General features: G+C 70.2%; 44 protein-coding genes and 1 pseudogene (1 of these 45 cut by a window edge). 13 read left to right on the plus strand and 32 right to left on the minus strand.

Translation table 11 applies throughout. The features are described from left to right. Positions 1-802, plus strand: the 3' portion of a protein-coding gene (locus PKO50_RS24430; RefSeq protein WP_109936379.1) for a type 1 glutamine amidotransferase. 8 nt of this gene lie to the left of the window's left edge; the window shows 802 of its 810 coding nt (coding positions 9-810); its start codon lies beyond the left edge, outside the window; its stop codon occupies positions 800-802. Between the two features lie 382 nt (positions 803-1,184). Here the strand turns inward: PKO50_RS24430 and PKO50_RS24435 are convergent, their stop codons facing one another. Next, positions 1,185-1,586 (minus strand): hypothetical protein, encoded by a 402-nt coding sequence (locus tag PKO50_RS24435; protein WP_089394202.1) that lies wholly within the window; start codon positions 1,584-1,586, stop codon positions 1,185-1,187. 60 nt (positions 1,587-1,646) lie between these two features. Then, a complete protein-coding gene (locus PKO50_RS24440) occupies positions 1,647-2,567 on the minus strand; it encodes a DMT family transporter (RefSeq protein WP_275627474.1) in 921 nt (306 codons plus the stop codon). A 133-nt stretch (positions 2,568-2,700) separates the two neighbouring features. Between PKO50_RS24440 and PKO50_RS24445 the strand changes: the two are divergent. The 3 genes and pseudogenes from PKO50_RS24445 to PKO50_RS24455 all read left to right on the plus strand — a co-directional run bounded on the left by PKO50_RS24445 (position 2,701) and on the right by PKO50_RS24455 (position 5,147). Continuing rightward, positions 2,701-3,137, plus strand: a pseudogene (locus PKO50_RS24445) (Lrp/AsnC family transcriptional regulator). 136 nt (positions 3,138-3,273) lie between these two features. Beyond that, positions 3,274-4,314 (plus strand): aldo/keto reductase, encoded by a 1,041-nt coding sequence (locus tag PKO50_RS24450; protein ID WP_109936381.1) that lies wholly within the window; start codon positions 3,274-3,276, stop codon positions 4,312-4,314. Between the two features lie 158 nt (positions 4,315-4,472). After that, positions 4,473-5,147, plus strand: a complete 675-nt coding sequence (locus PKO50_RS24455; RefSeq protein ID WP_109936382.1) for a polysaccharide lyase family 7 protein — start codon at positions 4,473-4,475, stop codon at positions 5,145-5,147. Between the two features lie 123 nt (positions 5,148-5,270). Here PKO50_RS24455 and PKO50_RS24460 read toward each other — a convergent pair whose 3' ends face one another. Beyond that, positions 5,271-5,687, minus strand: coding sequence for an MAPEG family protein (locus tag PKO50_RS24460; RefSeq protein ID WP_109936383.1), 417 nt, complete (start codon positions 5,685-5,687; stop codon positions 5,271-5,273). 64 nt (positions 5,688-5,751) lie between these two features. Continuing rightward, on the minus strand, positions 5,752-6,846 hold the full coding sequence (locus PKO50_RS24465; RefSeq protein ID WP_109937322.1) for a DUF1615 domain-containing protein: 1,095 nt from the start codon (positions 6,844-6,846) through the stop codon (positions 5,752-5,754). Positions 6,847-7,017: 171 nt separating this feature from the next. Here PKO50_RS24465 and PKO50_RS24470 point away from each other — a divergent pair, with 171 nt between their 5' ends. After that, the gene (locus tag PKO50_RS24470; RefSeq protein ID WP_109936384.1) at positions 7,018-8,424 is read left to right on the plus strand and encodes a DUF2252 domain-containing protein; all 1,407 of its coding nucleotides are present in this window, start codon (positions 7,018-7,020) and stop codon (positions 8,422-8,424) included. 175 nt (positions 8,425-8,599) lie between these two features. On the opposite strand, the gene pcaC is transcribed toward PKO50_RS24470, so the two are convergent. The 6 genes from pcaC to PKO50_RS24500 all read right to left on the minus strand — a co-directional run bounded on the left by pcaC (position 8,600) and on the right by PKO50_RS24500 (position 13,745). Beyond that, positions 8,600-9,001 (minus strand): 4-carboxymuconolactone decarboxylase, encoded by a 402-nt coding sequence (pcaC, locus tag PKO50_RS24475; RefSeq protein WP_275627475.1) that lies wholly within the window; start codon positions 8,999-9,001, stop codon positions 8,600-8,602. Positions 9,002-9,030: 29 nt separating this feature from the next. Continuing rightward, entirely contained in the window at positions 9,031-10,380 is a 1,350-nt protein-coding gene (locus PKO50_RS24480; protein WP_109936385.1) for a 3-carboxy-cis,cis-muconate cycloisomerase, read from the minus strand. Between the two features lie 109 nt (positions 10,381-10,489). Next, positions 10,490-11,095: a protocatechuate 3,4-dioxygenase subunit alpha gene (gene pcaG, locus PKO50_RS24485; protein ID WP_009618058.1), complete on the minus strand. Its 606-nt coding sequence runs from the start codon at positions 11,093-11,095 to the stop codon at positions 10,490-10,492. Between the two features lie 11 nt (positions 11,096-11,106). Beyond that, on the minus strand, positions 11,107-11,826 hold the full coding sequence (gene pcaH / locus PKO50_RS24490; protein WP_058072712.1) for a protocatechuate 3,4-dioxygenase subunit beta: 720 nt from the start codon (positions 11,824-11,826) through the stop codon (positions 11,107-11,109). Between the two features lie 120 nt (positions 11,827-11,946). Further along, on the minus strand, positions 11,947-12,876 hold the full coding sequence (gene pcaQ / locus PKO50_RS24495; RefSeq protein WP_275627476.1) for a pca operon transcription factor PcaQ: 930 nt from the start codon (positions 12,874-12,876) through the stop codon (positions 11,947-11,949). Continuing rightward, complete coding sequence (locus tag PKO50_RS24500; protein WP_089394211.1) at positions 12,873-13,745, minus strand: helix-turn-helix domain-containing protein; 873 nt, start codon at positions 13,743-13,745, stop codon at positions 12,873-12,875. The genes pcaQ and PKO50_RS24500 overlap by 4 nt, the downstream gene beginning before the upstream one ends. A gap of 160 nt (positions 13,746-13,905) precedes the next feature. Between PKO50_RS24500 and pobA the strand changes: the two genes are divergently transcribed. From pobA to hppD, 3 genes are all read left to right on the plus strand, one after another. Continuing rightward, on the plus strand, positions 13,906-15,090 hold the full coding sequence (gene pobA / locus PKO50_RS24505; protein ID WP_275627477.1) for a 4-hydroxybenzoate 3-monooxygenase: 1,185 nt from the start codon (positions 13,906-13,908) through the stop codon (positions 15,088-15,090). Positions 15,091-15,219: 129 nt separating this feature from the next. After that, the gene (gene maiA, locus PKO50_RS24510) at positions 15,220-15,849 is read left to right on the plus strand and encodes a maleylacetoacetate isomerase (protein ID WP_275627478.1); all 630 of its coding nucleotides are present in this window, start codon (positions 15,220-15,222) and stop codon (positions 15,847-15,849) included. 167 nt (positions 15,850-16,016) lie between these two features. Continuing rightward, on the plus strand, positions 16,017-17,093 hold the full coding sequence (gene hppD, locus PKO50_RS24515; protein WP_109936388.1) for a 4-hydroxyphenylpyruvate dioxygenase: 1,077 nt from the start codon (positions 16,017-16,019) through the stop codon (positions 17,091-17,093). 871 nt (positions 17,094-17,964) lie between these two features. Here hppD and PKO50_RS24520 read toward each other — a convergent pair. After that, complete coding sequence (locus PKO50_RS24520; RefSeq protein ID WP_089394215.1) at positions 17,965-18,753, minus strand: IclR family transcriptional regulator; 789 nt, start codon at positions 18,751-18,753, stop codon at positions 17,965-17,967. 101 nt (positions 18,754-18,854) lie between these two features. On the opposite strand from PKO50_RS24520, the gene hmgA reads away from it, so the two are divergent. Together hmgA and fahA are read left to right on the plus strand one after the other, a co-directional pair. After that, complete coding sequence (gene hmgA / locus PKO50_RS24525) at positions 18,855-20,144, plus strand: homogentisate 1,2-dioxygenase (protein ID WP_109936478.1); 1,290 nt, start codon at positions 18,855-18,857, stop codon at positions 20,142-20,144. A gap of 4 nt (positions 20,145-20,148) precedes the next feature. Beyond that, positions 20,149-21,453, plus strand: coding sequence for a fumarylacetoacetase (gene fahA / locus PKO50_RS24530; protein ID WP_275627479.1), 1,305 nt, complete (start codon positions 20,149-20,151; stop codon positions 21,451-21,453). 144 nt (positions 21,454-21,597) lie between these two features. On the opposite strand, the gene copD is transcribed toward fahA, so the two are convergent. The 3 genes from copD to PKO50_RS24545 form a co-directional block, all read right to left on the minus strand. Continuing rightward, on the minus strand, positions 21,598-22,458 hold the full coding sequence (gene copD, locus PKO50_RS24535; protein ID WP_275627480.1) for a copper homeostasis membrane protein CopD: 861 nt from the start codon (positions 22,456-22,458) through the stop codon (positions 21,598-21,600). 33 nt (positions 22,459-22,491) lie between these two features. Beyond that, positions 22,492-22,857, minus strand: a complete 366-nt coding sequence (gene copC / locus PKO50_RS24540) for a copper homeostasis periplasmic binding protein CopC (RefSeq protein ID WP_109936481.1) — start codon at positions 22,855-22,857, stop codon at positions 22,492-22,494. A 225-nt stretch (positions 22,858-23,082) separates the two neighbouring features. Continuing rightward, entirely contained in the window at positions 23,083-23,946 is an 864-nt protein-coding gene (locus PKO50_RS24545) for an SDR family NAD(P)-dependent oxidoreductase (RefSeq protein ID WP_275627481.1), read from the minus strand. Between the two features lie 163 nt (positions 23,947-24,109). On the opposite strand from PKO50_RS24545, the gene PKO50_RS24550 reads away from it, so the two are divergent. After that, a complete protein-coding gene (locus PKO50_RS24550) occupies positions 24,110-24,802 on the plus strand; it encodes a Crp/Fnr family transcriptional regulator (protein WP_275627482.1) in 693 nt (230 codons plus the stop codon). 303 nt (positions 24,803-25,105) lie between these two features. Here the strand turns inward: PKO50_RS24550 and PKO50_RS24555 are convergent, their stop codons facing one another. The 16 genes from PKO50_RS24555 to PKO50_RS24630 form a co-directional block, all read right to left on the minus strand. Further along, entirely contained in the window at positions 25,106-26,359 is a 1,254-nt protein-coding gene (locus PKO50_RS24555; protein WP_275627483.1) for an RNA polymerase sigma factor, read from the minus strand. 9 nt (positions 26,360-26,368) lie between these two features. Next, positions 26,369-26,797 (minus strand): SgcJ/EcaC family oxidoreductase, encoded by a 429-nt coding sequence (locus PKO50_RS24560; protein WP_275627484.1) that lies wholly within the window; start codon positions 26,795-26,797, stop codon positions 26,369-26,371. Positions 26,798-26,812: 15 nt separating this feature from the next. Further along, positions 26,813-27,595 (minus strand): DUF899 domain-containing protein, encoded by a 783-nt coding sequence (locus PKO50_RS24565; RefSeq protein ID WP_275627485.1) that lies wholly within the window; start codon positions 27,593-27,595, stop codon positions 26,813-26,815. Between the two features lie 45 nt (positions 27,596-27,640). Next, positions 27,641-28,012 (minus strand): YciI family protein, encoded by a 372-nt coding sequence (locus PKO50_RS24570; protein WP_089394225.1) that lies wholly within the window; start codon positions 28,010-28,012, stop codon positions 27,641-27,643. Positions 28,013-28,117: 105 nt separating this feature from the next. Continuing rightward, positions 28,118-29,119 carry a fimbrial protein gene (locus tag PKO50_RS24575; protein WP_275627486.1) on the minus strand — a complete coding sequence of 334 codons (1,002 nt, stop codon included), beginning with the start codon at positions 29,117-29,119 and terminating at the stop codon, positions 28,118-28,120. A gap of 26 nt (positions 29,120-29,145) precedes the next feature. Next, complete coding sequence (locus PKO50_RS24580; RefSeq protein WP_275627487.1) at positions 29,146-31,755, minus strand: fimbria/pilus outer membrane usher protein; 2,610 nt, start codon at positions 31,753-31,755, stop codon at positions 29,146-29,148. 47 nt (positions 31,756-31,802) lie between these two features. Continuing rightward, positions 31,803-32,591: a fimbria/pilus periplasmic chaperone gene (locus PKO50_RS24585; protein ID WP_275627488.1), complete on the minus strand. Its 789-nt coding sequence runs from the start codon at positions 32,589-32,591 to the stop codon at positions 31,803-31,805. Between the two features lie 7 nt (positions 32,592-32,598). Further along, positions 32,599-33,150, minus strand: coding sequence for a fimbrial protein (locus tag PKO50_RS24590; protein ID WP_275627489.1), 552 nt, complete (start codon positions 33,148-33,150; stop codon positions 32,599-32,601). Positions 33,151-33,399: 249 nt separating this feature from the next. Further along, positions 33,400-34,050: a response regulator transcription factor gene (locus PKO50_RS24595; RefSeq protein ID WP_275627490.1), complete on the minus strand. Its 651-nt coding sequence runs from the start codon at positions 34,048-34,050 to the stop codon at positions 33,400-33,402. A gap of 64 nt (positions 34,051-34,114) precedes the next feature. Further along, on the minus strand, positions 34,115-37,333 hold the full coding sequence (locus PKO50_RS24600; RefSeq protein WP_275627491.1) for a hybrid sensor histidine kinase/response regulator: 3,219 nt from the start codon (positions 37,331-37,333) through the stop codon (positions 34,115-34,117). Positions 37,334-37,440: 107 nt separating this feature from the next. Beyond that, the gene (locus PKO50_RS24605) at positions 37,441-38,640 is read right to left on the minus strand and encodes an EAL domain-containing response regulator (protein WP_275627492.1); all 1,200 of its coding nucleotides are present in this window, start codon (positions 38,638-38,640) and stop codon (positions 37,441-37,443) included. After that, complete coding sequence (locus PKO50_RS24610; RefSeq protein WP_275627493.1) at positions 38,637-41,423, minus strand: response regulator; 2,787 nt, start codon at positions 41,421-41,423, stop codon at positions 38,637-38,639. The genes PKO50_RS24605 and PKO50_RS24610 overlap by 4 nt, the downstream gene beginning before the upstream one ends. Before the next feature lie 86 nt (positions 41,424-41,509). Then, positions 41,510-43,552 carry an exodeoxyribonuclease V subunit alpha gene (gene recD / locus PKO50_RS24615; RefSeq protein ID WP_275627494.1) on the minus strand — a complete coding sequence of 681 codons (2,043 nt, stop codon included), beginning with the start codon at positions 43,550-43,552 and terminating at the stop codon, positions 41,510-41,512. Next, positions 43,549-47,229 (minus strand): exodeoxyribonuclease V subunit beta, encoded by a 3,681-nt coding sequence (gene recB, locus PKO50_RS24620; RefSeq protein ID WP_275627495.1) that lies wholly within the window; start codon positions 47,227-47,229, stop codon positions 43,549-43,551. Before recB ends, recD begins: the two co-directional genes overlap by 4 nt. Continuing rightward, positions 47,226-50,714, minus strand: coding sequence for an exodeoxyribonuclease V subunit gamma (recC, locus tag PKO50_RS24625; RefSeq protein WP_275627496.1), 3,489 nt, complete (start codon positions 50,712-50,714; stop codon positions 47,226-47,228). The genes recB and recC overlap by 4 nt, the downstream gene beginning before the upstream one ends. A 465-nt stretch (positions 50,715-51,179) precedes the next feature. Continuing rightward, positions 51,180-52,061 carry a LysR substrate-binding domain-containing protein gene (locus PKO50_RS24630; RefSeq protein WP_109932527.1) on the minus strand — a complete coding sequence of 294 codons (882 nt, stop codon included), beginning with the start codon at positions 52,059-52,061 and terminating at the stop codon, positions 51,180-51,182. A 139-nt stretch (positions 52,062-52,200) separates the two neighbouring features. On the opposite strand from PKO50_RS24630, the gene PKO50_RS24635 reads away from it, so the two are divergent. Together PKO50_RS24635 and PKO50_RS24640 are read left to right on the plus strand one after the other, a co-directional pair. After that, positions 52,201-52,803, plus strand: a complete 603-nt coding sequence (locus tag PKO50_RS24635; protein ID WP_275627497.1) for a glutathione S-transferase family protein — start codon at positions 52,201-52,203, stop codon at positions 52,801-52,803. Between the two features lie 258 nt (positions 52,804-53,061). Beyond that, positions 53,062-54,201: an HPP family protein gene (locus PKO50_RS24640; RefSeq protein WP_275627498.1), complete on the plus strand. Its 1,140-nt coding sequence runs from the start codon at positions 53,062-53,064 to the stop codon at positions 54,199-54,201. Here PKO50_RS24640 and PKO50_RS24645 read toward each other — a convergent pair. Beyond that, entirely contained in the window at positions 54,198-55,061 is an 864-nt protein-coding gene (locus PKO50_RS24645; RefSeq protein ID WP_089390697.1) for a LysR family transcriptional regulator, read from the minus strand. The two genes, PKO50_RS24640 and PKO50_RS24645, sit on opposite strands and share 4 nt — an antisense overlap. 31 nt (positions 55,062-55,092) lie before the next feature. Then, the gene (locus tag PKO50_RS24650) at positions 55,093-56,295 is read right to left on the minus strand and encodes an MFS transporter (RefSeq protein WP_275627499.1); all 1,203 of its coding nucleotides are present in this window, start codon (positions 56,293-56,295) and stop codon (positions 55,093-55,095) included. Between the last annotated feature and the right edge of the window lie 90 nt (positions 56,296-56,385).

A 56,385-nucleotide genomic window follows, 5' to 3' on the forward strand; every position in this document is an offset into this window, starting at 1 on the left:
CAGCAACATTGGCAATAACAATCAGAAACTCCGCAAGCCCGTCGTCCTGATGTCCATGGGCGCCCAGGAACGCAAGGGCCACGACTATCAGGTGATGACCCACAAGTACATCACCCCGATCACCGATATCGCCGGTTGCGTGCCGGTCCTGGTGCCGACCTGCTGCGGCACCGACGATCTCGAGCAGTACCTCGACATGGCCGACGGCGTCTACCTCACCGGTGCCGGCAGCAACATCGACCCGGCCCTCTACGGCCAGGAAAACGAGACCCCCGGCAAGGGCCAGGACAAGCAGCGCGACCTTTTCGACCTGCCCCTGGTCAAGGCCGCCATCGCCCGTGGCCTGCCGATCTTCGGCATCTGCCGCGGCATGCAGGAAATCAACGTCGCGCTGGGCGGCGACATGTACCAGAAGGTCTACGCCGAGCCCGGCTTCAACGACCATCGGGAAAACCCCGAAGACCCGGTCGAGGTGCAGTACGCCCCGGCGCATAGCGTGCGCGTGGCGCGGAACACCTGGCTGCACAAGCTGCTGCAGGCCGATTCGATCCAGGTCAACTCGCTGCACGGCCAGGGCCTGAAGACCCTCGGCAAGGGCCTGGAGGCCATCGCCCACGCCGAGGACGGCCTGGTCGAGGCGATCCACGCACCGACCCTCTCGCCCTTCCTCTTCGCGGTGCAGTGGCACCCGGAATGGCAGGCGCTGAAGAACCCCGATTCGGTGAAGCTCTTCCAGGCCTTCGGCGACGCGTGCCGCCAGCAGGTCAAGAAGAAGCAGGCCCGCTACGGCAACGCTGCCTGAGCGGGTAGCGCCAGGCGGTGATGAAAAAGCCGCTCCTCCCTAACGGAGGAGCGGCTTTTTCGTTTGTGGGCGCTCGTGCCACTACTGGGGCTGGCGGGGCCTGCGGGTCCAATCGCGGACGGAGTCCGCTCCTACGACCGTGCCCCCTGGAACGATTCGTGCCGTAGGGCGCATAACCGTTCGCGGTTATCCGCCGCTGGCCGGAACACCGATGTCCCACGGAGGCATCCGGGCAGAATGACCGGGTGCGAGAACGGCGCCTGACTTGCAGCCGCTCAGGACAGCCCCCTCTCCCGCTTGCGGGAGAGGGTTGGGGAGAGGGCGCTCTTGAACCCACCGGGAACCACCGTTCGCGAGCAAGCTCGCTCCTACACCCCCATCATCACTGCGACGTCCCCGCCGCCGGGAATACCCGCTGGATCCGCTCGGCCAACGCCAATGCCCGCTCGCTCTTGGTGAACAGCAGCAGGTAGTCATGGTCGGACTTGGCCGCCGGGGCGATGCGGTATTCCAGCGGCCCCTGCACCACCTGCTGGCCCACCGGCACGCGGAAGGTGGCCACGCATTCGAGCACGCCGCTGTCCGGGTCCTTCTCGAGAATGGCCGCGTCGCGCAGCTCCACGTCCTTGAGCAGGTCGCCGCGGCCGGCCAGCGGGCCATCGGTGAAGACCTTCACCAACTGGTCGCGCATGTCCTTGCTGGCGCACACCTCCGCTTCCTTGCTACCGCAGGCGCCGAGCAGCACGGCGACACCGATCATTGGCAACAGCTTGTAGTTCATCATTCACCCATGGCGAGACTTGGTGCGAGTTGGAGTCGCCACCAGGGGAAAAATTCCCATGCCTCAGTGTTTTCCGTAATCCGTCCCATGCAACGCGAAGCGCGCGGCCAGCCGCCGCGGCAGCCCCCAGTTCCGCTGCATGCCCGCCGCGGCCAGGAGGATGGCCGCCACGCCCAGCCACTGCGCCAGGCCCAGGCGGTGGCCGAACACCACCCAGTCCACCAGGATCGCCGCCACCGGGTAGATGAACGACAGCGCGCCGGTCAGCGCCGTCGGCAGCTTCTGGATGGCGCCGTAGAGCAGCACGTACATCAGCCCGGTGTGGAGAATGCCAAGGGTGGCCAGGCAGGCCCAGGCCGACGGCTGTTGCGGCAGCGCCGAAAGGTTGGCCAGGGGCGCCAGCAGCAGTACGCCGCTGCACACCTGCACCAGCGCGATCAGGTGCGGCGGCACCGCCTGCAGGCGCTTGACGATCAGCGCGGCGAAGGCATACAGCAGCGCCGCGCCCAGGGCCAGGGCGATGCCCGCCAGGTAGTCGCTGCCCGGCCCGCCGCTGCCGTGGGCGCCGACGATGGCCAGCATGCCGGCGAAGCTCAGCGCCAGCCAGCCGAGCTTGCGCGCGCTGAGCTTCTCGCCGAGGAACGCCGCGGCCAGCAGCACTAGCATGAAGGGCTGGGTGTTGTACACCGCGGTGCCGATGGCGATGGACGCCCGCGAGTAGGAGGCGAACAGCAGCACCCAGTTGCCGACGATGGCCACCCCGCTGAGCAGCGCCAGGCCGAAGGCGGAAAGGCTCAGCACGCCCGGGCGCAGCAGGCCGAGCAGGGCGCAGGCCAGCAGCAGGGTGGCGGCGCCGAACACGCAGCGCCAGAACACCACGTCCAGCACCGGCTGGCCGGACACCAGCACCAGCCAGCCGATGGTGCCGCAGATCAGCATGGCCGCGGTCATCTCCAGGGTGCCGCGTTGAATGGACTTGTCCATGGGGTTCCTCCTGCAAGGTGTGCCTACAGCATGACAAGGCATCACCCCGCCCTTCCATCGCAAACGGAAGGCACAATCGGAATACCGCCTTTACTATCAAGGCATCCACCCGCAATCACCTAACGAGCCGACCATGACCGACGAAATCGACCAACTGCTGATCGCCGCCCTGATGGAAGACTCGCGCCTGTCGCTCAAGGCCCTGGCCCAGGTCAGCGGCCTGTCCGCCCCAGCGTCGGCGAACGCCTGCGCAAGCTGGAGGAACGCGGGGTGATCCGCGGCTACACCCTGGAGGTGGAGCCGAAGGCCTTCGGCTACCTGCTGCAGGCCATCGTCCGCGTGCGCCCCCTGCCCGGCCGGCTGCACGAGGTGGAACGGCAGATCCAGGCCATCCCCGAGTTCACCGAGTGCGACAAGATCACCGGCGACGACTGCTTCGTCGCCCGCCTGTGCGTGCGCGACATGGAACAGCTGGACACCCTGCTCGACCGCCTCAACGCCTACGCAGAGACCAGCACCGCCATCGTCAAGAAGACCCCGGTCAAGCGCCGCCTGCCGCCCATGGCCTGACGCGACGGCGGCAGCAATAGGCAAGAATCCGGCAGCATCGAGCGCCGTCCTTCCGGGGCACGGCGCCCATACTGGTGGCGTCCGCCGCTGCGCAAGGCAGCGGCACCTTCCCCTGCCCTTCCGAGGATTGCTCGCCATGCGCTACAGAAAGTTCGGCAACACCGGTCTGTTCGTCTCGGAACTCTGCCTGGGCACCATGACCTTCGGCGGCGAAGGCCAGCTCTGGAGCCAGATCGGCAAGCTGCAGCAGGCCGAGGCCGAGCAGCTGGTCGGCGCGGCCCTGGCGGCCGGCATCAACTTCATCGACACCGCCGACGTGTATTCCGAAGGCCGCTCCGAGGTCATCACCGGCCAGGCCCTGAAGAACCTCGGCGTGCCCCGCGAGGACGTGGTGATCGCCACCAAGGTGTTCGGCGAGACCGGCACCCGTGGCGCCAACTCCCGCGGCCTGTCGCGCTACCACATCGCCGGCGGCGTGCAGGCCAGCCTGGAGCGCCTGCAGCTGGACCACATCGACCTCTACCAGGTGCACGGCTTCGACCCGGCCACCCCGGTGGAAGAGACCCTGCGCGCCCTCGACGACCTGGTGCGCCAGGGCCTGGTGCGCTACGTTGGCGTCTCCAACTGGGCGGCCTGGCAGATCATGAAGGCCCTGGGCACGTCCGAGCGCCTGGGCCTGGCCCGCTTCGACTCGCTGCAGGCCTACTACAGCATCGCCGGGCGCGACCTGGAGCGCGAACTGGTGCCGCTGCTGCGCAGCGAGAAGGTCGGCCTGATGGTCTGGAGCCCGCTGGCCGGCGGCCTGCTCAGCGGCAAGTACGGCCGCGACCAGCAAGCCGAGGCCGGCAGCCGGCGCACCCAGTTCGACTTCCCGCCGGTGAACCGCGAGCGCGCCTACGACTGCATCGACGCCATGCGCGGCATCGCCGAGGCCAAGGGCGTGTCGGTGGCGCAGGTGGCCCTGGCCTGGCTGCTGCACCAGGAAGTGGTGACCAGCGTGATCATCGGCGCCAAGCGCCTGGAGCAACTGGAGGACAACATCGCCGCAACCCGCGTCGAGCTGAGCGCCGAGGAACTGGCCACCCTCGACAAGGTCAGCGCCCTGCCGGCCGAGTACCCCGGCTGGATGCTCGAGCGCCAGGGCGAGTACCGCCGCGGCCAGTTGGCCGGACGCTGAGCCAACGCCCGGGCCGGGCTCCCGCATGCAGCGGAGCCCGGCCCCCTACCGCTCGTGCGGAAATCCTGAGCTTTCGCCACCGTCGTCAGTCGCATCCATCAGGCAGGCCCCGCGCCTGCCTTTTCGCTTGCGCCTTCCCACAGCAGAGGACCGACGACATGAGCGTGAACATCGACAACCTGACCATCGGCCTGCCCGTTCCCCGCTCGGCCACCAACCCGGTAGCCCTGGAGATTCCCAGCAGCCAGGCGCTGCAGCAGTACCCGGAGCTGGTCACGCGCCAGCCCGATGGCAGCGTGCAGTTCACCGCGCCGACCCTCGGCGCCTCCAGCAAAAGCACCAGGCGCACCCGCTGCGAATGGAAGGAAAGCCGCTACTGGACGCTGGAAAGCGCCCGCGAGCACCTCAACCGCCAGGAGATGACACTGACGCGGGTGAACTCGGCGCAGAAGGTGGTGATCTCGCAGATGCACGTGCAGAACGACGACAGCCCGGTGGTCAAGGTGTTCTGGAGCAAGGGCAAGCTCACCCTGGGCTTTCGCCAGCACTTCGACCAGCCGGACCCGGTGAACGGCACGCTGCTAGATCAGGTGCCGCTGGGTGCGCGCTTCACCCTCCTCATCCATGCCACCGCCGCGGCCGAAATCACCGTGCAGGCCAGCTGCAACGGGCGCACCTCCAGCCTGGCGCCCATGACCCTCGACCCGGACTGGACCGGGCACTTCTTCAATTTCCACGGCGGCGTGTACAACCAGGTCGACTTCAGCGACGCCACCCTCGCCACCGACGGCTCGGTGTGCATCCTCCATGACTTGCAGCTGAGCCATCGCTAGCGCGCGACTTTGCTTCCGCGCCCGGACGCGGCAAGCTCGGGGACCCAGCCAAGGAAACCGCCATGACCGCCCCCGAGCGGCCCCGACGCCTACCTGGACAAGGCCCTGGCCTGGCGCGCCGCCTCAGAGCCAGCCGGCCAGGCGCAGCAGCCACCAGGCGAGGATCACCAGTTGCACCAGGTAGCCGGCGAAGCGCAGCCAGACGAACAGCGGCGAGGTGCTGGCCAGGTGCATCAGGCTCTGGAAGATGCGCGCCGCCAGCAGCACCGGCGCCAGCGGGTCGGTGACCTGGGTCTGGCCGGTGAGCATGGCGTAGAGCAGCACGGCGAAGAACAGCGGCAGGTTCTCCACGCAGTTGGCGTGGGCCCGCGCCAGGCGCTGGCCGAAGCCCGGCGTGCTGCTGCCGTCGGCGGCGAAGGCGTTGACCGCGCGGCTGCCGGAAAGCACCAGCAGGCCACGGTGGTTGACCAGGACGAGGACCAGCAGCAGGGTCCAGGCGACCAGACCGAGCAAGGCGACAGCACTGGGGCTGAGGGACATGGCGGAGCTCCTTGTTGTTGTGGCGGAGACTCTAGCCAATCTAGAGCAATTACTCTAGTCGCCTTCAGCCTTTCCCCGCCCGCGCCAGGCAGCGCTGGTAGCGCTCGTCCACGCGCTGGGCGAACCAGGCGGTGGTGAGGTTGCGGGTGATCTTCGGGCTGTGCAGGGTGATGCCCGGCAGCACCGCCCGGGCCAGCGGCTTGCCTTCGTTCTTCTCGGCCAGGGCGAAGACCTTGGCGTACAGTTTCGTCTCGCCGAACTCCGCGCGCTCGCCCTGCTCCAGGTCGCGGCGGATCTGGCTGTCGCTCAGGCCCAGGCGCGGGCCCAGGGTGCGCACCGCGAGTTCGGTGGCGCCGGCGGCGCTGGAGTCGTAGCGGATCAGGTCGCCGTCCAGCGCCAGCGGGATGCCGGTGGCCAGGCTCACCGCGCGCTGGAAGGCGGCGTTGCGGCTGGCGTACCAGCCGGCGTTGAAGTCGGCGAAGCGGTACAGCGGCCGCTCGTAGTCCGCCGGGTAGCCCAGCAGGTGGGCAATGCCGAAGTACATGCCGCCGCGGCGGCTGAACACCTCCTGGCGCACGCTCCCCTTGAGCGGGTACGGGTAACCCTCGGCATGCTGCTCGGCGAAGGCCACGCTGACCTGCATGGGCCCGCCGGTACGCACCGGGTTGAAGCGGCCGAACAGCTGCTGGCCGAGCGGTACCATGCCGATGAAGTCATCGAAGATGGCGCTCAGCTCGCGTTCGCTGCGCACCGCGTCCAGGCGCTGGCTGTAGCTCTTGCCGCTGGGCGACTTCAGCGCCAGCGCGGCGTCGAGCACGAAGCCGGGGACGTGCAGGCGCGCGGCGCGCCTCTTCATCTCGTCGCGGGCGATGCGGCCCAGGCCCGGCACCTGCGGGTCGGCCTGGAAGTTCGACTCCTGTTCGGTCACCGCCAGCACCGAGCAGAGGTTCTCCTTGCTCGGGCGGATGCGCTGGGCGGCGAAGGCCACCTGGATGTCCGTGGCCCAGCCGCTGCGGTCGCTCACCCTGGCCGGCAGCAGCTGCGCCAGGGTGGCGCGCACCTGCGCCGGGGTCGGCTCCGGCGCCTGGCGGGCGGACTGCGAGCTGCAACCGGCCAGGGCCAGCAGGCCGAAGGCGATGCCCATGGCGCGCCAGGGCATTTTGGCGGGACGGGCGAACGGAATGGCGGTGGCGAACATGGGCGCTTCCTGACGACGAGACGCCGCGACCATCGCAGAAATGCCCTTTCCAGGCCAGCCCAACGCGCCGACTTGCAGGCCCCCGGCCAGCCTCTAAGCTCGAATCCATGGCCCCCGGATTCGAGGTGAACGATGGACATCAAGGACCTGCGCAAACAGGGCAAGGACGCCCGTGACAAGTGCCCACGCAGCAGCCACGCCGAACCCGGGAAGATCGACCGCGACCCGCTGCCGCTGATCGAGGCCTCCAGCGCCGGCCGCGTGCGGTCCCTGGTGGCGCTGCGCTACGGGCGCATGCTGGTGTCGCCCTTCACCTTCTTCCGCGGCAGCGCCCTGCTCCAGGCCCACGACCTCTCGGGCACCCCGGACATGGGCATGGAACTGCCGATCTGCGGCGACTGCCACCTGATGAACTTCGGTGGCTTCGCCTCCCCCGAGCGCAACCTGCTGTTCAACGTCAATGACTTCGACGAGGTCCACCCCGGCCCCTGGGAATGGGACCTCAAGCGCCTGGTGGCGAGCTTCCTGATCGCCGCCCGCGACCTGCGCCACGGCGAGACGGTGGAAGAGGACGTCTGCCGCCAACTGGTGCTGTCCTACCAGCAGAACATCGCCGAATGTGCCGAGATGGGCGCCCTGGAGCTGTGGTACGGGCGCATCGACTACGAGGTGGCGCTGGAGCAGGAGCGCGAGAAGGACCTGCGCGAGCACGTGCAGCGCGCCATCGAGAAGGCCAACCGGCGCACCCATGCCGAGCTGCTGCCGAAGATCGCCGAACGCGACGCCCAGGGCCGCCTGGAGATCCGCGACGACCTGCCGGAGATCTTCCACCTGCACTCCGCGACCAGCCTGCTGGACGAGGACGACGACTGGATGAGCCTGGATCACTGGCAGGATCTGCACGACACCTTCATCCGCGACTACCGCACCACCCTGCAGGCCGACCGTCGCGAACTGCTCGACCGCTTCGAGGTGCAGGACCTGGTGTTCAAGGTGGTGGGCGTGGGCAGCGTCGGCACCCGCTGCCTGGTGGCGTTGCTCACCGATCCCCAGGAGCAGCCGCTGTTCCTGCAATTCAAGGAGGCCCGTCCCTCGGTGCTGGCCACCTATGTGCGCAGCAAGCTGCGCACCCGCCACCAGGGCCAGCGGGTGGTGGACGGCCAGCGCCTGATGCAGTCGGCCAGCGATCTCTTCCTCGGCTGGACCACCGGCCCCAATGGCCGCCACTTCTACGTGCGCCAGTTGCGCGACATGAAGGTCTCGGCGGAACTGGAGACCTTCGACGAGAAAGCCTTCGCCGCCTACGCACGGGTCTGCGGCCGCGCCCTGGCCTGCGCCCACGCCAAGTCCGGCGGCCAGGCGGCGCGGATCGCCGGCTACATCGGCAAGAGCGAGGCGCTGAGCGACGCCCTGCTGCACTATGCCAAGGCCTACGCGCTGCAGAACGAACGCGACTTCGAACGCTTCCAGCGCGCCTGCCGCAAGGGCCAGCTGGAGGCGCGCTCGGAGGCGGATTTCACGGCGGATCGGATGCCGTAGGGCGTATAACCGTTCGCGGTTATACGCCGCTACACCCAAGGCCACAGCCAGCGCCCAGGCCAACCCCGGAGCCATCCGGGGCCAAGGCCAAACGGCGGATAACGCGGAGCGTTATTCGCCCTACGCCAAACCGTGACGTAGGGCGTATAACCGTTCGCGGTTATACGCCGTTAGATCAGACTCCCTCCTCCAGCGACTCCGTCCCCAGTTCGTTCCACACCTCCTCTGCCAGGTGGAAGGTCGCGTTGGCCGCCGGGATGCCGCAGTAGATCGCGCTCTGCAGCAGCACTTCCTTGATCTCCTCGCGGCTCACGCCGTTGTTGCGGGCGGCGCGCAGGTGCAGCTTCAGTTCGCCCTCGCGGTTCATGCCGATGAGCATGGCGATGGTCACCAGGCTGCGGGTGTGGCGCGGCAGGCCGGGGCGGGTCCAGATGTCGCCCCAGGCGTGGCGGGTGATCATTTCCTGGAATTCTTCGTTGAAGGCGGTGCGGTTGTTCAGGCTGCGGTCGACGTGGGCGTCGCCCAGCACCGCGCGGCGGACCTGCATGCCGGCTTCGTAGCGTTGTTTCTCGTCCATCGGGTTCTCTCTCGCTTGTCTATTGCGCCTCAACCGAGGCGTGCGTGTTCTTCCAGGGCGCGTTCCACCCAGCGGCGGCACTGGCCCAGGTAATTCGCCGGGTCGAGCAGGCGGTCCAGTTCGGCGTCGCTGAGTTGCGCGCGGACCTCGGCGTTGCCGCCCAGCACCTGGCGCAGGTGCGCGCCCTCGGCCACGGCCTGGCGGCAGCACTGCTCCACCAGGTGGTGCGCGGCGTCGCGGCCGATGCGCCGGGCCAGGGCGATGCTCACCGCCTCGGCCAGCACCAGGCCGCGGGTCAGTTCCAGGTTGCGGCGCATGCGCTGGGCGTCCACTTCCAGGCCCGGCACTACCAGCAGCGCCTGCTGCAGGGCGCCGGAAACCAGGCAGCAGAGTTCCGGCAGGCTTTCCCATTCGGCGTGCCACAGGCCGAGGCTGCGCTCGTGTTCCTGGGGCATGGCGCTCAGCATCGTCGCCACCAGGCCGGGCGCGCGGGTGGCGGCGCCGATCAGCACGGCGGCGCCCACCGGGTTGCGCTTGTGCGGCATGGTCGAGGAGCCGCCCTTGCCCGGCGCCGAGGGTTCGAAGACTTCGCCGGCCTCGGTCTGCATCAGCAGGCTGAGGTCGCGGCCGAGCTTGCCCAGGCTGCCGGCCACCAGGCCGAGCCAGGCGGCGAATTCGGCGAGGCGGTCGCGCTGGGTGTGCCAGGGCTGCTCGGGCAGTTGCAGGCGCAGTTCCTCGGCCAGTGCCTCGGCCACGGCGAAGCCGTCGTCGCCCAGCGCCGCCAGGCTGCCGGAGGCGCCGCCGAACTGCAGGCTGAGCAGGCGCGGCTTGAGCTCGGCCAGACGCTCGCGGTGGCGGGTGACGGCGCCGAGCCAGCCGGCGATCTTCATGCCCAGGGTCACCGGCGTTGCGTGTTGCAGCCAGGTGCGCCCGGCCATGGGAACGTCGGCATGCCGGCGCGCCTGTTCGGCCAGGGCCGCGCCCAGGCGCGCCAGGTCGTCCTCCAGCAGGCCGATGGCGGCGCGCAGCTGCAGCACCAGGCCGCTGTCCATGGCGTCCTGGCTGGTGGCGCCGAAGTGCACGTAGCGCTCGGCCTCGGCATCGCCGGCGGCGACCTGCCGGCCCAGCGCCTTGGCCATGGGGATGGCCGAGTTGCCGGCGCTGCAGATGGCCGTGGCCAGGGCGTCGAAGTCGTACAGCTCGGCGCGGCAGGCGGCCTCGATGGGCGCCACCGCGCTGGCCGGGATCACCCCGCAGCGCGCCTCGGCGCGGGCCAGGGCGGCCTCGAAGTCGAGCATGCCCTGCAGGCGCGCGCGGTCGCAGAACAGCTCGCGCATCGCTGGCTGGGTGAAGTAGGCGTCGAAAAGTCGGTTGCTCACGCAAGGGCTCCAGTTTTCTTCGTCATCAGGCACAGCCTACGCCATGCCGTGAACGCCGACGGGCGGACCGCTCGCGCGGCCCGCCCGTTGAGGCGCCAAACAAAGCGCATCAGAAGTCGAAGAACACCGTCTCGCCTTCGCCCTGGATGCGGATGTCGAAACGATAGGCCAGTTGGCCGTTCACTTCGCAGCGGCGGGCCACCAGGGTCTCGCGGCGCGGCGCCTGCTCGATCAGGTTGAGCACCGGGTCCTTGGCGTTGGCCTCGGCCTCGTCCTCGAAGTACAGGCGCGTCTGCAGGTGGATGTTGATGCCGCGGGCGAACAGCGAAACGTTGATGTGCGGCGCCTGCGGGCGGCCGTCGGCGGCCTTGGTCACGCCCGGCTTGATGGTCTTGAGCGTCCACTCGCCGGCATCGAAGGTGGTGGCGGTGCGGCCGAAGCCGTTGAACGCCTTCTCCGCGTCGTAGCGGCTGTCGTAGTTGCCTTCGTGGTCGGCCTGCCAGAACTCCAGGAAGGAGTCGCGCACCAGGTGGCCGTTGCCGTCGTAGACGTGGCCCAGCAGCAGGATGTGCTCGCCGGCGGCGCCGGGCTTGGCCATCTGGTTCCAGATTTCCAGGTCGCGGGTCGGGTTGCCGGCGGCCTCCAGGGCCAGGCCGATGTGCACGTAGGGGCCGGCGGTCTGCGAGGGGGTTTCGGGGAGCAGTTGAACGGGCATGGCGAACCTCCTCAGCGATTCTCGAAGTGGGTCTGGCGCTGGCCGCGCAGCACGATGTCGAAGCGGTAGGCCAGGCAATCCATGGGGTTGGCCATGCCCATGTCCAGGCGCGCGATCAGGCTCTGCACCGCCTCGGGGTTGGCGATCGACTTGACGATGGGGCACATCGGGATCAGCGGGTCGCCCTCGAAGTACAGCTGGGTGATCAGCCGGGTGGCGATGGACGGGCCGCTGATGGAGAAGTGGATGTGCGCCGGGCGCCAGTCGTTGGGGCCGTTGCGCCACGGGTAGGGGCCGGGCTTGATGGTGCGGAAGATATAGCGGCCGTCGCTGTCGGTGATGGCGCGGCCGACGCCGCCGAAGTTCGGGTCCAGCGGCGCCAGGTAGCGGTCGTTCTTGTGCCGGTAGCGGCCGCCGGCGTTGGCCTGCCACATCTCCACCAGGGTGTTGGGCACGGGCTTGCCGTACTGGTCGACGACGCGGCCGTGGACGACGATGCGCTCGCCGATGGGTAGGGCGCCGGTGTTGAAGTTGAGCAGCAGGTCGTTGTCGTGCTCGCCGAACTTCAGGTGCGAGAAGTCCGGGCCGGTGGTCTCGGAGATCGACTGCGGGATGCTCACCAGCGCCTGGCGCGGGGAGCGGGCGACGGAGGTCTTGTAGTCGGGGGTGAGGGCTTTGGGGTGCCAGTTGCGGTCACGGATGACGAACCGGCTGCTGTCCACTTCGGACATGGCGGTCTCCTGTTGTTGGAGTTATAGGAGCCTGTAGAGCATCAGGCATGTGCTCCGCAGTTTCCGCCAGGTTGGTCCGCAGGAAAATTGAAAAGGCGCCTGCGATCATTAACCAATTGGTTATGGATAAACCCCGTCGCGGTATTCCTGCCCCACCTCGCGCAGCACTTCCTGGCACCAGTGCGCGCCGAGGGACAGCGGCAGCGAGGCGTTGCTGCAGATGCCCACCGAACCACCGGCCTCCTGCAACTGCGGCGCCAGTTCGGCCAGCTCGCCCTTGCCCAGGGCCGCGCGCACCGCGTCCAGCGGCGCCATCCACACCGCGTCGCTGTCGTCGACGTAGCGCCGGCTCAGGCTCAGCGAGAGGGTCTCCAGGCGCCGCGACGACTGGCGCAGGCCGTGCTCGACGAACAGGCTGTCGACGCGCTTGCGGATGGTGGTGCCGGCGGTGGGCAGCACCAGCGGGTATTCCTCCAGCTCCGCGGCGTCCAGCGGCCGGCCCAGCAGCGGGTGGCCGGCGCGCACCACCAGGGTCAGCGGTTCGTTGTACAGGTGTTCGAAGGTCAGGCCCTGGATCTGCGGGCTGTCGGTCATGCGCCCGACCACCAGGTCCAGCTCGCCGACGCGCAACTGCGAGAGCAGGTGCGCGCTGGGCCCGGTGACCACGCTGACCACCAGCGCCCCGTGGCGCTCGTGCAGGCGCCGCACCACCTCCGGGAGGAAGGCGCCCTCCACGGTGGAGAGCACGCCCAGGCGCGCGCTGCTGGCCGCATACTCGCCGCCGCGCAGGCTCTCCACGCCGTCGCGCAGGGCCTGCACGCAGGGCCCGGCGTAGCGCAGGAAGGCAATGCCCGCCTCGGTCAGCGTGGCGCCGCCCTTGCCGCGCTCGAACAGGCTGGCGTCGAGCACCTCCTCCAGCTCCTTGAGGGTCTTGGACACCGCCGGCTGGCTCACCGCCAGGCGGTCGGCGGCGCGCGCCAGGCTGCCCAGGCGAGCCACCTCGAGGAAGCACAGCAGGTGGCGGAACTTGATGCGTGAGTCGATGTTCATCGGTTACCCCGGAAGGCCCTGGGCGACTGCCCGGTGCCGCGCTTGAAGAATCGCGAGAAGTACGCCGGCTCCGAGAAGCCCAGCTGGTCGGAGACCTCCTGCACGGTCATGTCCGTGTACACCAGGTTGCGCTTGGCCTCCAGCAGCAGGCGCTGGTTGATCAGCTGCAGCGCCGAGGCGCCGGCCAGGCGCCGGCACAGGGCGTTGAGGTGCGCCGCGCTGATGCCCAGGCGCTCGGCGTAGCGCTCGATCGGCAGGTGCTCGCGGAAGCGTTGCTCCACCAGCCGGCGGAACGCCTGCAGGTGCTCGCGGCCGCGGTCCGGGGTGGCGCTGGCGGCATGGCTGGCCTGCAGGTGGCGGCGGCCCAGCCATACCAGCAGGGCGCTGACCAGCGAGCGCAGCATCAGCTCGCGGCCCGGCTCCTGGCGGGTGTATTCGCGCTCGATGGACTCGAACAGGGTGCTCAGGTAGCGCTCGTCCTCGCCCACCGCGTAGCACTGCGGCTGTTCCAGCACGGCGCGGTCGAACTGGCGCAGCAGTTCCTCGGCGAAGGGCTGGGCCAGGCTGATGACGTAGCCGTCGATCTGCGCGGTGAAGCGGAAGCCGTGCACGCACAGCGGCGGCGAGACCTGCAGGGTGGCCTCGCGCACGTGGGTGACGCTGCCCTCCACTTCCAGCTCGGCCTCGCCGGCGCGCACGTAGAGCAACTGCACCAGGTCGGCGTGGCGGTGCGGGCGGATCTCCCAGTCGTACAGGCTGCTGCGCGAAGGGATGGTCTCGCAGTGCAGGGGGTCGGGTGTCGGCCAGGCGTGGGTCTCGCCGTACAGCTGAAACACCGGGACCGGGTTCGAAGCGGGCGTCTTGTGCATTTATAGGCCGCCGAAGCTATCCACGAAAAATCCAGGTTATCTGTTGGATATTGCCTTCTGCGCAGCGATTCATCCACCAAAAATGCAGGAGCCAATAACAACTACGCGGCCAGGGGGCGTGCCTACGACCACCCGGTCCGCGACGACGAGGAAAACAACAATGAAAACCCAGGTTGCCATCATCGGCGCCGGCCCTTCCGGGCTGCTCCTCGGCCAGCTGCTGCAGCGTGCCGGTATCGACAACGTCATCCTCGAACGCCAGAGCCCGGACTACGTGCTCGGGCGCATCCGCGCCGGGGTGCTGGAACAGGGCACCGTGGACCTGCTGCGCGAAGCCGGCGCCAACGCCCGCATGGACGCCGAGGGCCTGCCCCACGACGGCTTCGAGCTGGTGCTGGACGGCCGCCGCGAGCGCATCGACCTCAAGGGCCTGACCGGCGGCAAGAACGTGATGGTCTACGGCCAGACCGAAGTCACCCGCGACCTCATGGAGGCGCGCCAGGCCAGCGGCGCCCTGAGCATCTACGAAGCCGGCGACGTGCAGCTGCACGAGGTGCAGGGCGAGAAGCCCTACGTCACCTTCACCAAGGACGGCGAGGCCGCCCGCCTGGACTGCGACTACATTGCCGGCTGCGACGGCTTCCACGGCGTATCGCGGCAGACCATCCCGGCCGACAAGCTCAAGACCTACGAGCGCGTCTACCCCTTCGGCTGGCTCGGCCTGCTCAGCGACACCCCGCCGGTCAACCACGAACTCATCTACGCCAGCAGCGAACGCGGCTTCAGCCTCAGCAGCATGCGCTCGGCCACCCGCAGCCGCTACTACCTGCAGGTGGGCCTGGAGGAGAAGGTCGAGGACTGGTCCGACCAGCGCTTCTGGGACGAACTCAAGCGCCGCCTGCCGGCCGACGCCGCGGCGCGCCTGGTCACCGGGCCGTCGCTGGAGAAGAGCATCGCCCCGCTGCGCAGCTTCGTGGTGGAGCCGCTGCAGTACGGCAAGCTGTTCCTGGTCGGCGACGCCGGGCACATAGTCCCGCCCACCGGGGCCAAGGGCCTGAACCTGGCGGCCAGCGACGTCGACGCCCTGTACCGCATCCTGGTCAAGGTCTATGGCGAGGGCCGCGTCGAGCTGCTGCAGCGCTACTCGGAAGTCGCCCTGCGGCGCATCTGGAAGGCCGAGCGCTTCTCCTGGTGGATGACCAGCATGCTGCACAAGTTCCCCGACAACGACGCCTTCACCCAGAAGATGCTCGACACCGAACTGGCCTACTTCCTCGATTCCCTGGCGGGGCGCACCTGCATCGCCGAGAATTACGTGGGCCTGCCCTTCGAGACGATCGAGTAGCGCCGCCGCCGCGAGCCCCCCGTGGAACGCGGGGGCTTGCCCTCGGCGGAAAAATTACGCAGAGTGTAAGTCCATTACGAAAACAACAGTGTCCGCCACGACGGGCACGCTGCCTGCGAGTGCCGGTTCATGGACCTCTACACCTACTACCGCTCCACCTCCTCCTACCGGGTGCGCATCGCCCTGGCCCTGAAGGGGCTGGAAGCCCGGCAGCTGCCGGTGAACCTGCTGCAGGGCGAGCACCGCCAGGGCGCCTACCTGGCCCTGAACCCGCAAGGCCGCGTGCCGGCCCTGCGCACCGACGAAGGCGAGCTGCTGATCCAGTCGCCGGCGATCATCGAATACCTGGAAGAACGCTACCCCGAACCCGCCCTGCTGCCGGCCGACGCCCTGCAGCGCGCGCACCAGCGCGGCGTGGCGGCGCTCATCGGTTGCGACATCCACCCGCTGCACAACGTCGCCGTGCTCAACCGCCTGCGCGGGCTGGGCATCGACGAGAACGGCGTCGAGCAATGGATCGCCCACTGGGTCGGCGAAGGCCTCAAGGCAGTGGAAGCGCTGATCGGCGACGAGGGCTTCTGCTGCGGCCCGCAGCCGGGCCTGGCCGACGTCTACCTGCTGCCGCAGCTGTACGCCGCCCGCCGCTTCAAGGTGGACCTGGCAGGATTCCCGCGCATACTCAGGGTAGAGCGCCTGGCCCTGGAGCACCCGGCCTTCCGCCAGGCCCACCCGGACGTCCAGGCCGACAAGCCGGCCTGAGGAGCGCGCCATGCACAGCCTCGGATTCAAAGTCACCATCGGCGACTTCCTCGCCCGCAGCGTACGCGGCGTGCCCTGCTCGCCACCGCGCCAGCCGCGTAGCTGACCCCACGACTTTCCGAATCCCGGGCGCGCCGCCGCGCGCGTCCACCGCGAGGAACACAGACATGGCAGACCTCTTCGACAACCCCATGGGCCTCATGGGCTTCGAATTCATCGAATTCGCCTCCCCCACCCCCGGCGTGATGGAACCCATCTTCGCCAGCCTCGGCTTCACCAAGGTGGCCAGCCACCGCTCCAAGGACGTGGACCTGTACCGCCAGGGCGACATCAACCTGATCCTCAACAACGAGCCCAAGAGCCTGGCGGCCTACTTCGCCGCCGAGCACGGCCCCTCGGTGTGCGGCATGGCCTTCCGCGTGAAGAACGCGCACCAGGCCTACGCCCGCGCCCTGGAGCTGGGCGCGCAGCCGGTGGAAATCCCCACCGGGCCGATGGAGCTGCGCCTGCCGGCGATCAAGGGCATCGGCGGCGCGCCGCTGTACCTGATCGACCGCTTCGGCGAGGGCTCGTCGATCTACGACATCGACTTCGAGTTCATCGAAGGCGTGGACCGCCATCCGAAGGGCGCCGGCCTGAAGATCATCGACCACCTCACCCACAACGTGTACCGCGGGCGCATGGCCTACTGGGCGGACTTCTACGAGAAGCTGTTCAACTTCCGCGAGATCCGCTACTTCGACATCAAGGGCGAGTACACCGGCCTGACCTCCAAGGCCATGACCGCGCCGGACGGCATGATCCGCATCCCGCTCAACGAGGAATCCTCCAAGGGCGCCGGGCAGATCGAGGAATTCCTCATGCAGTTCAACGGCGAGGGCATCCAGCACGTGGCCTTCCTCACCGACGACCTGGTGAAGACCTGGGACGCCCTCAAGGGCCTGAACATGCGCTTCATGACCGCGCCGCCGGCGACCTACTACGAGATGCTCGAAGAGCGCCTGCCCAACCACGGCGAGCCGGTGGAGGAACTGCGCAACCGCGGCATCCTCCTCGACGGCACCTCCGAGGGCGGCAAGCGCCGCCTGCTGCTGCAGATCTTCTCGGAAACCCTGATGGGCCCGGTGTTCTTCGAGTTCATCCAGCGCAAGGGCGACGACGGCTTCGGCGAGGGCAACTTCAAGGCGCTATTCGAATCCATCGAGCGCGACCAGATCCGCCGCGGGGTGCTGGAGGCGAAATAAACCCATCGCGGACGGAGTCCGCTCCTACGGGGAACCCGTGCTTCACGGCAAATTGTAGGAGCGGGCCCTGCCCGCGATTCGCGCACAGGGCGCGCTCCTGCAGGTTGAAGCTGAACTTCGCGTTCATGCCGGACAGCCCCCTCTCCCGCTTGCGGGAGAGGGTTGGGGAGAGGGGAAGGCGTCAATCCAAAGCACGGTGCCGTCGGCGAACGCCATTCGCGGACAAGGTCCGCTCCTACGGGGAGCCCGTGCTTCACGGCAAATTGTAGGAGCGGGCCCTGCCCGCGATTCGCGCGCAGGGCGCGCTCCTACAGGTTGAAGCTGAACTCCGCGTTCATACCGGACAGCCCCCTCTCCCGCTTGTGGGAGAGGGGAAGGCGTCAATCCAAAGCACAGTACAGCCGGCGAACGCCATTCGCGGACAAGGTCCGCTCCTACAGGGAGCCCGTGCTTCACGGCAAATTGTAGGAGCGGGCCCTGCCCGCGATTCGCGCGCAGGGCGCGCTCCTACAGGTTGAAGCTGAACTCCGCGTTCATACCGGACAGCCCCCTCTCCCGCTTGCGGGAGAGGGTTGGGGAGAGGGGAAGGCGTCAATCCAAAGCACAGTACCGCCGGCGAACGCCATTCGCGGACAAGGTCCGCTCCTACGGAGAGCCCGTGCTTCCCAGCAAATTGTAGGAGCGGGCCCTGCCCGCGATTCGCGCGCAGGGCGCGCTCCTACAGGTTGAAGCTGAACTCCGCGTTCATGCCGGACAGCCCCCTCTCCCGCTTGCGGGAGAGGGTTGGGGAGAGGGCGCTCTTGAGGATTCGCACCGAACCTGCCCGATGGAACCTCATTCGCGAGCAAGCTCGCTCCTACGAAAAGCGCCCCTACTCTGGCCTGCGCCCCGCCATCCGCGCCGTAATCGCCGCCGCCGCCTCCTTCAGCAACTCCGCCGCCCGCCCCTGGGTTTCCGCGCGGAAGGCGCTGGCCGCGCCCACCACCGTCACCACCCCGGCCAGTTGCTCGCCCACCGCGAATACCGGCGCCGACAGCGCGTTCACCCCCGGCATCAGCAGGCCGTGCACGTGGTGCAGGCCCGTGGCGCGGATTTCCGCCGTCTGCTTGTGCAGTTCCGCCTCGTCCAGCGCGCCGGGCGTGCCCGCCTCCTCCGCGCGCAGCGGCGCGGTCTCGCCGTCGGGCAGGTAGGCGTTGAACACCAGGCCGGTGGACGAGCCCAATAGAGGGAGCACCGAGCCCACGCGGGTGACCAGGGTCACCGCACGCAGCGGTTGCTCCACCTGCACCACGGTCGGGCCCTTGTTGCCCCACACGGCGAGAAAGCAAGTCTCGTTCAGCTCGTCGCGCAGGGCGCTCAGGTGCGCCGTGGCGGCGCGCACCACGTCCAGCCGGCCGATGGCGGCCAGGCCGACGAACAGCGCCTCAGGCCCCAGGGCGTAATGGTTGGTGGCCGCGTCCTGCTCGGCGAAGCCGCTGGCGATCAGCGCCTGCAGGTAGCGGTGGACCTTGGCCGCGGGCATGCCCACGTGCTCGGCCAGGCGCGACAGCGAGGTGGCCGGGGCCAGGTCGGCCAAGCCCCTGAGGATGTCCGTGCCGACTTCGGCGGCCTGCACTTTCTGGCGTTTCGGCGCGTCGCCGGTGTCCCTGGGAATGGCCATGCAATGACTCGTTCGTCGATGGAGGCGCTGTTATAGCTTGACCCCTTCCGACGTTCAAATTACGTTATCCGTAATTCGATTACAAAAACAAAGAGGTCGCCATGTCGTCCGTCGAATCCCTCGCCTACCTGTCGGGTTTCAACAACCAGTTCGCCAGCGAAGCCCTGCCCGGCGCGCTGCCCCACGGGCAGAACTCGCCGCAGCAGGCGCCCTACGGCCTGTACGCCGAGCAGTTCTCCGGCACCGCCTTCACCGTGCCGCGCAGCGAGGCCCGGCGCACCTGGCTGTACCGCATCAAGCCCTCGGCCAGCCACCCGCGCTTCGAACGCCTGGCACGGCAGATCCCCGGCCGCGAGCCGGGCCAGGTCAACCCCAACCGCCTGCGCTGGAACCCCCAGGACATCCCCGCCGAGCCCACCGACTTCCTCGACGGCCTGCTGACCCTCGCCGCCACCGCCGACCCCGAGCAGGCCAGCGGCGTCAGCGTGCACCTGTACCGCGCCAACCGCTCCATGGACCGGGCCTTCTTCGACGCCGACGGCGAGCTGCTGATCGTCCCGCAGCAGGGCCGCCTGCGCCTGGCCACCGAGCTGGGCCGGCTGGACATCGAGCCGCTGGAGATCGCGGTGATCCCGCGTGGCATGAAGTTCCGCGTCGAACTGCTCGACGCCACCGCCGCCGGCTACATCTGCGAGAACCACGGCGCCGCCCTGCGCATCCCCGACCTGGGCCCGATCGGCAGCAACGGCCTGGCCAACCCGCGCGACTTCCTCGCCCCGGTGGCCCACTACGAGGACATCGACGCCCCCGTGCAGCTGGTGCAGAAGTTCCTCGGCGAGCTGTGGGCCTGCGAGCTGGACCACTCGCCGCTGGACGTGGTCGCCTGGCACGGCAACAACGTGCCCTACAAGTACGACCTGCGCCTGTTCAATACCATCGGCACGGTCAGCTACGACCACCCGGACCCGTCGATCTTCACCGTGCTCACCTCGCCCAGCGACACCCACGGCATGGCCAACGTCGACTTCGTGATCTTCCCGCCGCGCTGGATGGTGGCCGAGAGCACCTTCCGCCCGCCGTGGTTCCACCGCAACCTGATGAACGAATTCATGGGCCTGATCCAGGGCGCCTACGACGCCAAGGCCGACGGTTTCTCCCCGGGCGGCGCATCCCTGCACAACTGCATGAGCGCCCACGGCCCGGACAACGCCACCACCGTGCAGGCCATAGCCGCCCAGCTTGCGCCGCACAAGATCGACAACACCATGGCCTTCATGTTCGAGACCGGCCGCGTCCTGCGCCCGACCCGCTACGCTCTCGAATGCCCGCAGCTGCAGCGCGACTACGACGCCTGCTGGAGCGGCATGGCCAAGACCTTCCAGAGGAACTGAACCCATGAACCAGGCAGACAACCGCCGCAGCTGGATCGAATCCGCCAACGGCCACCCCGACTTCCCCCTGCAGAACCTGCCGCTGGGCGTGTTCAGCAGCCCCGGCCGCGAGCCGCGTGGCGGCGTGGCCATCGGCGAGCACATCCTCGACCTGAAGGCGGCGCTGGCCGCCGACCTGTTCGAGGGCGAGGCCCGCCACGCCGCCGAAGCCGCCAGCGGCGCCAGCCTCAACGCCTTCTTCGCCCTCGGCGCCGGCCCGCGCCGCGTGCTGCGCGAGCAGCTGCAGGCGCTGCTGGCCGAAGGCAGCCCGCGCCAGGCGCAGATGCAGGAACTGGGCGCCACGCTGCTGCCGGCCCAGGCCAGCTGCCAGCTGCACCTGCCGGCCCAGGTGGGCGACTACACCGACTTCTACGTCGGCATCCACCACGCCAACAACGTCGGCCGCCTGTTCCGCCCGGACAACCCGCTGCTGCCCAACTACAAGCACGTGCCCATCGGTTACCACGGCCGCGCCTCCACCGTGGTCGCCTCCGGCGCCGCGGTGCGCCGGCCCAACGGCCAGACCCTGGCGCCCGGCGCCGAGGCCCCGGCCTTCGGCCCGAGCAAGCGCCTGGACTACGAACTGGAACTGGGCATCTGGATCGGCCCGGGCAACGCCATGGGCGAGGCCATCGGCATCGGCCAGGCCGAGCAGCACGTGGCCGGCTACTGCCTGCTCAACGACTGGTCGGCGCGCGACGTGCAGGCCTGGGAATACCAGCCGCTGGGCCCCTTCCTGGCGAAGAACTTCGCCACCAGCGTGTCGCCCTGGGTGGTCACCGCCGAGGCCCTGGCGCCCTTCCGCAAGGCCCAGCCGCCGCGCCCCGAGGGTGATCCGCAGCCGCTGCCCTACCTGCTGGACGAGCACGACCAGGCCCACGGCGCCCTCGACATCCAGTTGGAAGTGCTGCTGCAGACGGCGGCCATGCGCGAGCAGGGCGTCGAGCCCGTGCGCCTGGCACTGAGCAACACCCGGAACATGTACTGGACGGTGGCGCAGATGGTCGCCCACCACAGCGTCGGCGGCTGCAAGCTGCAGGCCGGCGACCTGTTCGGCTCCGGCACCCTCTCCGGGCCGCAGCCGGAAGCCTTCGGCAGCCTGCTGGAGAGCACCTTCGGCGGCAAGCAGCCGCTGGAACTCCCCGGCGGCGAGCAGCGCACCTTCCTGCAGGACGGCGACGAGGTGATCCTGCGCGCCTGGTGCGAACGCGACGGCTACCCGCGCATCGGCTTCGGCGAGTGCCGCGGGGTGATTCTGCCGGCGCGTTGAACAGCCAAGGTCAACCTCGGGGCCGCCTGGGCGCAAGGTCAAACGGCGGATAACGCCGTAGGCGTTATTCGCCCTACGCCAGGCTCACTCGCCACGTAGGGCGGATAACCGTTCGCGGTTATCCGCCGCCTGACCTTGGCACCCCTACCCCGCCGGCGACAAGGTCCCCAGCAACGACACCGCCGCCACCGCGGCCACCCCGCACGCCCACTCCAGCACCACACTGCGCCGCAGCGCCAGCAGGCGCCTCTCGCGAAACGCCAGGGCCACGCGGTTGAGCAGCGCCAGCGCTAGCATCCCCGCCACCAGCAGCAACTTGATCGTCAGCACGAAACCGAAGGTGGAAACCCGCGGGTCCGGCCATTGCCCGACCAGCGCCCAGACGTTCACCAGCCCGCTGGCCGCCACCCCGGCCACCAGCAGGTAGCCCACGCCGCTGAAGCGCCGCAGCGCCTCGCCATGGGTGGAGTCCGGCGCGCGGTAGAGCAGCGCCGCCAGCAACAGCAGGCCGCCGAGCCAGGCGCCGGCGCAGAGCAGGTGCAGGGCCTGGTTGAGCATCAGGCCGATGCCGGCCCAGCCGTCGAGCATGGCACCGTGGCCCACCGGCGCCAGGCTGGCCAGCACCACGCCGGCCAGCAGCACGCGCAGCGGGTTGTCCGCCGACAAGGGCAGGCACAGCGCCACCAGCAACGCGACGTTCGCCAGCAGGTGCCAGGCCCAGACCTGGCCGAAGAAGGTCTGCCCCAGCACCAGCCGCAGCGTCGGCCCGTCCAGCGCGGCAGACCAGTCGCCAGCCATGCTTGCCGCCACCAGGCCGAGCCAGGCCAGGCCACTGAGCAGCGCCAGCGCGGCGGCGCCACGCAAGCCGGCGAGCACCCGCCCATCCAGCGCGGCGAGCACGGCACCCTCCTGGCGGCGCAGCACCGCACGGAACAGCCCCACGCCGAACAGCGTGAGGGTCAGCAGCAGGTGCAGGAAACGACAGAAGACCAGGGCGTCATCCATGGCGGACGCGCCCCCGGCTGGAACGGGCATGGTTCAGGGCGCAACCTTGAAGGCGTAGCTGCCGTTGCTCTTGTGGGTGTCCACCGAAACGGCGTGCCATTCCACCTTGTACTCGCCGGCCGGCAGCGGCTGGTCGAAGGTCACCACCAGCACTTTGGCATCACCCTCGGTGGTGGCGATGCCGACCACCTTCACAGCCTTGCCGTCGGCGGCGGTGACCGTGACCTTGGTGAACTTCGCCTCGACACCTTCGGAGAAGCTCAGGCGCAGCTCCTTGGGAGCGGCGGCGGTGCTGTCGGCGGCGGGGGTTTCGCTCTTCAGGTGGGCATGGGCGAAGACGGCGGGGGCGTTGAGGATGGCGAGCAGGCCGAGGGCGGCGAGCAGGGGGGATTTGCGCATGGCGGAACCTCGAATGGATTGCAGCGCCCGGCAGCTTAGCAAAGAGGTTGGGGGTGGAGGGGGTTGGTGCTTGCTGGTGAGTTCGGTGCTGTGGTTTTGCTCCGCCCCTCTCCCTAACCCTCTCCCTGAAGGGAGAGGGTTAGGGAGAGGGCGCTCTAGAACCCAGCCACCCAACTCCCCTGGAAGCACCATTCGCGAGCAAGCTCGCTCCTACACAAGACAACATCAGCCCTGCAAGCGGTTCACATCCCCCGGATCGATGGACGCCCCAGCCCCCAGTTCCTCGCGCTGCTGCGCCAGACGCGCGCCCTCCTGGGCGACCAGGGCGAAGAGTTTCTCCGGGTCGGCCTGGCGCAGTTGCAGGGCCATTTTCTCCATGCCCTCGGCGACCACGATGTCATGCTGCCGCGCGGCCAGACCGGCAAGGATGGTCTGCGCGGCCACCGCCGGGTCGATGCCGTTGTCGATGTTGGTGTCCGAGCGGCCGCGCTGGCTGCCGTTGCCTTCCAGGGAGTTCAGGGCGATGGCGGTGCGCACCGAGCCGGGCAGGATCACGCTGACGCCGATGCCGTAGGCCGCCTCCACTTCCGCGCGCAGCGCCTCGAAGTAGCCGACCACCGCGTGCTTGGCGCCGCAGTAGCCGGTGCGCAGCGGCGCGCCCACCTTGCCGGCCACCGAGCTGACCACCGCCAGCTGGCCGCCGCGCTGTTCCACCAGGCGCGGCAGCAGGGCCTGGGTCAGGGCCACGGGGGCCAGGTAATCCACTTCCATCAGTTGCCGGTACACCGCAAGGCCGGTGTCCAGGGCCAGGCTGCGCTGGCTGACGCCGGCGTTGTTCACCAGCAGGTCGATGCGCCCGCGCCAGGCCCAGGCCTGCTCCACCAGGGCCGGCAGGCGCTCGTAGTCGGTGCTTTCGAAAGGCAGCACCAGGCTGCGTTGCGGGGCGCGCCCGGCCAGCGCCTGCAGGGCCTCGACGCGACGCCCGGAGAGGATCACCTCGGCGCCCTGCTCCAGCAATGCCAGCGCCAGCGCCTCGCCGATGCCGGAAGAGGCGCCGGTTATCCACACTACCTTGGCTGCGAAACTCATCGTTGTTGTTCTCCTTGGCCTGCGGGCGCACGCCGCCCGCGTTGCCAGGCAGGCTAGGCCAGCACGCGGCGCAGGACTGCCGGAAACCCGACAATTGCCCATGGCTTGCAGCGGCCGGGCAAGGCGGTCAAAGTGCTGCGGTCCCCTGCCCGAACCCCGCCCCATGCCCGATACCGAAGACCTCCTGCAGCAACTGGGCGCCAACCCCTGGTTCGCCCGACTGGCCCCCGCGGTACGCCGCACCCTGGCCAGCGAAGGCCGGCGCCAGCAGCTGCGCGCCGGCGAGTTCGTGTTCCGCCAGGGCGACCGCGGCGAGCACTTCCTCACCCTGCTGCACGGCAAGCTGAAGGCCTCGACCCTGCGCGAGGACGGCAAGGAGGCCATCCTCGCGGTGCTGGAGCCCGGCCACTGGTTCGGCGAGGCCTCGATGCTCGACGGCCTGCCGCGCACCCACGACGTGATCGCCAGCCGTGACAGCGAAGTGCTGGGCGTCGACCAGGCGACCTTCGACCGGCTGATGCTCGACAACGGCTTCGCCCGCGCCGTCTGCGTGCTCCAGGCGCAGCACACGCGCCTGGTCTACCGCCTGCTGGAAGACGCCATGCTGCGCTCCACCCGCGCCCGCATCGCCAGCCGCCTGGAACAATTGGCGCGCGGCGACGGCAGCATCGACGGCGAGCAGCGCCAGGTGGTGCGCATCAGCCAGGACGAGCTGGCGATGATGCTCGGCATCAGCCGCCAGACGCTGTCCCTGGAACTGCGCGAGCTGGTGGCCGGCGGCGCGCTGGAACTGGGCTACCGGCAACTGCGCATCCTGTCGCTGGAAAAGCTGCGCGAAATGGCGGCGCAAACGTAACGGATGGGCTTGGCGTAGGGCGAATAACGCTCCGCGTTATCCGCCGTTTAACCTCGCCTCCAAGCAGCTCCAAGGCCGACCTGGACGTCGGCTGCGGCATGGACCAATCGGCGGATAACCGCGAACGGTTATTCGCCCTACATCACGGTCGAGCTTGGCGTAGGGCGAATAACGCTCCGCGTTATCCGCCGTTTAACCTCGCTTCCAGGCGGCTCCAAGGTCGACCTGGGCCTCGGCTGCGGCATGAGCCAATCGGCGGACAACCGCGAACGGTTATTCGCCCTACGGCACGGTCGGGCTTGGTCATGCCTCCAACGCCCGCAAACGCTGTTCGAGGAAGCGCCGCTCCGGCTCCAGGCGCACCAGTTCCAGCGCCCGCTGGTAGGCCTCGCGGGCCTCGGCGGTGCGGCCCAGGCGGCGGCAGAAGTCGGCACGGGCGGCGTGGGCCAGGTGGTAGTCGGCCAGCTCGCCGCGGGCGAGGATGGCGTCCACCGCGTCCAGCCCGGCCTGCACTCCGTCGCGCATGGCCAGGGCCACCGCGCGGTTGAGTTCCACCACCGGCGAGGGCTGCAGTTGCAGCAGCGCGTCGTACAGCGCCACCAGGCGCGGCCAGTCGGTGCTGGCCAGGTCGGCGGCCTCGGCGTGCACCGCGGCCAGGGCCGCCTGCAGGCTGTAGGGGCCGAAGCGGCGGCTGGCCAGGGCCAGGCCGGCCAGGCGCCGGCCCTCGGCGATCAGCGCCCGGTCCCAGCGCGAGCGGTCCTGGTGCTCCAGCAGCACCAGCCCGCCGTTCTCGTCGCTGCGCGCGGCACGCCGCGATTCCTGCAGCAGCATCAGCGCCAGCAGGCCCATCACTTCCGGCTCCGGCAGCAGTTCCAGCAGTTGCCGGCCGAGGCGGATGGCCTCGCCGGACAGCTCGGCGCGGGTCAGGGATTCGCCGCTGGAAGCCGCGTAGCCCTCGTTGAACACCAGGTACACCACCCGCAGCACGCTGGCCAGGCGCTGCGGCAGCTCGGCCGGCTCCGGCACCTGGTAGGGAATGCGCGCATCGCGGATCTTCTGCTTGGCGCGGACGATGCGCTGGGCGATGGTCGCCGGCTGCGCGAGGAAGGCGCGGGCGATCTCCTCGGTGCGCAGGTCGCAGACCTCGCGCAGGGTCAGCGCCACCTGGGCGTCGGCGGCCAGCGCCGGGTGGCAGCAGGTGAACACCAGGCGCAGGCGGTCGTCCTCCAGGCCCTCGTGCTCGGCCTCTTCCTCGCCCTGGGTGTCGATCTCCAGCTGGCGGGCGATCTGCTCCAGCGAGGCGTCGAAGCGCACCCGCCGGCGCAGGTGGTCGATGGCCTTGAAGCGCCCGGCGGAGACCAGCCAGGCCCGCGGGTTGTGCGGCAGGCCATCGCGCCCCCACTGCTCCACGGCGGCGGCGAAGGCGTCGTGCAGCGCCTCCTCGGCGCGGTCGAAGTCGCCCAGCAGGCGGATCAGCGTGGCCAGCACGCGCCGCGATTCGCGGCGGTAGATGTCATCCACCCTGTCCCGCAGCGAAGGCGGCGCGTAGTCATGCATGCGGCCGGCTCATGGCTGGGCATCGAACAGCAACTGTCCGCTGTGCATGTCGAAGGGGATGGAGAAGTGCTCGTGGACGATCTTCCATTCCCCGTCCACCCGCCGCAGGCCGAAGGTCACCCGCGCCCAGGAGGCCTTTTCCTCGCCCTGCTCGTCCCTGCCGCCGCAGTACGACAGGTAGTGGCCGAAGGCGACGTCGCCGCCCTGCTCCACCGCCAGGTGGTGGCGCTCGAAGCGCGTCTGCTGGCAGGCCTGCAGGCAGGCGCGCCAGTGCTGCGCATAGGCCTCGCGGCCGACGAACTGCAGCTTGCCCACGGCATCGAAGGCCAGCACGTCGTCGCTGTAGTGGCGGACGATGGCCTCGACGTCGCCGGCCTGCACCGCTTCCAGCCAGCCGTCCAGCAGGCGCTGGATGGCCGGGTCGATGGGACTGCCCATGGCGATTCCTCCTTCTCAGGACGCGCAGCAGCCGTGCGGCGGTTGCTCGTCGTCGTAGCGGTCATGGTAGCGCAGCCAGTTCATGCCCTTGCCGTCGAGGTCGGCCATGCCGCCCCAGCCCTCGCCGCGGCCCAGTGGCGTGAGGTCGAGCAGATGGTAGGTGAACAGCGGCGCCTCCAGCCCGCGGCCGTAGGCGGAGTAGCTGTGGTAGACGCTGTCGCCGTCGCGCAGGAACACGCTCATGCCGGGCTGCTCGCCCTGGATATGGTAGTCCTGGCCCAGGCGCCGCAGCTCGTCCAGGTCGCGGTAGTTGTATTCGATCGGCGCCACCTTCTCGTCGAGGGTGACGTGGAAGTCGTAGTTGAAGTCGCTGCCGAAGGACGAGTACCAGGGCAGCCGCCAGCCCATGCGCGTGCGGAACGGGGCGATTTCCGCCAGGGGCGCGCGGGACACCAGGGCCAGGGTGGTGCCGCGGGCGTGCAGGTGCTCCAGGCGGCCGAGGTTGTCGACCAGGAACGAGCAGCCCTCGCAGCCCTCGCCACGGTCGCGGTGGAACATGAAGTGGTAGACGATGAGCTGCGGCCGCCCCTCGAACAGGTCGAGCAGGCGCAGCGGGCCGTCCGGGCCCTCGAAGCGGTAGTCCTTGTCGATGCGCACCAGCGGCAGCCTGCGCCGCTCGGCGGCCAGGGCGTCACGGGCGTGGGTGGCCTCGCGCTCCAGCTGCCACAGGCGCTTGCGCGCGGCCAGCCAGTCTTCGCGGCTCACCACGGGCGGCAGGGTGAAGTTATCGATTTTCATGGGCGTTCCTCCTCTTCGCGGGGGTCGCCGGCCGGCCGACGGGGCTCAGGCCTGGGCGGCGAAGTGCTGTTCCCAGTCGCGGATCGGCCGCACCTCGATGCAGCCCAGGCGCCCCGGCGGGATCTTCGCGGCGATCTGGATGGCCTCGTTGAGGTCGCGCGCCTCGATCAGGTAGAAGCCGCCGAGCTGCTCGCGGGTCTCGGCGAAGGGCCCGTCGGTGACCGACAGCTGGCCGTCGCGGTGGCGCAGGGTGGTGGCGGTGTCCACCGACTGCAGGGCCTCCACCGCCACCAGCTGGCCGCGCTCGCGCAGCTGCTGCTCGTAGCCCAGGCATTCTTCCACCACGGCGCGGTAGTCATGGGCGGGCAGCTGCGCGGCGGCTTTCTCGTCCAGGTAGATCAGGCACAGGTATTTCATCCTCGGCTCCTCCGGGCGTTGGGACGCAGATACCTATAGTCGTGCCGGGCCGGTAGGGATCGACAGCAGGTCGGTTTTTCCCCGTGCTGGCGGACGAACGGTCGCTCACTCGTAGGTCAGGGTGAAGGTCGCGGTGACCGCCACCTGCCCCGCCGTCATACCGCTGGCGGTCTTGTAGTACTTGGCCGCCAGCGGGATGCTCACCGCCTGGTTGGCACTGCTGGTGGTGGTCTGCAGGGCCCGGGTGGCCAACGGCTGCACCAGGGTGCTGCTGGCGTCGCCATAGAACAGCTGGACGCCGACGCCACTGGCCATGCCGGCGCCGCTGGCGTTGTTGAGGACCTGGTTGCCGCTGGTGGTACCGTCTATCTGGTACCAGACCTTCACCCCGTTGTCGCAGCGCAGGTTGATCTTGAAGGCTCGGGCCTTGCTGTTGTCGGCCAGTACGCCGAGGCCGCTGGGGAAATCGCTCCTGAGCACCGTGGGCAGCGGCACGGTGATGCCCTGGCTGTCGGGGTTGATCTCGCAGGCCCGCGAAGTGACCGCGGTGGCGCCGGTGAAGGTCAGCTGCGTCACCGCCAGGTTCTGGTAGGACACGGTGGAGGTGCCGCTGACCTGCAACTGGCCGCCATTGAGGATCGGCCCGGTCTTCACCAGGCGCACCCACCAGGAGTTCTTCAGCGGGTACTGGGTGCCGGTCACCGACCAGGCCAGGCTGGGGATGGGGGTGACGTTGTTGTAGAGCGGGTTGCAAGAGGCGTTGTTGCACCAGTACACCGAGATGCCGATGCCCTCGATGTTGGTCTTGAACACAGAGGGGTAGCCGCTGCTGTTGGTGAAGCCGGGCACGGCGGCGCCGATGCCGGCGGCCAGCGCGCCGGACACGTAGCCATTGCTGTTGCAGGTGATGTTGTTGCCGCTGGCGGCCACCCAGCCGCTGCTCCACAGCTCGGTACCCGGCGTGGCATCGGCGGGCACGCTGATGGTTGCCGGCAGGCTCATGCTCAGTTGCGAGGTCATGTAGCCGGAGTCGAAGCTGCAGCTCGCCCAGGCCGAGGTCGACAGGCCACCGAGCAGCAGCAGGCAGAACAGGAAAATCTTCTTCATGGGTACCTCGTCGAGGGCGGCCGCGCCTAGCGGGCCGCCAGTTCACCGCTGGCCGGCGCGCGCCTGCACACCGCCTCGGCCTGCTGGAAGGGTTTGCCGTCGGCGGCCGCGGCGGCCACCTGGTAGCGCGCCCGGCACTGCCGCTGCGGGCCTTCGCCCCAGCGCACCTGCAGCTCGCCGCGGGTTTCCTGCAGGCGCAGGAACACCTGGCTGCCCTGGCCCACGAGGGTCAGGCTGTTGCCCTTGGCGTCGAGCACCTCGGCGCCCACCGGCAGGCTGTTGCCCTGCTCGTCCAGCAGGTGCAGCAGCAGCGGCTGGCCGCTGACGGTGGGGTACTTGAGCATCACCACGGCGCCGTAGCGCGGCGCCACGTTCTGCGAGGTGGTCTGCAGCTCGACGTCGTCGGGCAGGCCCTTGGGGTCGAGCACCACCTGGTTCTCGCGGTAGGGCATCAGGCTGGAGAGCACCCCGTAGCCGTTGCCGCCGACCGCCCCGCCGCTGCTGTTGACCAGCGCCGCGCCGGCTGCGCCCTTGGCCTCGATCACCGCGCGGGTCTCGCCCTGGGCCTGGCTGAAGCTGACGCCGCCCGGGTGCGCCACCACGCTGCCGGACAGGCCCAGGCCGTACTGGTGGTAGCCCTCGCCCTCGCTGTAGCTGGCCGACAGGTTGGTCTGCGGCGCGCGGTACTGCACGTTGGCGCCGCCGGCGTTGCTGCTCTGCCCGTCGACGCGGCTGCGCGAGCCGTACACGCCGTAGTTGAACTGGTTGTAGTCGCCCAGCGAGCCGGCCACGCTCAGTTGGCTGTTGAGGTCGCCGTTGCTGTTGCGCGTGGTGGTGCTGTTCAGGTACGGCGCATGGCTGGAGCGCCCCAGCGGCAGCGAGAGGTTGAGCATGTACTGGGTGTCGGTCTCGCCGGACAGCCCGCGGGTGCGGTTGGCCGACAGGCTCAGGCTGCCCCAGCCGAAGCTGTTGGAGTAGCCGGCCTGGTAGCTCATGTCGCTGCCCTTGCCGGCGTTCCAGTATTTCTGCGCCGAACCGCTCAGGTACAGGCTGCCCAGGCGTTCGCCCAGGGGCTGGCTGAGGTTGACCTGGAAGCGGTTGCGCTGGCGCCAGGCGGTGTAGTCGGCGTCCTCCGGCGAGCGCGCGTAGGCGAAGTCGGCGAAGTTCAGGTAGCCGTCGCTGGAGAAGCGGTAGGCCGCCACCGCGAAGTTGGTGCGGGTGGATTCCAGCAGCTTGCTGTAGCTGAGGCGGAAGCTCTGGCCGCTGGCGCTGCTGCCCTGGTCGCCGGCCTTCAGGCCGCTGGCGTGGGATTGGGTGACGTCGAAGGCGAAGGCGCCGATCGGCGTGCTCAGGGCCAGGCCGCCCTGCACCGCCAGGTAGTTCTCGGCGACGATGCTGCCGGTGTAGCCGGTCCACAGGTTGGAGATGCCGCGCTGGTAGGTGCCCTGGACGAAGTTCGGGGTGTCGTCCAGGCGGTCGTCGCGGTACTGGCCGGCGCTGACGCTGTAGCGCGACACGCCCGGGCGCAGCAGTTGCGCCACGCTGGCGAAGGGCACGGTGAACTGGCGCACGCGGCCGTCGGCCTCGGTCACGGTGACCTCCAGGTCGCCGGCGTAGCCGGAGTTGTACAGGTCGTCGATGACGAAGGGCCCGGGCGCCACGCTGGTCTCGTAGAGGACGTTGCCGCCCTGGCGCACCGTGACCTTGGCGTTGGTCTCGGCGGTGCCGCGGATGGCCGGGGCGAAGCCGCGCTGCGAGTCGGGCAGCATGCGGTCGTCGGAGGCCAGCTGGACGCCGCTGAAGGGCACGCTGTCGAACAGATCGGCGGGGGTGAAGTACTCGCCGAGGGTCAGCTGCGACTTCAGCCCGGTGATGTCGCGCTGGGCGTAGCTGCTGATGGCGTCGTAGTGCCGCGTGCTCTTCTGCTGGTCGCCCTGGCTCTGGCTGTAGCTGCCGTTGTGGCGCAGGCGCCAGTCGCCCAGGTTGAGCCCGGCGTTGAGGCCGGCGTAGTACTGGTCCTGGGTGCCGCCGGCCTCGGTGCGGTAGGCGTTGGCGTTGTAGTCGACGAAGGCCGCGGTGACGCCGCGGTCCCAGTCGCGCGGGTCGACGTAGCCGCGCGAGACGCGGCTGAGGTAGGCCTGGGGAATGCTCAGGTCCAGGCGCAGGTCGCCCTGGGCGAAGTCCGCACGGGCGCCGGGCACCAGGCGCTCGATGTCCACGCAGTCGGCGTCGGCCAGGGCCCGTTCGGTGGCCTTGGCGTCCGGCAGCTTGCCGGTATCCAGGCCCAGGCCGGGCAACTGGCTGCGCTTGAAGCAGTAGCTGGCCGGGGTGTCGCCCTCGCCGCCGCGTACCCGCAGTTCCTCGCGGCCAGTCCAGGTCTGGTTGACGTAGACGTCCACCCGGTAGCTGCCCGGGGTGACCGGGTTGCCCCGCTCGTAGCGCGAGACGTCCAGCGGGCGGCCGTCGGGGCCACGCAGGAAGGCCGGGTTGAAGGCGGCGTAGAGTGCGTCCTCGGCGGCCCGCGGCGGCTCCACCGGGACGGCGGCCCAGGCGGCGGCGATCGCCAGGGCCAGGGGCCCCGGGCACGGCCAGGCGCGTCGGCGCCCGGCGGGGGTACGACGGGAATGACGAGACATCGATGCACCTTGTCGAATCGGCCCTCGCGCGCCAGCGCGGCCGGGGGTCAATGCAGATTGGCGGTTCGTTCCGGGGCGACGCCGTAGTCGCTCATCCAGCGGTAGCGCACCTGCCCGGCGCCCGCGCCGCCGGCGAAGCCGTCGAGGGCGAAGGTCTGGCTGGCGAAGGGCGCGATCATGCCGCCCGCCGCCGTGTAGTCGCGGCCGCCCTGGGCCAGGGTCAGGCCGCTGTAGGACAGGTGGTAGGGGCTGGGGTTGTCGCCGCGCAGGGCATAGCCCGCGCCCTGGCGCACCAGTTGCCAGCGCACCTGGCCCACGGCGCCGTCCAGGTCGCCGGGCAACCCGGCGGGCCGGTAGAACAGCTTCAGCCGCGAGCGCACGGCGATCTGCATGTAGTTGCTGTCGGCGCCGGCGGGTATCGGCGGCACTTCCAGGCTGTTGAACCAGAACAGCGACTCGCGGTCCTGCGGCAGCTTTTCGCCGGTGAACATCAGGCGCACGCTCTGGCCCTTCTGCGGGTCCAGGCGGAAGATCGGCGGCGTGATGAGGAAGGGCGCGTTGGCGGTCTGCGGCGTGGAGCGTTCGTCGCCCCGGTCGGCCCAGACCTGCATCAGCACCGGTTGTTTGCCCTGGTTGGTCAGGCGGACGGTGACCTCGCGCTCCTTCGCCGGGTAGATCACCCGCGTGCCGTCGATGACCACCCCGGCGTGGGCCAGGGGCGCGCCGAGCGCGAGCAGCAGGAGGCCGGCCGCGAGCCATGCCGGCCGCAGCGAGGGGAAACCTTGCATCATGGGTACCTCGATGCCCGGGGCGGAGCCGCCGGGCAGGTCGATCACGGGTGGATCACTGGTAGATCAGCTGGAAGTTGGCCTGGGAAACCACGGTGCCGGCGGTGGCGCCACCAGCGGCGGAGTAGTAGCGGGCGAAGTACTTCAGGTCGATGCTGCCGCCGGCCACGTTGGTGGACTCGCCGCGGGTGACCTGGGCGCTGTAGCTGTCGTTGTGGATGTTGATCGGCTGCTGGCCCTTGTCCAGCAACTGCACCGCCACGGCGCTGGCGCCGCCGGTGTTGCTCAGGTTGCCGTTGGAATCCACGTTGGCGTCCGGGACGAAAGCGACGGACACCGTGTCCGCGCCAGTGCCGGAGCTGGTGGTGCAGCCGGAGACCTTGATCGAGAACGGGGTGATGCCGGTGTAGCTACCCGCGCTCTGCAGCAACGACTTGTCGACGTTGGGCAGGGTCACCTGGACGTTGCCAGAGCCGGCGTCCACCACGCAGGTGGTGTCCACCACCTTGCCGGTGATGTTGATCTGCCCGGTCTGGGCCGCCGATACGGCCATCGAGGCTCCGACGCCCACCAGGGCCATCATGGCGGCGAGCAGTTTCTTTTGCATGATCGAACTCCAATTCATTGCGGTTGTGCTGGCTGCCCGTCAAGAAGGACACCTGCCCGAGGAACCCGAGCCATTCAGAAGGTTCTTCGCTGCGGCCAGCCAACGCGGAAATGCTGGAGTGGGACCGATGAAGGGTCGCAGCCTCGACACCGCCTACTCTAGGGAGTCCACCATTGGCTATAAATCAGACGAATCTCAAAGGAATTCGAGCAAATTCGTACATATAAATCCGAGTACTTGCCAGCCGTTTCATTGGAAGAGATCGGACTTGATGCAGAACGTCAGCAGGGCCTGGTCGCTGTCCACTTCCAGCTTGCGCATGGCGGAGATCTTCTGCGCGCTGACGGTCTTCACGCTGCGGTTGAGCACCCGGGCGATGTCGCGCACGTTCAACCCCGAGACGAAGTGGCGCAGCACCTCGTACTCCTTGGTGGACAGGCTGGCGATGCGCCCCTCGATGTCGTCGCCGCCGGGCACCACGCTGTTCGGCGCCTGCATGCAGGGCCCACGGTAGATGCGGCCGCGGGCGATGGCGTCGAGGGCCGCCAGGATCTCGTCGGGGTCGCCGCTCTTGGGCACCACGCCGGCCACGCCGAGGTCGTACAGGCTGGAGAAGATCAGGGTGTTGCTGAGCATGGTGTAGATCAGCACGCGGGTCTGCGGGAACTGCCGCAGCAGGTAGCCGATCAGCTTGAGGCCGTCGCCATAGTTCGCATCGCCAGGCATGTTGTAATCGGTGATGACGATGTCCGGCGAAAGCTCGCCGTACATCCGCACCAGTTCGCTGGAGTTGGCCGCCATGCCGACCACGGAAAAGCGTGGGTCCCCCTGCACCACCTCGCGCACCCCCATCCGGACGATCGAATGATCGTCCGCCACCACGATTCTGAGTTTTTCCATAACAGTCTCTTGGTCATGCGTATCGCCCGTCGTGCCGACAGGTCTTCTTTTTCAGCTTAGTCCCTCACAGACCGCGCAAGGCCGCCGCGATCCGCCCGAACAGGCGCCTTATCCGCGGGTCGTCGCCCTGCACGCGGCCTTCGCCAAGGCCCGCCTCGAGCAGCCGGCAGGCACGCACCAGATGCTGCCCGCGCACCACCGCCAAGGCCCCGGCCATGCGGTGCAGCGCCTGGCCCAGGGCCTGGGCGTCGCCCTCGGCGCAGGCCTGCTCGGCCGCCTGCAGGTCTTGCTGCATGGTCTGCAGGAACAGCTCGCGCATGTGCGCCGGCACCTGCAACCCCGTTGGCGCCGGTGGTGCGGGCGTCTGGGGCGTCTCCGGCTCCGGGCGCGGCGCCCGGGCGGCGGCCAGGCCGCGCAGGGCGTCGTACAACCCTCGCAGGCTCAGCGGCTTGACCAGCCAGGCGTTCATGCCCACCGCCTGGCAGCGCTCGCCCTCCTCGCGCATGGCGTTGGCGGTCACACCGATGATCGGGATGTCCATGCCGCGTTCGCGCAACTCGCGGGTCAGCTGGTAGCCGTTGCAGCGCGGCATGTTGACGTCGGTGAGCAGCACGTCGAAGGTCTCGCCCTCGAACTGCTGCAGGGCCTCCTTGCCATCGCCGGCCAGGCGCACCTGGCAGCCCAGCTCCTCCAGTTGCTCACGCAGCAGTACCTGGTTGATCGGGTTGTCCTCGGCCACCAGCACCCGCAGGCCGAGCTTGCCGAAACGGGGAGGCTCCGCGACCGTGGGCAGCTGCTCCTGGCCGTTCTGCGCCAGGGCCAGCGCCTGGGCGATGCCGCGCAGGCTGAGCGGGCTGACGTTCCAGGCGCCCTGCTCGAACTGCGGCTGGCCGGCGGCCTCGGCCACCACGCGCACCCGCGGGCCGCACCAGTCGCAAGCCGTGAGTGTCTCGGGGAACAGCTCCAGCAACACCACCGGCGCCTCGGCGTCGGCCGGCGGCTCGCCGGGCAGCACCATGCAGCCCCAGCGCTGCAGCCAGGCCTCCAGGCAGCCGGCCAGTTCACGCAACGGGCTGCGCAGGTAGACCGGGCCGGCCTGCAGTTGCACGTCGGGCAGGGCGCCCCCCTCGTCGTCGCCGGCCGGCAGGCTCAGGAACAGGGAGAAGCTGCTGCCCAGGCCGGGCTCGCTGACCACCCGCAGTTCACCGCCCATCAGTTGCGTCAGGTGCCAGCAGATGGCCAGGCCGAGGCCGGTACCGCCCAGCCCGCCCTGCCCGGCGGCGACCTGGAAGAAGGGTTCGAACAGGCGCGGCTGCAGGCTCTCGGGAATGCCGATGCCGGTGTCGGTGACCTGCCACTGCAGCTGCACCCTCCGCCCCTCGCGGCCGAGCACTTTCAGGCGCAGCACCACGCGGCCGACATCGGTGAACTTCAGGGCGTTGCTCAGCAGGTTGTTGAGCACCTGGCGCAGGCGCGCGGCGTCGCCGTGCAGCCGCGCCGGCACCTCGGCGTCAATGCAGGCGTACCACTGCAGGTGCTTGGCGTTGGCGCCGACGGCGAAACCGCGCATGACCTCCTCGGCCAGCTCCAGGGGACTGAAGCCCTCCTCGGTCAGCAGCATCTGCCCGGCCTCGATCTTGGATACGTCGAGGATGTCGCTGATCAGTTGCAGCAGCGCCGTCGAGGAGCCCTGGATGGCTTGCAGGTAGCCGCGCTGCTGTACGTCCAGGTCGGTCAGGGAGAGCAGTTCCAGGGTGCCCAGCACGCCGTAGAGCGGCGTGCGGATCTCATGGCTCATGCTGGCCAGGAACAGCGTCTTGGCGGCGCTGGCCGAGTCCGCCGCCTGCTTGGCGCCGGCCAGCGCATTCTGTGCCTGCTGGTATGCCGTGATGTCGCGGAACACGCACAGCAGCGCATCCTCGCCATGGTAGCGGGTCGCCACGAAGGAGGCCTGCAGGTAGAGCCCGTCGTTGCGCAGGCACAGCTCGTTGTGCTGCCAGACACCGTCGAACAGCCGCCAGTCGCGGGCCAGGGCGAGAATGTCGGCCTCGCTGCCCAGCCACTGCGCCGCCAACTGGTTGTGGATGATCAGCTGCTGGCCCCGGCAACCGAGCACGCACAGGCCCACCGGCGCGGTGTCGATGACCGTGCGGCTGAAGGCGTCGCTCTCCACCACCTGGCGATGCGCGGCGTTGGCCGGCCCGACCACCCGCCGCGAATACCAGCGCAGGCCGTACCAGCCGCCACCCAGCCCCATCAGCAGGAGGATCGGCAGGCTCAGCAGCACCCACTCCAGGTTGCGGAAGAACAGCGTGTAGCTGACGCCGTACACGGCCACCCAACCGCCGTGGTCCTGGCTGCGCAGCTTGAACAGCATGCCGCGGTGGTCCAGGCTCAGGCCATCGTCCAGGCTGGCCGGGCGTGGCGGGCCGGTCAGTCGCTGGCCGTCGGGCGCGAGCAGGGTCAGCTCGCCGAACAGCCGGCGCGACAGGGTCTGTTCGTAGTCGTTGATCCGGTTCAGGTCGAGCAGGCTGGCGACTATCACCTGGTGCTGCCGCTGGTCCTCCCACCAGAGGTTGTCCGGCACGTCGACGTTCACGTAGCCCAGCAGCGAACGGCTGTCGCCGTGGTAGGTGTCGGCGCGCCCCCAGTGCACCTGGTAGTCCTTGGCCGCCGGCGGGCGTTCGTGCACCCCGGCCATGACCCGCGCGGCCACCTCCAGGAAGGTGTCGCGGGCCAGGCCGCCGCGCCCGGGCGCGCTGTCCAGCGCAGGCACCGCCAGGAGGGTCTGCCCGTCCAGGTCGAACACCAGCGATTGCGGCGCCGGGTAGTTGGAGGTGCTCCAGAAGCTGGAATAGAAGTTCGCCAGCATCACGCCGAGGGCAAAGGGGCCGGCATTTCCGTTCGCCGGCGGCGCGTGGTCGTGGCTGGCCAGGGTGAAGGGCATGGCGAAGGAGAACTCGCGGCCCTCGTGGACCTCGACCGCGCCCTCGCGCCATTGCAGGGTGAGCTGCAGCGGCACCATGCTCTGGTCGCGCTGGCGCGTGGCCGCGTCGCTCTGCCGGGCGATGCGCAGGAGGAACGCCTCGTGCTCGCGAATGTCGCCCATCAGGCGGGCGAAGTGGAAGTCGATCTTGTCCTGCTCTTCCTGCAGGACCCGCTTGATCGCCCAGACGCTGACGCCGACCAGCGCCAGGCTGAGCAGCAGCAGGCCCACCAGCCAGAGGTTCAGGTGCTGCGAGGTCCTGGCCAGCTTGCCGATCGAACCGTCGTCATGTCCCATGGTGCTATTGGCTCCGCGCACGAAACGTCCCGAGCATGCCTCGCTGACTGTAGATGGCCCGCGGCGAGCCCGCGAGCGGGCGCCACGGGACGGACGCCGGAACGGCTTCAGGACGTCCTCGCCGGACCATCTTCGCGCAGCAACTGGTCGAAGGCCTGCGCGCAGACCGCCTCGGAGATCAGGAAGCCTTGCACCCGGTCGCACTCCAGGCGCCGCAGCAGGCTCAGCTCCGCGGTGGTTTCCACGCCCTCGGCGACCACCTCGAGCCCCAGCCGGCGGCCCAGCGCCACGGTGCTCTCCAGCGCGGCGGCGAGGGCCTCGTCCTCGACGCTGCCGTGCACCAGGGCACGGTCGATCTTGAGTTCCGTGAAGGGCGTCGACACCAGGTTGTACAGTGAACTGTAGCCCTGACCGAAGTCATCCTGGGCCAGGCCGAAGCCTTTCATGCGCAGGCGGCAGGCGCCGGCATGGTAGCTACCGGGCTGGCGCGTGGTGCTGCCTTCGGTCAACTCGAAGCATAGCGAGGCCGGCTCGCCACCCTGCAACAGGACGAAATCGGCCAGGCGGTCCGGCAGGCCGGGATCGTCCAGCAGGTGCGGCGGCAGGTTCACCGACACCGGGATGCGGTAGCCCTGCTGGCGCCACGCCGCCTGGGCGCGCAGCGACTGCTCGACCACGGTCCACAGCAGCACCTGCTCCAGGCCGTGGCGGACCATGTCGTCGATGAAGCTGCCGGGCAGCAGCAGGCCATGCTCCGGATGCAGCCAGCGCACCAGCGCCTCGGCCGCGACTATGCGCCCGTCGCGCAGCGACTTCTTCGGCTGGAACCAGGCCTGCAACTCCCCGCGGGCCAGCGCCAGGAGCAGTTGCGAGCGGCTGAAGCTGGATGCCGGCTGCCCCGGCGGGCGGCGGTCGTTGCGCTGCCGGCCGAGGCGCTCCAGCAGTTTTGCGATGGCCGCCGGCAACGCCGGCTTGGCGATCAGGTCGACCACCGACAGGCCCAGCTCGCGGGCCGCCTGGCAGGCGCCACCGAGTACCCGGCGCGGCGCCGAGCTCATCAGCGCCAGGTGCGGGCGGCACTCCCGGGCGGACAGGTGCTGGATCAGCTGGACGCCGTCCATGCCCGGCATCAGCAGGTCGCTGAGCACCAGGTCGAAGCGCTGGCGGTCCAGGCGCTCGATGGCCTCGGCACCGTCGGCAGCGGCCTCCAGGTGCACGACGCCCTGCTCGCGGAACAACTCCAGCAGGTACTCGCGCTGGAAGGGCTGGTCCTCGACGATCAGCACACGGTAAGGCAGGGGGCTCATGCAGTCTCCTTCGCTGCCGCCAGGCAGCGGTACAACGTATCCAGGTCCACCGGCTTGAGCAGGCACTCGTCCATGCCCGCGGCCAGGCAGCGTTCGCGCTCCTCGCGCATGGCGTTGGCCGTGGCGCCGATGATCGGCCGCTGGCAGCCGCGCAGGCGCAATTCGGTCGCCAGTTGGTAGCCGTCCATGCGCGGCATGTTGAGGTCGGTCAGGACCACATCGAAACTTTCGGCACGCCAGCGCTGCATGGCCTCCTGGCCATTGCCGGCCAGTTCCACGCGGCAGCCCAGCGCCTCCAGCTGGTCGCGGAGGATCAACTGGTTGATCCGGTTGTCTTCCACCACCAGCACCCTCAGGCCTTCCAGGTCACGCGCCGCCACCGGCAGGCGCTCGCGCTGGGCGTTGCCGCTGACGCAGCCCTGGGCAAGCCCCAGGGCACGGTTCAGGGCGGCCAGGCTGTGCAGGCCGACCACCCAGTCGCAGCCCTGGCGCGAGGGCTGCAGGTGCCCCTCGGGGCTCAGCAGCACGCGGCAGCCGGGCCAGTTCTCCGTGGGCAGGGTCGGCGGGCCGTGCAGGCAGACGTCCACCAGCACGCTCTCGGCGCCCGCCTCGGCCAGCGCCTGGGGCGTGGCCATCCGCGCCAGGGCGCCCCAGCGGCCGATCCAGCCGCACAGCGCCTCGCCCAGCTCGCGCATGGGCGACTGCACCAGCACCGGGGCGGCGGCCAGCAGCGGTACCTCGGGCACGGCGCTGACGCGCTCCAGGGGCAGGCTCAGGGTGAAGCTGCTGCCCAGGCCCAGGTCGCTGACCACGCCCAGGCGGCCATGCAGCAGGCGGGTGAGGCTCCGGCAGATCGACAGGCCCAGGCCCGTGCCTCCGGCCTGGCGGGCACTGCCGCCGACCTGGTAGAAGGGCTCGAAGAGGCGGCCCTGCTCCTCGCTGGCGATACCGCTGCCGCTGTCGATCACCTGCCAGGACAGCGTCAGCCGCCGGCCCTCCTCCGCGTCCTGGCGGACCCGCACCAGCACCCGGCCGTTGTCGGTGAACTTCAGGGCGTTGCTCAGCAGGTTGTTGAGAATCTGGCGGATGCGCACGGCATCGCCGGACACCCGCAGCGGCAACTGCGGATCGATGCAGCAGAGCAGTTGCAGCCCCTTGGCCCGGGCCGTGCCGGCGTAGGACTGGACCACTTCCTCGGTCAGCTCCAGGGGCGAGAACTCCACCGGCTCCACGACCAGTTGCCCGGCCTCGATCTTGGACACGTCGAGCACGTCGCTGATCAGTTGCAGCAGGGTCGCCGAGGAGCGCTGGATCGCCTCCAGGTAGCCGGTCTGCTGGGGGTCGAGGGCGGTGCGGCCGAGCAGTTCCAGGGTTCCCAGCACGCCGTACAGCGGCGTGCGGATCTCGTGGCTCATGGTCGCCAGGAACAGCGTCTTGGCGGTGTTGGCGGCATCGGCCAGTTGCTTGGCGCGGGACAGCGCGGCCTCCGCCTGCTTGCGCACGCTGATGTCGCTGAAGGCGCAGAACAGCACGTCCTCTCCCTTGTAGCGGGTCGGCGTATAGCTCAGGTACAGGTGCCGGCCGGCACCGGCGCTCAGCTCCTCGCAGCCTGGCTGGCCGGTGGCGAAGGCCTGGGCGATCCAGCGCCCGCTGTCGCGCGGGATCACCTGGCCGTCGCCCAGCCACTGTTCGGCCTGGAGGTTCTGCAGCACCACCGAGGCGTCGGCGCGGCGCAGCACGCACAGGGCCACGGGCGCGGCGCGGATGACCGCGCGGGAAAACGCCTCGCTGTCCTTGAGCGCCTCCAGGCGCTGCTGCGCCGGGCGCATCAGGCGCTGGTCGATGCGCCGGCCCAGGCGCTGCAAGGCCAGGGCGGCCGAACAGGCCAGGGTGGTAGCGAGCAGCATCGGCAGCCAGAGCGCGGCCAGCAGCTGGCCGATGCCCTGGTGGTAGACCAGCGCCCAGCTCGAGGCGCCCAGGTGCTTGAGCAAGGCCACCTGCAGCGGCAAGGGGCCGAAGCCGATGAAATCGAAGCTGTCGCCGCTCCACAGGGCGCGGAAAGCCTCGGCGTCCTCGTCCTTGGCGGTGCTGCTGAAGATCGCCCTGTGCTGCTGGTCCATCAACAGGTATTCGCCGGCGCCGGGCACGCGCAGCGCCGCGTCGAGGTCGTCGCCGCGGATCTCCAGGCCCAGCCAGCCACTGCGCAAGCGTTCGAACAGGAACAACCGGCCCAGGGGATCGTCGGGGTCCGCCAGCCAGTGCGCCTGCGCATGCGCCCCGTCGACGGGCAGCTGCGACAGGGCATCGAGCACGCTGGCCGGAACCGGCGCCTCGGGGTGGCCGGCATCGTTCAGCCGGCCGACCTGCGGTGCCGCGCCGGGCACGACGTGGAGCAGCCCCAGGCGCTTCTCGCGCAGTTCGGCCAGGTCGCCCGGGAACAGCAGCAGGCCCTCGGCGGTGCCGGGCAGGGAGCGCAGCACCGGCGCCTGCTCGTCGCTGCCGCCCAGCGGGAAGGCCCGTGCGGCCAGCGGCAGGAGGCCGCGGCCGAGGTAGTCGAGCAGCGATTCGCGCTGCGTGAAGAACAGCTGCGCCTCGTACATCGCCGCGTTCATCTCGCGGCGGCGGATCGACACCTCATGGTTGAAGGCCATGTTCAAGGCGAACGCCAGGGTGCACAACAGGCACAGCAGCAAGGTGCCACTGAGCAGGCGCAGCAGCTTGCGGGCGGCACTGGGCGTGGAAAAGGAGGTATCGAGAGGCCGTAGGAATTGTCCGATTTTCATGCCGACAGGTTGTCGGTACTAGTCCCAATGTGCCATCAGACAATTCTAATTGTGATGTAGGTCGCAATCTCCTGCCTGGTCTTCCCTCAGCCCTCCAGCAACCCGCTGGCTCGCTGCACCCGCCGCTCGATGGCCGCTTCCAGCACCCACTGGCCGCGCCCGGCGCTGGCCAGGCTGAACCAGCTGCGCGCGCGGGTGATGCCGGTGTACACCAGCTCGCGGGTGAGGATGGGGTTGAGGGCGTCGGGCAGCACCAGGGTGGCATGGGTGAATTCCGAGCCCTGGGACTTGTGCACGGTCATGGCGAACACCGTCTCCACCGCCTGCAGGCGGCTGGGCAGCACCCACTTGATGCCGCCGCGGCCGTCGGCGAAGGCCACCCGCAGCGGCCACTGGCGCTCGCCGTCCTCTTCCCGGGGCAGTGCCAGGGTGATGCCGATGTCGCCGTTCATCAGCCCCAGGCCGTAGTCGTTGCGCGTGACCAGCAGCGGGCGGCCGAGGTACCAGGCGCCGCCATGGGGCTGGACCAGGCCCTCGTCCTGCAGCAGCTCGGCGATGCGCAGGTTCAGCCCGTCCACGCCCCAGGGCCCGCGGCGCAGGGCGCAGAGCACCTGGAACTGGCCGTGGGCGGTGAGCACCCGCGCGGCCCAGGCGTCGAAATCGGCCTGGGTGGCGTCCAGGGCCGGCCGGGTGTCGCGCAGCACCTGCAGGTAGTGGCGGTAGCCCTGGGGCGGCGCCACGTCCGGGCGGGCGGCGGCGTCGAGGAAGTAGCGGCCGCCGCCCTCCACCACCAGTTCGCGCAGGCCGCGGCTGTCGCGGGCATCCAGGGCCAGGCGCGCCAGGTCGGCGTAGCCGTGTTCCCAGACCGCGCGCATGGCCGCCACGTCGCCGGCGTTGACCGCCTCGGCGAGCTGGCCGATGCCGCTGGCGGAACTGAAGCGGTGGCTGTGGCGCAGCATGGCCACGGCCTGGTCCAGGGGCTGGCCCTGGGGGTCGAGCAGGTCGTCGTCGACGGGCTCGCCGCTGACCGCCTGCAGCCAGTCGCGGGTGGCCGGGCGGTAGTGGCCCTCGCGGGCGCGGCTGCACAGTTCGCCGAGCACCGCGCCGGCCTCCACCGAGGCCAGCTGGTCCTTGTCGCCGAGCAGGATCAGCCGCGCCTTGTCCGGCAGCGCGCCGAGCAGCGCGGCCATCATTTCCAGGTCGACCATGGAGGCCTCGTCCACCACCAGCAGGTCCAGCGCCAGCGGGTTGCCGGGGTGGTGGCGGAACTGGCGGCTGTCCGGGCGGCTGCCGAGCAGGCGGTGCAGGGTGGTGACTTCCTTGGGCACCTGCTTGCGCACTTCCTCGCCGTTGGCGAAGGCGCCGAGGTCGAGCCGGTCCACCGCGTTGGCGATGGATTCGTTGAGCCGCGCCGCGGCCTTGCCGGTGGGCGCGGCCAGGCGGATGCGCAGCGGCCGCCCGCCCTCGCCGCCCAGGGCCAGGCTCTGCAGCAGCGCCAGCAGGCGTACCACGGTGGTGGTCTTGCCGGTGCCGGGGCCGCCGGTGACGATGCCGAAGGCGTTGCCGGCGGCCAGGGCGCAGGCCAGCTTCTGCCAGTCCGCCGGGGCGCCCGGTCTTTTCGGGAAGAGCGCATCCAGCGCCTGGCGCAGCGCGTCCACCGGCAGCACCGCGCGCAGGGCCTCGCCGCGCGCCAGGCGCTGGTCGATGCCGGCGCGCACCTCGCGCTCGTATTGCCAGTAGCGGCGCAGGTACAGGCGCGGGCCGGCCAGCACCAGCGGCGTGGCGCCGGGCCCCTCGCCCACCAGGCGCGGGTCGGCCAGGGCGGCCTGCCAGGCGGCCAGGTCGAGGCCGTCGAGCAGCTCGCCCGGCAGCGTCAGCGGCGTGCCTTCCAGCTCGCCGTCCGGCGGCAGCGACAGGGCGAAGCGGCTGTCGGCGAGGGTCGCGGCCAGGTCCAGGCACACGTGGCCGCGGCCCAGCTGGTGGCTGGCCAGGGCGGCGGCGAGGATCAGCAGCGGCTCGGCGTCGGGCGCCTGTTCCACCAGGAAGGCCGCGAAGGCGCGGTCCAGCTCGCGCAGCCAGCCGCGTCCGGCCCACTGGCCGAGCAGTTCGAGCAGTTCGTCTCGGCTCATGCCGGCACCTCCTCGGCGGCGTGGCTGAACAGCGCTTCCAGCGCCTCCATCAGCGCCCTGGGCGGGCGTTCGTGGAACACGCCTTGCTCGCCGCCGCGCAGGAACAGGTAGAGCGCGCCGCCCACGTGGCGGTCATAGTCGTAGTCCGCCAGGCGCGCCTTGAGCAGGCGGTGCAGGGCGAACAGGTAGAGCGCGTACTGCAGGTCGTAGCGGTGCTCCAGCACGGCCGCGCGCAGGGCCTGCGGGGTGTAGGCCGCGGCGTCCGGGCCGAGCCAGTTGGATTTGTAGTCGGCCACGTAGTAGCGCCCCTCGTGTTCGAAGACCAGGTCGATGAAGCCCTTGAGCATGCCGCCCAGCTGCGTCGGCTGCAGCGCCGGGCGCGCCTCGCCGGGCAGCACCTGGGCGCGCACGGCGGCGTCCAGGCGGGCGCTGTCGGTGGGTTTCACGGCGAACCAGAACTCCATTTCCTTCTGGTAGCTGGCCAGGGCCGCCAGTCGCACCGGCGCGGCATCGGGCAGCGCGAAGCCGGCCTGCAGGTAGGCCGGCAGCCATTGCGCCAGGGGTTCGATCCAGGCTTCCCAGCCGCGCAGCTGGCAGCGCCGGGCGATGAGGTCGCGCAGGGCCTCGGGCTGCTGCGCCACGGCGGCGAAGCCTTCGTCGGCGGCCCATTCCAGCAGGCCGTGGAGGAAGCTGCCGGGGTTGGGCCCGCGCGGGAAGGCGTGCAGGCTGCCGGCGGCCGGCGCGGCCTGGGCCAGTTCGGCTGCGGCGCTGTCGGCGTCGCCTTCGCGCAGGGTGGCTTCCTCGGCGCTGATGGGTTCGCTGGCCGGCGCCGGCGCCTCGCTTTCGGCATCCAGGGTGGCCAGGGCGGAATAGCTGGCGATCCACCATTTCTCCGCCACCCGCCGCTGCGGCTCGCGGGCCTGGCCGAGCTGGCCGGCGCGGGTCTTGTCGTAGGCCGTGGCGTCCACCGCCGGCACGGGTTCGATGCGGATGCCGGGGCAGCCGCCGCCCAGGGCCTGCAGGCAGCCGGCGAAGCCGTCCAGGGCGATGGCCGCGCCGCCGCCCAGCAGGTAGCCGAAGGCGCCCTTGTGCAGCTCGGGGTTCTTCGCGTTGCCCGCCACCAGCGGCGCCACGCCCAGCCACAGGGCGTGGCGGGCGCGGGTCAGGGCCACGTAGAGCAGGCGCATGTCCTCGCCCAGGCGTTCGTCGTTGGCCAGGCGGTAGGCGGCCTCGGCCAGGTCCTTGCCGCGCGCCAGTTCGATCACCTTGCCGTCCTCGCCCTGGAAGCTGGGCGGCGTCTGGCTCTTGCCGTCCAGCTCCTTCCAGCTGCAGATGAAGGGCAGCAGCACCAGCGGGTATTCCAGGCCCTTGGACTTGTGGATGGTCACCACCTTGATCAGGTCGGCGTCGCTTTCCAGACGGAGGATTTCCTCGCTCGACGGGCTGGCCAGCTGTTCGGCCAGCACCCGCAGCAGGGCGTGCTCGCCGTCCAGCTCGGCGGCCTCGCGCTGCAGCCACTCGGCCAGGTGCAGCAGGTTGGTCAGGCTGCGTTCGCCGTCGGCGCGGCGCAGCAGCCGCGCCGGCAGCTCGAAGTCGGCCAGCAGGCGCCGCAGCATCGGCAGCACACCCTGCTGCTGCCACTGGCTGCGGTACTCGCGGAAGCGCATGAGCATGCCTTCCCAGAAGCGCTCGTCCTGGTTCAGCCGCTCCAGGGTCTGCCAGCCCAGGCCCAGGGTGCGGGTGGCCAGGGCGCTGCGCAGCAGGGCGTCGTTGCCCGGCTCGGCGCAGGCGCGCAGCCAGTGCAGCAGGTCGCCGGCCTCGGGGCTGTCGAACACCGAGTCGCGGTCGGACAGGTAGACGCTGGCCAGGCGCCGCGCCGCCAGTTCCGCGCGCACCGCCTCGGCCTCGCTGCGCCCGCGGACCAGGATGGCGATGTCCGCCGGGCGCAGCGCGCGGCCCGTGCCGTCGGCCTTGTACAGCCCGGCGCGGCCCTGCTGGGCCAGGCTCAGCCAGTGGCGGATGGCGCTGGCGGTGCTGGCGGCCATCTGTTCGCGGTACAGGCGGCTACCGACCACCTGGCCGTCGTTCTCCAGTTGCCAGAGTGTCAGCGCCGCGGCTTCTTCGCCGTCGATCAGCAGGCGCTCGTCGCGGCCCTTGGCGGCCACCGCCTGGAACGGCACCGGGTTGTCGCCCTCGGCGGCGAAGCGGAAGGCGCCGCGCTCGTGGCCCTCGGCGAAGGCGAAGCAGTGGTTCACCGCCTCCACCACGGCGAGGGTCGAGCGGTAGTTGGTGCCCAGGGTGTAGTGGCGCCCGGCGGTGGCGGCGCGGGCGCGCAGGTAGGTGTGGATGTCCGCGCCGCGGAAGGCGTAGATCGCCTGCTTGGGGTCGCCGATCATGAACAGGCCGCAATCCCTGGGGTTGTCGGCGATGCGGTAGATGCGCTCGAAGATGCGGTACTGCAGCGGGTCGGTGTCCTGGAATTCGTCGATCAGCGCCACCGGGAACTGCTGGCGGATGCGCTCGGCCAGGTGCTCGCCGCCGGGGCCGGCCAGGGCTCGGTCCAGGCGCGCCAGCAGGTCGTCGAAGCCCAGTTCGGCGCGGCGCTGCTTCTCCGCCTCCAGGGCGCGGCTGACTTCGCCCAGGGCGTGCAGCAGCAGTTGCGGGGCGATGTCCGGCTGCTGCTCGGCGGCCTCCACCCAGGCGTCGATGGCCCTGAAGGCGGGATGCTCGGGCACCACCGCCTTGGCCTTCACCTTGATCCGTGTCTGGCCGAAGCGGACCAGGTTGTCCGGCGCCGCGCCGCCGGCGCTCCAGGCTTCCAGGGCCTGCAGCCAGCCTTCGAAGACGGCGTCATCGTCCTTGTTGCGGTAGCTGTTGCCGTTGAGCTGCGGGCGCAGGTCGACGAGCAGCTGGCGCAGGCTCTGGGCATCGGCGGCCCAGGCGGCGCGGGCCTGCTGTTCCAGCGCGTCCAGGCGGGCGTAGAAGTCGCCGGTTTCCTCCAGCAGCTCGCGCAGCGAGCCGGGCGCGCTCAGCGGTTGGTCGGCGTAGCGGAAGCCCGCCTCCTGCTGCGCCAGCAACGGCTGCAGCAGGCGCGCCAGGGCCTCGGGGCCGCCCTTGTAGATGTCGCCGACGACCTTCGCCGCCGGCGCCGGCAGCGGGTAGAAGTTGCGCCGCCAGTAGTCGCGCACCACTTCGGCGAGCAGTTCGCTCTGGTCGGTGATCAGGTCCTGGGTGAACAGGCTGCCGCTGTCGAAGGCGTGCTCGCGGAGCATGCGGTAGCACCAGCTGTGGATGGTCGACACGGCGGCCTCGTCCATCCATTCCGCGGCCAGGCGCAGCAGGCGCGCGCAGCCGGGCCAGCGCTCCTGCGGGTAGCTGGCGCGTAGCTCGACCAGCAGCGCGTCGTGCGCCAGCGCCGGCTCGGCGAAGCAGGTGGCGGCCTCGCCCAGGCGCGCGCGGATGCGTTCGCGCAGTTCCTGGGTGGCGGCGTCGGTGAAGGTCACCACGAGGATTTCCGGCGGGCTCAGCGGCCGGCCGAAGGCCAGCTCGCCGCCGTGGTCGAGCACCAGGCGCAGGTACAGCAGGGCGATGGTGAAGGTCTTGCCGGTGCCGGCGCTGGCCTCGATCAGCCGGCTGCCGTGCAGGGGGAATTCCAGGGCGCGCAGTTCGCGGCTCATTGGCCTTGCTCCTCGTCGTCGCGGCGTTGCAGCAACTGGTACAGCGGGCCGTAGAGGGTCTCGGCCCAAGTGGCGAATTCGCCGCTGGCGTCGAGGCTGGCGAAGTCCGGGTAGACCCGCGCCAGGGCCGGCGAGGAAGCCGCCTCGCCGGTGCTGCCGAAGCCGCCGTCGTAGCGCTTGGCCGCCTCGCTGGCGGCGCGGGCCTCGTCACCACCGGCACCCAGCCAGGCGAAGGCCGCCTTGCAGGCCACCGGCAGCGGCCGGCGCAGGCCTTCGAGCCAGGCGGCGATCAGCGCGTCCAGGTGGCCGCGGGCGCTGTCCGCCGCCAGCGGCGGCAGTTCCAGGGTGCCGGTCTGGCTGACCAGCAGGCTGCGCACCGGCGTACCGCACAGTTGCAGGCCCAGGTGGCGCACCCAGTGGCGCACCAGGCTGTGCCACTTGTAGCCGCGGCCTTCGTGCAGCTTGCCGCTGACCAGTTGCAGGCTGGCCCACTGGCCCTCGACGTTGCGCCGCAGGCCGCCGAGCCAGTCGCCCAGCTCCACGCCGCTGGCCGGGTGCCTGTGGATAAGCTCGCGCTGGCCTTCCTCCGCTTCGCTCCAGTGCTCCAGTTCCTCGCGGTAGCGCCTCAGCAGCTCGCCCAGCGGGGCGCTCAGTTCTCGGGCGGAGAAGGCGCCGAAGGCCGCCAGCGGCAGGCGCCCCTCGCCGCGCAGGCGCGCCAGTTGCCCTTCGATGCGGCCGGGCAGTTCGCCGTCGGCCCAGTGGTTCTCGATCCACGGGCGCAGGCGCTCGCAGAGTTCGAACTGCAGTTGCCAGACCTGCAAGCCGTCGAGGGCGAAGGTCTCCTCGTCGTGGCCGGTCAGGTCTTCCTCGGCGAAGCGCACCTTCAGGCGCTGCTGGAAGAAGGCGTTGACCGGGCTGGCGAGGAAGTCGGCGAGCACCCGCAGGCCGATGGGCGCGTCCGGCAGCAGTTCCGGCAGCGGCGCCTCGGCCTGTTCGGCCGGTTCGTCGTCGCGGTGTACCTCGCGCCATTCGCGGGCGTAGGTGTAGAAGCCGTCGACGCCCTCGCCCTGCCCTTCGAAATAGCGGCGGCTGAAGGGTTGCAGCGGGTGCACGGTGGTCAGCGCCTGCAGCAGCGCCTTGCCGTCGCCGGGCTTGCCGGGCAGCGACCAGCCGGCCGCCAGGTGGTCGCGCAGCTGGCCGATCAGCACCGATGGCGGGCGCTCGCTGTTGTCGCGGATGCTCCGCCCGACCCAGCTGACGTACAGCTGGTCGCGCGCCGAGAGCACGGCTTCGAGCAGCAGGTAGCGGTCGTCCTCGCGCCGCGAGCGGTCGCCGGGGCGGTAGTCGTTGCGCATCAGGTCGAAGTCCAGCGGCGGTTGCTGGCGCGGGTAGTCACCGTCGTTCATGCCCAGCAGGCAGACCACGCGGAAGGGAATGGCGCGCATCGGCATCAGCGTGCAGAAGCTCACCGCGCCGGCCAGGAAGCGCTGGTTCAGGCCGCCGGCGTCCAGCCCGCCGAGCCAGGCCTCGCGCACCACCGAGAGCGGCAGCGGCTCGCCGAAGGCGGCGCGCTCGCAGGTTTCCAGCCAGCGTTCGAGCAGTTGCAGCAGTTGCTGGCGCAGCAGTTCGTCGTGCTCGTCGCGGGTCAGGAAGAAATCGTCCAGCAACTGGCGCAGGCGCTCGCGCCAGACCTCGGGCGCGGCCGGCTCGGCCAGGCTCTCGCAGGCCGCGGCCAGGCGCTGCAGCAGGCCAGCCAGGGGGCCGAGCACGGCGGCGTCCAGCCCGCCGATCTCGGCGTAGGGCTGGATGCCCTGGAAGGCCTCGCCCTCGCCCACCGCGAAGCCCAGCAGCATGCGCCGCAGGCCGAAGCGCCAGGTGTTGGCCTCCTCGGCGGCGGGCAGGCCGAGGTCCTCGCGCTGTTCGCCATCCAGGCCCCAGCGCACCCCGGCGCCGTCGATCCAGCGCTGCAGCAGCGGCAGGTCGGCCTCGGCGATGCCGAAGCGCGCGCGCAGGGCGCCGACGTCCAGCAGGTCGAGGATCTCGCTCACCGCGAAGCGGCTGTCGGGCAGTTGCAGCAGGTGCTCCAGGGCCACCAGCAGCGGCTCGCGGCCGCGCTGGCCCTGGTCGGCCAGGGTGTAGGGGATGAAGCGCCGGTCGTCGCGCCCGAGCTGGCCAAACACCGCCTGGACGTGCGGCGCGTAGGCGTCGATGTCGGGGACCATGACGATGACGTCGCGCGGGCGCAGCGTGGGGTCGGCGTCGAAGCGCGCCAGCAGCTGGTCGTGCAGCACCTCCACTTCGCGTTGCGCGCTGTGGGCGACCTGGAAGCGGATCGAGTGGTCCCGCGCCGGGTCCGGCGCCGGCCATTGCGCGCGGGTCTCGGCCAGCGGGCGCAGTTCGAGGATGTCGTCCTGCAACTGGCCGAGCAGGTGCGCCGGCGGCGCCTCGCTGAACAGGTCGATGCGCCCGCCGCTGACCTCGCCGAAACGGCTGCGGTAGCTCTCGGGGTTGTCGTACTGGTCGAGCAGGTTGATGTAGTCGCGGCCCTGCTTGCCCCAAGCCGCCAGCAGCGGCTGGGCGTACTGGTGCTGGAGGTCGTCGTCCAGTTGCAGCGGCACCCCGGGGCGGCGCTGCTGGCGGCGGTACTCGTGGCGCAGCAGGTCCTTGTCGGCGACGATGTCGGCCCAGTGGTGGCGGCAGGGGTTGTGCACGCACAGCAGCACCTGGGCGATGCGCGACAGCGCGGCCAGGGCCTCCACGGTCTGCGCCGGCATGGCGGAAATGCCGAACACCACCACCCGGCGCGGCAGGCCCTGGGGCGGCGTGCCTTCGCGCAGGCGATCGAGGAAGCGCCGGTGCACTCCGGCACGGCTGCCGGCCAGGCCGTCCTCGCCCACTTCCGCCAGCAGGGCGCGCCACAGCTCGGCCTGCCAGCGCTCGTCCTCGCCCAGCGCGCGGAGGCTGCCGTTGGCGGTGCGCAGCTGGTCGCGCTGCTCGCTCCAGTCCTCCAGCCAGTCGGCGCGGTACACCTGGTACTGGTCGAACAGGTCGGCCAGGCGCTCGGCCAGCTGGTAGCGCTTGCGCAGGTCGGCGTCGTCGGCGAGGAAGCGGCGCAGCGCCTGGAATTCGTCGCGCTCCAGCAGGGTCGGCAGCAGGCGCATCAGGCGCCAGGTGAGCGGCGCCTTGTCCAGCACCGAGACCTCCGGCACTTCGTCCTTGCCCAGCGCGCCACGGTAGGCGCGCCAGAGGAACTGCGCGGGCAGCTGCACGTCCAGCGCCGCGGTGATGCCGCAGCCGCCGTCGGCGACGTCGCGGCCCAGGGCCAGCTTCAGCCATTGGGCGATGCCGTTGCTCTGCACCAGGATGGTCTCGCTTTCCAGCGGCGCCAGCGGGTAGCGCGCCATCCAGGCCACCAGCAGGTCGCGCAGCGCCTCGGGGTGGTTGCCGTGGATGACCATCAGGCCGGGGCTCAGGGCTTCGCTCATCGTCTCTCCAGGTTTGCCGGTGTGCCCGGCATTTGAGCAGAAGCCGGGGTGGGTCGGGAGGTTTTTCCACGGGGTGATTGTATCGGGGCGGGGCGACGTTCTGTGTCGCGAGGTTGGTCCCCGCCCCCAACCTAACCTTGTCATTCCCGCGAATGCGGGCCCCAGAAAAGATGTCAGGTTTGGGTGTAGCGCGCCGCTCCGAGCGCGTTGATGTTTCTCGTGTAGGGCGCATAACGCCTACGGCGTTATCCGCCAAATCGCGGACAAAGTTGCTCCTACGGTTTCAGGAAGCACGGACGTAGGAGCGGGCCCTGCCCGCGAATCGCGCGCAGGGCGCGCTCCTACAGGGGAATGGCATGGCTCGGCCCGCGTAGGAGCGGACTCCGTCCGCGATTGGTCTCACCGCCCACGCCGGACACCCCGGTGGCACGGCCAACGGCGGATAACCGAGAACGGTCATTCGCCCTACGCCAGGTACCCCTCCACCTCCTCCGCCAGCCACTCGGCGAACACCGCCACCTTGGCCCGGGTCTCCTCCCGCTGCGGCCATACCAGCCAGTAGGGGTAGGCATAGGGTGCGCTGACCTCGCCCAGCTGCACCAGCTCGCCGCGGGCCAGGGCGCCGGCCACCAGGCTGCGCCGTTCGACGCTCACGCCCAGGCCCAGGCGCAGGGCCTCCACCACCAGGTTGGAGTCGTTGACGGTGAACAGGCCGTCGCCCTCGGGCAGCGCCACGCCCGCCGCCTGGCACCAGGGCAGCCAGGACTCGAAGCCGTGGATCAGCGGGCCGGCGAGGATCTGCTGCGGCGTGCGCGGCAGGCGCCCGCCATTGAAGTGCGGGGCGCACACCGCCACCAGCTCGTCGTCGAACAGGCGTTGCTGGGCCAGGCCCTCCCAGTGCCCCTGGCCGATGCGGATGGCCACGTCGGCCAGGCCCTGGCGCAGGTCGATCACCTCCAGGCTGGCCAGCAGGCGCAGGCGATACTGCGGGTGGCGCCGGCGGAAGCCCGGCAGGCGCGGCAGCAACCATTGCTGGGCGAAGGACGGCAGCACCGCCACCACCAGTTCGCCTTCGCTGGGCCGCGCCCGCGCCAGGCGCGTGGCCTCGGCGATGTCGCGCAGGGCGCGGCGCACCTGCAGGGCGTAGAGCCGGCCCTCCTCGCTCAGGCGCAGGCCGCGGCCCTCGCGCTGCAGCAGGGTGACGCCGAGCAGTTCCTCCAGCTGGCGCACCTGCTGGCTCACTGCCGAGTGGGTGACGTGCAGCTCGGCGGCGGCCTGGGTCACGCTGCCGAGCCGGGCCACGGCCTCGAAGCTGCGCAGCGCGGACAGGGGTGGATAGGCGCTCATGTAAGTTCTGCTAACCCTTGCAGTTATAAATCGTCGATTTTTTCCGCCCTTGCGAGCCGCTAGATTGGGCGACAACAGCGCTGACGCATGGCCCCTTCAGCCGGCCACCACATGTAATCTCCAATAACAGGATGCCTCCATGCAACTGATCGGAATGCTCGATTCGCCCTACGTCCGCCGCGTGGCCATCAGCCTGCGCCTGCTGGACGTCGACTTCAGCCACCGCTCGCTCTCGGTGTTCCGCCACGTCGAGGAATTCCGCGCCATCAACCCGGTGGTCAAGGCGCCCAGCCTGGTGCTGGACGACGGCCAGGTGCTGATGGACTCCAGCCTGATCGTCGACCTGGCCGAACACCAGGCCGGGCGCAGCCTGATGCCCGCCGAGCCGGCCGCGCGGGTGCGCGCCACGCGCCTGCTGGGCCTGGGCCTGGCGGCCTGCGAGAAGGCCGTGCAGCTGTACTACGAGCTGCAGCGGGACGAGGCCCGGCGCGACCCCGCCTGGTACGCCCGGGTGGACCAGCAACTGCGCGCCGCCTGCGCCGGCCTGGAACTGGAGCTGCTGACCCAGCCGCTGCCGCGCGACGGCAGCCTGGACCAGGCCGGCCTGACCGCCGCCGTGGCCTGGACCTTCATCCAGCTGGTGCATGCCGAGCGCGTGGCCGCCGGCGACTACCCGGCGCTGCGCGACTGGACGGCGTTCGCCGAGACGCTGGAAGCCTTCAAGGCCTTCCCGCCGGTGTGAGCCCTGCGCGGGCGAACCCGACGGCTCGCCCACACTTCATCGTTATTGCAGTCAAACAGCAATAACATTCATTGGATATGCATCGTCACGCTGTCTAGGATGGCCTCCAGCCTTCGCCCCTGCGGCGAATCGCCGCTCGACCAACCATAAGGAAGCGCCCGCCCGACCGGCCCCAGGCCGGATCCGTGATGCGCGGTGCCTGCGTGACATGCATCCATTGACTGCCCCCCTTCCCGGCGCCTCTTGCGAGGTGCCGCGATGAAAGCCGCTGCCTTCGGCGCCTGGCTGCACCGCCTGGCGCCCTGCGCCGGGCCCTCGTCCAACCGCGACTGGCTGCGCGCCGTGCTCGGCTGCGGCCTGGCCCTGGGCCTGAGCATGCCCTTGTGCACCTGGCTGTTCGGCATCGACACCGTGCTGCGCATCGGCCCACCGCTGGCCGCCTCCGCCCTGCTGGCCATCGCCGTGCCCTCCAGCCCGCTGGCGCAACCCTGGTCGCTGCTGGGCGGCAACCTGGTGGCCGCGCTGGTGGGCCTGCTGCTCGGCCACTGGCTGGGCCACAGCTGGCCGCAGGCGTCGCTGGCCATGGCCGTGGCGGTGCTGCTGATGCTCGGCCTGCGCTGCCTGCACCCGCCGAGCACGGCCATGGCCTTCAGCCTGGCCCTGGGCGGGCCGCTGGTGGACCAGCAGTTGCTGCACCTGCTGCTGCCGGTGGGCGTGGCCTCGCTGGCGCTGATCGGCGTGGCCCTGCTCTACAACAACCTCACCCGCGCGCCCTACCCGCGCAAGCTCGCCGCCCCGGCCAGCAACCCGCACCTGACCGCCGACCCGCTGCCCGGCGAGCGCCTGGGCCTGCACGCCGACGACCTGGAAAGTGCCCTGGCCAGCGCCGGCGGCTTCGTCGACGTCACCCCCGAGGACCTCGAACGCCTGCTGTTGGCCGCCGAAAAGCACGCCAGCGAACGCCTGCTGGGCGGCATCCGCGCGCGCGACATCATGTCCCGCGACATCCGCTCGGTCAGCCCGGACGCGCGCATCGAGGAGGCCTGGGGCCTGCTCGACAAGCACCACCTCAAGGCCCTGCCGGTGCTCGACCGCGGCCACCTGGTGGGCATCCTCACCTTGAGCGACCTGTTCCGCGGCCAGCGCCGCCTGCGCTCGCCCTTCGGCCAGCGCGTCGGCAACCTGATGACGCACCGCGTGCAATCGCTGCGCGAGGACGCCCAGCTGCCGGAGCTGATCCAGCTGCTTTCCGACCAGGGCCGGCACTGCCTGCCGGTGGTCGACGACGCCGGCCGGCTGGTGGGCATGCTCAGCCAGACCGACCTGATCGCCGCCTTCCGCCACCTCTGGCTGCAGCCGCAGGTGCAGGCCGAGCGGGCCCTGCAGCTGGCGGTCTAGGCCTCGTAGTCCCAGCGCTGCGACCAGTCGATGTCCTCGGCCACCACTTCGCGGAGGATGGCCAGGGCGTTCTGCAGCGCCGGCGAGTCCTTCTCGCGGGAGTACACCAGGTAGGTCGGGTAGATGAATTCCGGCGCCAGCGGCACCCGCTCCAGCACCCCGGCCTGCAGGTAGCTGTGCACCACCCGCGTGCGGAAGTAGCCGCTGCCGCCGCATTGCAGCAGGTGCTGCAGGGCCAGCGGGCCGAGGCTGAAGCGGGTGGCGGCGTGGGCCCGGTCCGGCAGCGCGGCGTCGTGCTGGCGGCGGAATTCCTCGCCCCAGTCGATGTAGATGTAGGGCTCCGGCTGCTGCGTCGAGCGCACCAGGATCAGCTTCTCCTCCAGCAACTGCTCCACCTGCATGCCCGGCCAGTAGTCCGGGCGGTAGACCAGCGCGGCGTCGAGCACGCCCAGCTCCAGCTGCTTCTGCAACTGCTCGCCGCTGCCGACCTCGGCGTGCAGGGCCAGGGCCGGCATGCGCTGGCGCAGGCGCACCGTCCAGCCGAGCATCAGCGGGTTGCTCAGGCTCAGCTCGCCGCCGATGCTCAGCGCCTCGCGGTAGCCCGCCGGCAGCGGCAGGTCGCGCCGCGCCGCATCCCAGGTCTGCACCAGCTGGTTGGCGTAGCCGAGGAAGCGCTCGCCGTCGGCGGTCAGCCGGGCGCCGGCGCGGCTGCGCTGGAACAGCCGGCAGCCCAGTTGCGCCTCGAGGTTCTGCACCCGCGCGGTGACCGTGGTCTGGGTCACGTGCAGGCGCTGCGCGGCGGCGACGAAGCTGCCGCCACGGGCGATTTCCAGGAAGGTGCGCGCCAGGTCGATGTCCATGGGAAGGGCTTGCGGCGAAGGATGCCGCAGTCTAGTCGAACTCCAGTTCCTCGTGGCGCTGGCGGGTGAAGCGCAGCAGCCAGAGGCAGATGAGGAAGCCGCAGGCGGCCAGCGCCGCGGCCACCAGGAAGATGCTGGCGTAGTCCGAATGCGCGGCCACCGCGCCCATCAGCGGGCCGGCCAGGCCCAGGGCCAGGTCGAAGAACAGCGCGTAGGCGCCCAGCGCCGAACTGCGGCTGGCGGCGGGGATGCGCAGCACCGCCTCGACGCCCAGCGCCGGGTACACCAGCGACAGCCCGGCGCCGGTCAGCGCCGTGCCGAGCAGGGCGAAGGCCGGGCTCGGCGCCTGCCACAGCAACAGCAGGCCGGCGCTTTCCACCAGCAGGCAGAGCACCGCCACGTTGAAGCCGCCGAAGCGGTTGATGGTCCAGGACAGCAGCAGCCGCGCGCCGACGAAGCTGATGCCGAACAGGCTCAGGCACCAGGCCGGGTCGGCCCAGCCGCGGCTGCCGTAGTAGAGGGTGATGAAGGTGGCCAGGCTGCCGAAACCGATGGAGCCCAGGGCCACGCACATACCGTAGGGGAGTACCCGGCCGAGCACGGCGAAGAAGGCCATGCGCGTGCCGGCGATGATCGGCGCCGGCGCCCTGCCGCGGGCCAGCAGCAGGCCCAGGCCGGCCAGCACCAGGATGCCGGCGCCCAGGCTCCACAGCCCCAGGTGCGCGGCCATGCCCACGCCCAGCGGCGCGCCCAGGGCGATGCCGCCGTAGCAGACGATGCCGTTCCAGGAGATCACCCGCGCGGTGTTCTGCGCGCCGACCCGGGCGATGCCCCAGCTCGCCGTGCCGATGCCCATCAGGCCCTGGGCGAAGCCTATCAGCAGGCGGCTGCCCAGCAGCAGCGCCAGGCTCGGCCAGGCCAGCGCCTGCAGGCTGGTGGCCAGCAGCACCAGCGCGCCGCCGCCGGCCAGCGCCAGCAGGCCGTAGATCACCGCGCGCTTGGCCCCCAGGGTGTCGGTCAGGCGCCCGGCCAGCGGCCGCGAGGCGAGGGTCGCCAGGTACTGCGCGCCGATCACCACGCCGGCGGTGGTGGCGTCGAAGCCCAGGTCGTGGTGGACGAAGCCGGGCAGCACCGGCAGCAGGAAGCCGATGCACAGGAACAGCAGGAAGGTGAAGACGACGATCGAGACGATCTGCAGGGTGACGGCGTGCGGACGCTGCTCGGGAGAGCTCATGAACGGGCCTGGCGCGAGGGGATGTCAGGGACTGCGCCATCATTGCCCGAGGCCGGGAAAATTGAAAGCCACCTATCGATTCCGCGGCCG

This window comes from Pseudomonas sp. 273 (genome assembly GCF_029201425.1).
Lineage (GTDB): Bacteria > Pseudomonadota > Gammaproteobacteria > Pseudomonadales > Pseudomonadaceae > Pseudomonas > Pseudomonas delhiensis.

Coding starts and splice junctions, on each gene's coding strand:
- PKO50_RS24465 (WP_109937322.1), bottom strand. CDS start 6,846: ATGCCCTGGCGCGCCATGGGCATCGCCTTCGGCCTGCTGGCCCTGGCC.
- PKO50_RS24460 (WP_109936383.1), bottom strand. CDS start 5,687: ATGTCCCTCAGCCCCAGTGCTGTCGCCTTGCTCGGTCTGGTCGCCTGG.
- recB (WP_275627495.1), bottom strand. CDS start 47,229: ATGAGCCGCGAACTGCGCGCCCTGGAATTCCCCCTGCACGGCAGCCGG.
- PKO50_RS24645 (WP_089390697.1), bottom strand. CDS start 55,061: ATGGACATCGACCTGGCGCGCACCTTCCTGGAAATCGCCCGTGGCGGC.
- PKO50_RS24575 (WP_275627486.1), bottom strand. CDS start 29,119: ATGAAGAAGATTTTCCTGTTCTGCCTGCTGCTGCTCGGTGGCCTGTCG.
- PKO50_RS24590 (WP_275627489.1), bottom strand. CDS start 33,150: ATGCAAAAGAAACTGCTCGCCGCCATGATGGCCCTGGTGGGCGTCGGA.
- PKO50_RS24610 (WP_275627493.1), bottom strand. CDS start 41,423: ATGAAAATCGGACAATTCCTACGGCCTCTCGATACCTCCTTTTCCACG.
- pcaQ (WP_275627476.1), bottom strand. CDS start 12,876: ATGAACATCGACTCACGCATCAAGTTCCGCCACCTGCTGTGCTTCCTC.
- hmgA (WP_109936478.1), top strand. CDS start 18,855: ATGTCGTCCGTCGAATCCCTCGCCTACCTGTCGGGTTTCAACAACCAG.
- PKO50_RS24640 (WP_275627498.1), top strand. CDS start 53,062: ATGAAAGCCGCTGCCTTCGGCGCCTGGCTGCACCGCCTGGCGCCCTGC.
- PKO50_RS24605 (WP_275627492.1), bottom strand. CDS start 38,640: ATGAGCCCCCTGCCTTACCGTGTGCTGATCGTCGAGGACCAGCCCTTC.
- PKO50_RS24550 (WP_275627482.1), top strand. CDS start 24,110: ATGCCCGATACCGAAGACCTCCTGCAGCAACTGGGCGCCAACCCCTGG.
- PKO50_RS24595 (WP_275627490.1), bottom strand. CDS start 34,050: ATGGAAAAACTCAGAATCGTGGTGGCGGACGATCATTCGATCGTCCGG.
- pcaC (WP_275627475.1), bottom strand. CDS start 9,001: ATGGACGAGAAACAACGCTACGAAGCCGGCATGCAGGTCCGCCGCGCG.
- pcaG (WP_009618058.1), bottom strand. CDS start 11,095: ATGCCCGTTCAACTGCTCCCCGAAACCCCCTCGCAGACCGCCGGCCCC.
- PKO50_RS24600 (WP_275627491.1), bottom strand. CDS start 37,333: ATGGGACATGACGACGGTTCGATCGGCAAGCTGGCCAGGACCTCGCAG.
- PKO50_RS24500 (WP_089394211.1), bottom strand. CDS start 13,745: ATGCACAAGACGCCCGCTTCGAACCCGGTCCCGGTGTTTCAGCTGTAC.
- PKO50_RS24450 (WP_109936381.1), top strand. CDS start 3,274: ATGCGCTACAGAAAGTTCGGCAACACCGGTCTGTTCGTCTCGGAACTC.
- PKO50_RS24545 (WP_275627481.1), bottom strand. CDS start 23,946: ATGAGTTTCGCAGCCAAGGTAGTGTGGATAACCGGCGCCTCTTCCGGC.
- PKO50_RS24520 (WP_089394215.1), bottom strand. CDS start 18,753: ATGGCCATTCCCAGGGACACCGGCGACGCGCCGAAACGCCAGAAAGTG.
- PKO50_RS24560 (WP_275627484.1), bottom strand. CDS start 26,797: ATGGGCAGTCCCATCGACCCGGCCATCCAGCGCCTGCTGGACGGCTGG.
- PKO50_RS24635 (WP_275627497.1), top strand. CDS start 52,201: ATGCAACTGATCGGAATGCTCGATTCGCCCTACGTCCGCCGCGTGGCC.
- fahA (WP_275627479.1), top strand. CDS start 20,149: ATGAACCAGGCAGACAACCGCCGCAGCTGGATCGAATCCGCCAACGGC.
- PKO50_RS24470 (WP_109936384.1), top strand. CDS start 7,018: ATGGACATCAAGGACCTGCGCAAACAGGGCAAGGACGCCCGTGACAAG.
- pobA (WP_275627477.1), top strand. CDS start 13,906: ATGAAAACCCAGGTTGCCATCATCGGCGCCGGCCCTTCCGGGCTGCTC.
- PKO50_RS24650 (WP_275627499.1), bottom strand. CDS start 56,295: ATGAGCTCTCCCGAGCAGCGTCCGCACGCCGTCACCCTGCAGATCGTC.
- PKO50_RS24435 (WP_089394202.1), bottom strand. CDS start 1,586: ATGATGAACTACAAGCTGTTGCCAATGATCGGTGTCGCCGTGCTGCTC.
- PKO50_RS24555 (WP_275627483.1), bottom strand. CDS start 26,359: ATGCATGACTACGCGCCGCCTTCGCTGCGGGACAGGGTGGATGACATC.
- copC (WP_109936481.1), bottom strand. CDS start 22,857: ATGCGCAAATCCCCCCTGCTCGCCGCCCTCGGCCTGCTCGCCATCCTC.
- maiA (WP_275627478.1), top strand. CDS start 15,220: ATGGACCTCTACACCTACTACCGCTCCACCTCCTCCTACCGGGTGCGC.
- PKO50_RS24440 (WP_275627474.1), bottom strand. CDS start 2,567: ATGGACAAGTCCATTCAACGCGGCACCCTGGAGATGACCGCGGCCATG.
- PKO50_RS24565 (WP_275627485.1), bottom strand. CDS start 27,595: ATGAAAATCGATAACTTCACCCTGCCGCCCGTGGTGAGCCGCGAAGAC.
- PKO50_RS24455 (WP_109936382.1), top strand. CDS start 4,473: ATGAGCGTGAACATCGACAACCTGACCATCGGCCTGCCCGTTCCCCGC.
- hppD (WP_109936388.1), top strand. CDS start 16,017: ATGGCAGACCTCTTCGACAACCCCATGGGCCTCATGGGCTTCGAATTC.
- PKO50_RS24570 (WP_089394225.1), bottom strand. CDS start 28,012: ATGAAATACCTGTGCCTGATCTACCTGGACGAGAAAGCCGCCGCGCAG.
- recC (WP_275627496.1), bottom strand. CDS start 50,714: ATGAGCGAAGCCCTGAGCCCCGGCCTGATGGTCATCCACGGCAACCAC.
- PKO50_RS24630 (WP_109932527.1), bottom strand. CDS start 52,061: ATGAGCGCCTATCCACCCCTGTCCGCGCTGCGCAGCTTCGAGGCCGTG.
- PKO50_RS24580 (WP_275627487.1), bottom strand. CDS start 31,755: ATGTCTCGTCATTCCCGTCGTACCCCCGCCGGGCGCCGACGCGCCTGG.
- copD (WP_275627480.1), bottom strand. CDS start 22,458: ATGGATGACGCCCTGGTCTTCTGTCGTTTCCTGCACCTGCTGCTGACC.
- pcaH (WP_058072712.1), bottom strand. CDS start 11,826: ATGTCCGAAGTGGACAGCAGCCGGTTCGTCATCCGTGACCGCAACTGG.
- recD (WP_275627494.1), bottom strand. CDS start 43,552: ATGAGCCGAGACGAACTGCTCGAACTGCTCGGCCAGTGGGCCGGACGC.